This is a genomic window from Acinetobacter sichuanensis (assembly GCF_003024515.2).
Lineage (GTDB): Bacteria > Pseudomonadota > Gammaproteobacteria > Pseudomonadales > Moraxellaceae > Acinetobacter > Acinetobacter sichuanensis.
Window position 1 is genome coordinate 1 of sequence record NZ_PYIX02000025.1, and the last position, 57,671, is coordinate 57,671.

The following is a 57,671-nucleotide window of genomic DNA, read 5'->3' on the forward strand; positions in this document are numbered from 1 at the left end:
GGGGGAAGGAAAGATAGTTTTAGTCTTACTTATATAAAAATAGTAAAGCATCTTCATGATACTTTGATATTTTTTAATATAAAGGTTTTAAGTAATTTCATATTTGATTATAATTAATTTAAATAAAATCTGTTTTTTAGATTATAGAGATGAGTATGATTGATATAAACCTTAAACAAACAGAACAGTTGAAAATGTTAATTAGTGATACATTTCAAGAGTTTTATTATCATTATAAAAGTAGTGGTATATATGCATTCGTTGTAGAGCTTAATAAAAATTTTGATATAGAATCATTTTTAATTTCAACACAATCTAGTATTTTTGATCATACTGAAAATAAGCAACAATATCTTTTGGAAGATGATAAGTGGAATATAAATAAATGGAAATTTAAAAAAGAAATTTATTATGATTTACAGTTTAATTCTTCTATAAATAATATTTATCAAAATAGTTTAATGAGTCAAATTTATGATACGGCTTTTTATGAACAAGATTTAGATGAAAAAAAAGAATGGATTATTACGGTTTTTCAACAAGCTATTGTATTTTTGATGAATGTCTATAATTTAAAAGAAGATTCTATCATTTTTCTACTTAAGTCTACTGTAGATAATCATTTATTAACTGAGCAAGCTGTTCATTTAAATCAAGCTTCTTCTTTATTATTTGAATGTATTGCGAATATTAAAATAGCTGAAAGAAATGAAGTAATTCAGACCGCTAAATTATCACAATTAGATAAAGACTTATTGATTGATCTGGCTCAAGTCGTCAAAAATATAGAACCTTATGATTCTTTATCGGTTGCTTATCAAGCATATTTATTCACTTTAGAAGGTAGTTTTCAGGATTTAAGCCCTCACATTCAAAATTTAGTGAATCATATTGCAGCACTTGAAGGACAAGAATTTGCATTAGATCGCAAAGAAATTTTAGATCGAATTAATCAATTTTATCGTATATAACTTGATTTAATATCAAATTATTTTAATGTTATATTATTCAACTAAATACTTAATTTTATAAATGATTCATGATCAGCATTTTAATCTTTATTTTTGATATAAAGATATTCTAAGGCACTGAATTTTTTATAGAACAAAGATCATAATTTTGTCATTTTAATGTTGTAATGTTCTTTTTGTTGGTGTTTTTTTGTTCTATTGCGTTGCGTTTTAATATTTATAGCTGAACAGGCTTTACGCCCTTCATTTTTTTTACGACAATATACGGCAGTTTTGAATTTTTATTCATTCTCTTATTTTTTTATATTTATTGGACTTTGATCTATGACAACCCCGCTGAATGAACGTCGTATTGCCAATGCAATTCGTGTACTCGCAATGGATGCTGTGCAAAAAGCAAACTCTGGACATCCAGGTGCGCCAATGGGGATGGCGGATATCGCAGATGTGGTGTGGCGTGAGTTTTTAAATCACAACCCAACAAATCCACAATGGGCGAACCGTGACCGCTTTGTACTTTCAAATGGTCATGGCTCAATGCTTCAATATGCATTATTACATTTGACAGGTTATGATCTTTCAATCGAAGATTTGAAAGCATTCCGCCAATTGCATTCAAAAACACCTGGTCACCCAGAGCTAGGTTATGCGCCTGGAATTGAAACCACGACAGGTCCTTTAGGTCAGGGTATTGCCAATGCGGTTGGCTTTGCGCTTGCTGAAAAAACGCTTGCTGCACAGTTCAACAAAGAAGACATTAAAGTTGTTGATCACTTCACTTATTGTTTCCTGGGTGATGGTTGCTTAATGGAAGGTATTTCCCATGAAGTATGTTCATTGGCAGGTACTTTAGGTTTAGGCAAACTCATTACTTATTATGATGACAATGGTATCTCAATTGATGGTGAAGTCGAAGGTTGGTTCTCTGACGATACAGAGCAACGTTTCTTGGCTTATGGTTGGCAAGTGCTTCGTGTAGATGGTCATGACGCTGCCGCAATCCGTGCTGCAACTGTTGAAGCACAGGCAGAAACTGCAAAACCGACTTTGATTATCTGTAAAACCATTATTGGTTTAGGTTCACCAAACAAACAAGGTAAAGAAGATTGCCACGGTGCGCCACTCGGTAATGATGAAATTGCATTAACTCGTGAAGCTTTAGGTTGGACAGAAGGTCCATTTGAAATTCCTGCTGATGTTTATACAGCTTGGGATGCTAAAGCCAAAGGCACTGCATCTGAATCTGCATGGGATGAAGTTTTTGCAGCTTATGCAGCAAAATACCCAACTGAAGCGGCTGAATTAAAACGTCGTTTAAATGGTGATTTACCTGCGGACTTTGTTGCTCAAGCAGATGCTTATATCGCTGAAGTGAATGCAAAAGCTGAAACCATTGCTACACGTAAAGCAAGCCAAAATGCAATTCAAGCATTTGCTCCACAACTTCCTGAAATTTTGGGCGGTTCTGCTGACTTAGCAGGTTCTAACCTGACGCTTTGGAAAGGTGCTAAAGGCGTAGAGTCTGATGCAGCGGGTAACTATGTGCATTATGGTGTACGTGAGTTTGGTATGACAGCCATTGCCAATGGTGTAGCACTACATGGCGGTTTCATTCCTTATGTTGCGACATTCCTGATGTTTATGGAATATGCACGTAATGCAGTACGTATGTCTGCATTGATGAAACAGCGTGTAATTCATGTCTATACACACGACTCAATCGGTTTAGGTGAAGATGGTCCTACACATCAGCCAATCGAACAAATTGCATCTTTACGCGGTACACCAAACTTAAACACTTGGCGTCCATGTGACACTGTAGAAGCTTCTATTTCATGGAAATCTGCATTGTTACGTAGCGAAGGTCCTACAGCACTTATTTTCTCTCGTCAAAACTTACCATTCCAAACCCGTACAGCAGAACAAATTGCTGATGTGGCTAAAGGTGGTTATGTGTTGGCGAAAGAAAAAGGTGAATTGAAAGCGATTATCATTGCAACAGGTTCAGAAGTTTCATTGGCAATGGAAGCATATGCACAACTTGAAGGTGTGCGTGTAGTGTCTATGCCATGTGCTGAAGAATTTGTGAAACAAGATGCGGCATACCGTGAAGCTGTTCTTCCTGCAAACATTCGTGCACGTGTAGCAGTTGAAGCTGCGCATGTAGACTACTGGTGGAAATTTGTTGGCTTGGACGGTAAAGTGATCGGTATGACCACTTATGGTGAGTCTGCACCTGCTAAAGAATTATTCCAACACTTTGGTATTACCACTGAAGCCGTTGTAAATGCAGTTAAAGAATTAACAGCTTAATGTTTTAATTGAACTGTTTAAAGACGCTCCAATAGGAGCGTTTTTTATTTTATAAATTGTTTGTAAATTGATCAGATTTTACTGGTAGTTTTTATTAAAAGGTATATAGTGTCCTGCGTCATTTCGTTTTCATGAGATATGGTGATCTAAATACCATAAGTGAGGAAAATATGAGTCTTTATGAACAAATTAGCGATGAAATTGTGCTAATGGATGCGGGTGAGCAAAAATGGATTGGTCAAGATTTACCGCTTGAATCAATGGTTGCTGTAGAATTGTTATTGCAAGATTTAGCAGATGACAAGCAAATCAAAATCCGTCGCAAAAACCATGAAAAGCAAACAGGTTTAAAGCAAATCGATCGAATTTTGGTTGAAAAGTTGTAAGTTGAAATTGGTAAATATAAAGCTCCGAAATGGGGCTTTAGTTTTTTTCCGATATAGATTCGGAACAGTTTAAATTAAAATTTTTAAAATAGTATTTTAGAGAATGAACGACTTAAATTGGTTTCTAAGCGTATTAGAAAGATTAAATTTAGATAAAAATAGCTGTAACTTCAAGGCACTAGAATTTTTATTTCATTTGAAAGATAAAGTTGCATATATCAATCCCTGTATTTTTTAAAATGAATCTCCATTGCACCCAAGCCGAGTGCAATGAAATATTCATCTTTAAGAGGAAAAATGTTAATCGTGATTTACAATATGATTTTGCTGAAATATGGCTTGTAGATCGGAGCCTGAAGGGGCTTGATAAATTTTCAAACCAAACTCAGGTAAGATTGCCATCAGATGATCAAAAATATCAGATTGAATCATCTCGTAATCTCCCCAAATTGTGGTATTGGCAAAAGCGTAAATTTCCAATGGTAAACCTTCGCTGGTTGGTTGCATTTGTCTGACCATAACTGTTTGAGTTTGAGAAATACCCGAATGCTGCTTTAAATAAGCGGTAACATAAGCACGAAAAGTTCCTATATTCGTTAAGCGACGTTGGTTGAATGTTGCATCATTTAAAAACTGTTGATTAAACTCTTTTAATTCGCTCTGTTTTTCATCTAAATAGGTATTTAATAATAAAAAAGCATTTAGTTTTTTCTGCTCCTGCGCACTTAGGAAATGCACACTATTTTGATCTATAAAAATAGAGCGTTTAATACGCCTAGCACCTAACTGTTTCATTCCACGCCAATTTTTAAAAGTATCAGTGACGAGTTTGTTGGTTGGAATAGTGGTAAATGTTTTATCAAAATTTTGTACAGTAATCGTATGTAATGACATATCAATGACATCACCATCTGCATTGAGAGAAGGCATTTCAATCCAATCGCCAATACGTACCATATCATAAGAAGAAATTTGTACCGATGCGACAACTGACAAAATCGTATTTTGAAAAACGAGCATAAGTACAGCCGCCATTGCACCAAAGCCTGCAAGTAAACTAAAGACATCTTTCTTTAAAAATGTACCTAAAATTAATAAACCGCAAACAATATAAATAATTAATTTAACAAGTTGTAAATAACCTTTGATGGGTTTATTACGTGATTTAGGAGTATTTTGATAAAATAAATTAAAAATACTGAGACATTCACTAATTGCTAATGCGATTGTCAGAAAAATAAATGCTTGAGAAAGCATTTGAATAACAGTAATAACTTTAACAGATAAATGAGGAACAGTTAGAATTCCATTAATAATAATAATCGCAGGAACAATATTTGCGATACGGCGAATGACACTATGTTCTGATAGAATTTCACTATGAGCAAATTTTAATTTAGAAATCAGTTGACGAATACCTCGTACAACGATTTGTTTCGCAATAAAATTAGCAAGTAATGCAAACAAGATCAGAATACTCAAGGATGTCAACATTTCTAACCAAGGATATTGATCTGACCAATCTTGGATGTTTTGGATAAAAGTAAACTTTTCCAAAATTAAAACCTCTATTAAATTGCGAGTGAAATATTCTATTGATTTATAATGACAATATGTTTTTGGGTAACGATTTAGCTACATTTAAGATAAAGTTTTTCACCACAAACAAACGATTTATATTGTTGATGATTATTTTTTTATTTTATTTAGCCTAAAAATTTTTAATTTAAATCATGCAATATATAAGCTTGGAAAAATAGAATAAAGATTTATACCTACAGTATCTTATGTTAACTTAAACTGAATTGATTTATGTTTTAATGAAATGAAAAAATGAATAAAAAAGGTTCTTCTATTACCAGAGTGCTTGATATTCTTGAAGCAATTTCGACTGCGAAACATCCACCTACGCCTTTAGACTTAGCGGTTGAATTGGATATTCCTAAACCGAGTATTCATCGTTTATTACAAACCTTAGAAAGCCAAGGTTTTGTGAAATATGATGCTTATGGCGGCTATGTGATTGGTGATCGCACTTATAAATTGCTGATCAGCTCATGGGAGCAAGAACCACGTAAAATGGAACGCATGGCAATTTTACAGAAACTTTCTGATCAAATTGGAGAAACATGCGGTATTGCAATTTTAAATGATAACCAAATGCTTTATACCGACCGAGTACAAACCAATTGGCCCTTACAAGTTTATTTACCTGTAGGTTCAACTGTGCCGTTATGGTGTACTTCAAGTGGTAAACTATTTTTAAGTTTTTTAGCTGTTGAGCGACAAAAGAAAATTTTAGAACTTTTGCCGATTTGCTCACTTACAAAAAATACCATTGTTGAGTCTCATTTACTCGCACAAAATTTAAAACAAATTTTTGAGCAGCAATTGGGAACAGATGATGAGGAATTTATTGCAGGAATGGTGGCTTGTTCAGTGCCTATTTTAAAAGATGATGCAATTATTGCCTGTTTGTATACGCATGCGCCGACTATACGTAAATCACTACAGGATTTATTAAACTTCGAACCTTTATTGCGTCAAGCAGCACAGGATTTGGAGCAATTGATCAACATCAAATAAACTATCAGATTTAACAAGAAAAACCGCAATGGTTATTGCGGTTTTTTTCATCGTAAAAGAGATTAAATTTAGTTTAAAGTTGGCATGGCAAATTGTGCACCTTCACGGACATTTGCTGTTGGCCAACGCTGAGTAATGGTTTTGCGGCGTGTATAAAAACGTGCACCATCTGGACCATACGCAGATAAATCACCAAATAATGAACGTTTCCAACCGCCAAAACTATGATAAGCCACTGGCACTGGTAGTGGAATGTTAATACCAACCATACCTACTTTGATATGATCGCTAAAATAGCGTGCTGCTTCACCATCACGGGTATAAATACAGGTGCCATTACCATATTCATGCGCATTGATTAAATCCATTGCCTCTTGCATGCTATTTACACGTACCACTTGTAATACAGGACCAAAAATTTCTTCTTTATAGCTGGTCATTTCAGGTTGAACTTGATCAATGAGTGTTGCACCCACATAAAAACCATTTTCATAGCCAGCAGGAGCAGCTTTTCGACCATCAACGACAATCTTGGCACCTTGCTGTTCTGCACTATCAATATAACCAACGACTTTGGTTTTATGTTGTGCTGTAATGACTGCACCAAAATCATTATTTTTATCTGAAAAATGCCCATATTTCAGGGATTGCATTGCTTCAGATAATTTTTCAATCATTTCATCAGCGATTTGATCACCGACAGCAACAGCGACAGAGAGCGCCATACAGCGTTCACCTGATGAGCCAAAGGCAGCACCAAGAAGTGAGCTAACAACGTTATCTAAATCTGCATCTGGCATGACAATGGCATGATTTTTTGCCCCGCCCAAAGCTTGGCAACGCTTACCTTGGGCAGTTGCTGTACTATAAATATATTCAGCAATTGGCGTTGAACCAACAAAGCTGACAGCTTCGATACGTGGGTCATGGAGTAAAGTATCAACAGCTTCTTTATCGCCATTCACAACATTTAATACACCATCGGGTAAGCCTGCTTCTTTTAAAAGTTGTGCAATAAATAAGGTTGATGAAGGATCACGTTCTGAAGGTTTTAACACAAAAGTATTGCCACAGACGATTGCCATAGGGAACATCCAGAGAGGCACCATCACAGGGAAATTAAATGGCGTAATTCCTGCAACGACACCGAGTGGTTGGAATTCACTCCAAGAATCAATAGAAGGTCCAACATTTTTACTAAATTCGCCTTTTAAAAACTCGGGTGCACCACAAGCATATTCGACATTTTCAATGCCTCGTTGTAATTCACCTGCGGCATCATGCACAATTTTACCGTGTTCTTCACCTATGAGCTGGCAAATTTTATCAGCATTTTTTTCAAGTAATTCTTTGAATTTAAACATAACACGTGCACGTTTAATGACGGGTGTATTACGCCATTCAGGAAAAGCAGCTTCTGCGGCAGCAATCGCTTGTTCAACCGTGACTTTACTTGCAATTGCAACTTCTTTGCCCTGTATCCCTTCTGATGGATGATAAACTGCTTGAGTGCGTGTATGGTCGTAATTGATAGCACCATTGATAAAATGTCCGATCATATCCATGATAAATTTCCTCTGAAAAAACTGTTAAATCATTGAGTTGTTATAAAAGTGTGGTGTATTTAATGCATTTAAAAAGTTTAGTTATGACCAAAGTTGTTGGTATAACTGCACCATTTCACTGACGCTTGGAACACGTGGATTGTTGTTTGGAGAACCTGAAGCTAAAGCTTGTTCAGCCATTGTTTGCACAACTTGATCAAAATCAGCTTTTTGTACACCAAACTCAGCCAATGTGGGAACTTGCAAATCGCGATTAATTTCGATTAAAGCTTGAACCAATTTTTCATTAGCACTGTCATGTGAGTCATCAATATGCGCAACACCCATTGCTTTAGCACAATCTGCATAACGTTCAGGCGCTGCTTGAATTGAATAAGCTGTAATACTCGGTAAAAGCATAGCGTTTGAAAGCCCGTGTGGAACGTGGAAAAACGCGCCAATTGGACGACTCATCCCATGTACCAACGCTACAGAAGCATTGGAAAATGCAATGCCTGCAAGGGTAGAGCCAAGCATCATTTTTTCACGAACTTGCTCATTATCAGGTTGGTGATACGCTTTTTGTAAATTTGCAGCGATGAGCTTCATCGCTGCAAGTGCTTGGGCATCACTATATAAGCTGGCTTTTTTGCTCACATAAGCTTCAATCGCATGTGTTAAAGCATCTATACCGGTATCTGCCGTAGTACGTGCAGGCAATGACATGGTCAGCTCATAGTCCACAATGGCTGCGACAGGTAAAAATCCAATTCCTGCGCACAGCATTTTTTCACTTGTGGCATCATCAGTAATAATGGTGAAACGAGTGCATTCAGACCCTGTACCTGCTGTCGTTGGTATGGCAATGATCGGTAAACCTGTTTCATTGACTTGGCGTGGAAATTTATAGTCACGAATATTGCCACCAAATTTTCCTAAGATACTGATCGCTTTTGCACTATCAATCGGACTACCGCCACCAACAGCAATAATGGCATCATATTGATGTGTTTTGACATGTTCAACGCCTGCTTCAATAGAACTCGAAGTCGGTTCTGGAATGGTTTGGTCAAAGTAATCAGAATCAATACCAGCATTATTCAAAATCTCTTGAATTTTAGTGATATAACCTAAAGACACCATCACTTTATCAGTAATAATTAAGGGCTTTTTACAACCTAGTGCAGCCAGAATATCAGGCAGTTTGCTGCGTGAATTTTTACCAATTTCCATCATACGAGGGAGTTGAATACTATGTGACATAAAATTTCCTTGTCATTTATCATTTTTAAATTATTGAGTTAAAAAGAACCAAACATTGTGCCAAGCGTAATTACGCCTATTAATGCGATTAATGGAATAATCACAGCAATAATGAACATGTCATAGTAAGATTGTTTATGTGTTAAACCACATAAAGCGATGATCGTAATAACAGCACCATTATGAGGAAGTGAGTCGAGTGCACCTGATGCCATAGAAGCGACCCGATGCATGAGCTCTGGAGAAATGGAAAATTGTTGCGCTAAATTCATATAAGTTTCACCCATTGTATTGAGTGCAATACTTAAACCACCAGAAGCCGAGCCTGTGATACCAGCCAGTACGTTAATGACAATCGCTTCGGAAATAAGCGGGTTATTGGGTGCAAGTCCGACTAAAAAATCACGTAAAATAATAAATCCTGCTAATGAAGCAATGACAGAACCATAACCAACTTCAGAGGCAGTATTGAAAATCGGCAAAAATGATGAAGACACGCCTTGTTGTAAAGAATCTTTTAAATTTGCAATGTATTTCCAATTTAAAACAATGATCGTGAGGCAAGCAAGAATCAGTGCGCAAATGATTGCCCATAAACCAACAACAGAACTGAGAGAAGTATTCCCAAATTTATCCGTTGCTAAATAAGCAGTATCTAGATTTGGTAAAATAAGTTTAGTTAAAACAAGGTTGATAATGATAACGACAAAAATCGGAGTCATAGCAATCATTAAACTCGGACTTTCACTTTGCGTTAATTCCTTTGAATAATGATGACTTTCAACATGTTGACCATAACCTTCTTGGTTCAAATGTGCTGAATTAACACGTTTATTGAGCCACCACATACCTGAAAATAAAATAAAAATAGAGGCCAGAATTCCTAAACCTGGTGCTGCATATAAGTCTGTATTAAAAAATGGCATTGGAATCGCATTTTGAATAGCAGGTGTACCAGGAAGTGCTGTCATGGTAAATGTAAGAGCACCTAATACAATGGCTGCTGGAATCAGACGTTTTGGAATACCTAACTCTTTAAATAATGCAGCTGCGATCGGAAATACTGCAAAACCAACTACAAATAATGACACACCGCCATAAGTTAAGATTGCACAAGATAATACAATCGATAACATGGCACGTTTATGCCCTAATTTTTCAACAAAAAAATTCGCAATTGTTTTTGCTGAACCTGAGTCATCCATTAATTTACCAAATACTGCTCCCAACAAAAATAAAGGGAAATATTTGATGATGTAACCGCCTAGACCTGTCATAAAAATTTGAGAATAAAAACCTAATACTTCGTGACTGAGTCCACTCCAAAGTACAGCAAAAAGTGCCAATAGTGGTGCAAGTATGATGACACTGTAGCCTCGATACGCTAAATACATCAGCAATATCAAAGACAGGATTATTCCGATAAGCCCGATCATTGTTTTACGTCCTGTTTTTATAATATCCATATAATGATACATTTCGTATCATTATTAATTTATATAGCGTAATTTTACATAAGTCAACAGCAACGATTGACAACACTTCTAGGTATTAAAAAAATATCCAAAAATTATGTTAAGAAAGAACATATAACAGCGATTGAAATGTGTAATTAGTATATATTATATTGAAAAATATGAATTAATTTGTATTTTAAAGATTGGGTATGATGTACTTAATCAGTTGAATCTTGTTGAATATTTTTCTTAAAATGAACACTTTTGATTGTTTTGAAGCATAAGAGAGGAAAATAATCTCAAACTATATTTTTTGGATGATAAAAAAACCGAGTGCTTAGACTCGGTTTTTATATTGAAACAATAATTATTTTTCTACAAATGCGCGTTCGATCACATAGTCACCTAACACACCCATTTTTGGTGATTCTTTAAGACCATGTTGGTCAAGTAAAGCTGCAACATCGTCAAGGAAAGCAGGGCTACCACATAACATTGCACGGTCAGTTTCAGGGTTGAAACGTGGTAAACCAATTTTTTCAAATAGTTGACCTGATTCAATTGCAGTAGTTACACGACCTTGCGTATGGAAGTCTTCACGTGTCACAGTTGGGTAATACACTAATTTTTCACGAATACCTAATTCTTGGAAAAACTCGTGATTTGGAAGTTCATCTAAGATTAGATCTTGATAAGCTAGTTCTGAAATAAAACGTGTGCCGTGAACAACAATGATTTTTTCAAAGCGTTCATAAGTTTCAGGGTCACGAATCGTTGACAAAAACGGTGCAAGACCTGTGCCTGAAGAAAGAAGATATAAATTTTTACCCGGATTTAAATCATCAAGAACTAATGTTCCTGTTGGTTTTTTTGAAATAAGGATATCATCGCCGACTTTTACTTTTTGTAAAATTGAAGTTAAAGGACCATCTGGTACTTTAATAGAGAAAAACTCTAACTCTTCTTCGTAGTTAGCACTTGCAATAGAATAAGCACGCATTAAAGGCTTACCATTGACTTCAAGTCCAATCATCACAAATTGACCATTTTTAAAACGTAAAGTGGTATCACGTGTTGTTTTAAAACTGAATAATGTGTCATTCCAGTGGTGTACGTGAGTAATCTTTTCGACGTTGAAAGCAGCCATTAAAGGTCTCAATAAATTATCAAATTAGAACAGCTTACTATTCTAATCTAAAATCATTCTCGATAAACTGAATATATTTAATTGAGCTTATCAGAAAAAGTGATTATGACTGAGTTGACTTTGCCTATTATTGGTTATATGCATTCTCCTTACAAGGAAAAATTTGGTATTCCACGCCAACCAAATTTGGTACAAGTTGAATCTTATATCGAGATGCTTGCACCTTATAATGATCTTTTAGCCTTTGAAGGAATTGAAGAATTTAGTCATTTATGGCTGGTTTGGCAATTTCATGAAAATAAGAATATAGAAGAAAATCAAAAATTTAGACCACAAGTTCGTCCGCCACGTTTAGGGGGGAACAAAAAAATAGGCGTGTTTGCAACACGCAGTATGTATCGTCCTGCACCTATAGGTTTGTCGGTCGTACAACTTAAAAAAGTGGAAAAAGTAGGAAAATCGGTGCGTATTTATTTAACAGGAAGTGACCTATTAGAAGGCACACCGATCATTGATATCAAGCCTTATATTCAATATTCAGATGCTCTGATGAATGCGACGAGTGGTTATGCACAACAAGAGCCGATCAGAAAAAAAGTTGTTTGGTCTGAAAATGTACAATTAACTTTAGAAAACTTATTGAAAACTCAGAAAATTACAGCACAAACGCAATATGAACTTGAACAAGTGCTGTCTTTAGACCCACGTCCAGCCTATCAAGAAGATGAATCACGTGTGTATAAAATGAAATTTTCTAATTTAGATGTGAGCTTTAAGGTCAGCCAAGTAGATGTTGAAATTATTGAGGTGCAAGTCTTAGCCTGATTTTTTTACACAAGATTTCATTAGAAACTTATAGAAATAAAATATTGAGATCTTGTGTAAATGGTTGCATGTCTAAGCTACCAATCGCACCTAGATCTAAACAATATAAAGTCAAATCATTTTCGATATTGGAAATGAAATATCCCTGATCACCTTCTTGTCCAATCATTAAATAATGAGGCTCATGAACTTGGATTTGGTAGGTTTTATTACGTTCAATGAGGTCAAAAGCATTATAAAAACAAATAAAAACATCTTCTTCATTCTCTTTACATTCAACTTCAAAAATAGCTTGGTCTTGAATAATATGAATTAGAACTTTTTGATAATATAAGGGGAGCGTATATTTCCAATAATCTTCAATTTTTTTAATATGACTTAATATAGCATGATGCATATTTAACCTTCAGTGTTTGTGTGATTTAACCGATGATCTCATGATTTAAAACATTTATTGGATTATGAACCAAAAACTGCCAATAGATTGAAGCTCTATTTAATTATCAAATATTTTAGGCTTCTTTCTAGATGACTTAATTCAAAGAAGCCTTTTAGCATTAAATTATTTTAAAACTTCAAAGTCGGCATATTCATAAATTTTTTCAGCATTTATTTCATAAATTGCATCTAGAAATGCCACATTAAAACTGCCTACAGATTGCGTTTTTTCAAAAGCGAGTTTACCTGCAATAGCAAAATGGATATGTGCTGCTAATGCTGCTAATGTGGGCGTTGTAACAGCACCATAGGCTGCAATTAAGGCACCTAAAGCACAACCTGTTGCAGTCACTTTGGGTTGTAAATAACTGCCACCATTGACTTTAATGGTGATGTCTAATTCTTTTGATAAAATAAAATCAGACTCGCCTGAGATTGCAACACATTCGGTACATTCTAAAAGTGTTAAGGCGGTTTGATAAACATCATCACTTGCAAGCGTACTATCTACACCTTTGGATTGTACTTGATTTCCTGCTAGCGTACTGATTTCTGAAGCATTACCGCGAATAATCGTGGGTTTTAATAAAACAAGTTGATCGACCATTTCGCTACGCCACTTTAAAAATGTACCATAACCGACAGGGTCAAGTACCCAAGGCATTGCTTTGATTTGAGCAGTTTGAGCAGCAATTTTCATTGCTTGCATTTGTTCTGTTGTTGGCGTACCAAGATTTATACTTAGGGCTGAGGCAATATTTGCAAAACTTTCAGCTTCAAAAGGGTTGTCAATCATGGCAGGAGAAGCTCCTGCGGCAAGTAGAACATTTGCAACATAATTAGCTGCAACACTATTGGTAATACAGTGAACCAAGGGTTGTTGTGTATGTAGTAATGTCCAAGCTTCGATCACTTTCTCAAGTAAAGTTTCTGTTTGAATGGATTGTGCAGAAATATTTTCAAGCTGATTCATATTCAGTCCTTACTGAGTAAAGTAATGGTCTTGGTGTTTACAACGATTACAAAATGTCGAAATTGAGTTGTTGGCATCATATTCGATACTTAATTCTGTAGAGCCACAGTGCATACAATTAAATTTTGAAAAAAACTCCATACGCGGTTTGATATTATGCCAAATATGCTGAATCGTTTGAGCAATATAATTTTCATCTAATTTAATAAATTGGAATAAAAATATTTCACTCATACGACTGAATTTTAAATCGAATGGACGAGGTAAGGTTGAAATTTCAAATTTTCTTTCAATCGATGTTCGACGATATTCTTCAAGGGTTTTACGGAGTTTGTTGGTATTATTAAAATCTGTATTTTGAAGATCAAGCGCATTATTTTGTTGGTGTAAATAATCTAATGCAGTTTGAATCATATAATAAATTTGACCTAAGGATAAATAGTTTAATAAATAATCGCAATAATCCTTAAATTTTTTATTTCCTGAAAATTTAACACCTAATCTTTTACAATAATATTGAGTAAATTCAACAATTTCATTATAAAAAATAATGAATAGCGTATTTTTTACTTCTTCAGCTTGTTGAAATGGTGCACCATATTTAAAATCTTCAAAAAACCATTGTCTTAATCTTTGATAAATTGTATATAGTGATGGTTCTAAAAAGCGGTCAACTCGAACATCAAGATAATAGCTATTGTCATCATCTTTTAAAGTGACCATTCTTCTTTTACTAATCACATGATATTTTTCAAGCCGATAGAGAATTGTACTTTGTAGAGAATAAGTCGAGGCTAATTTTTCCCATTTTAATTTTTCAAAATTAATAAACTCATGCTCAAAATAATCATTATGCATAGTTTTTTCTAAAACAGAGAGCAAAAATAATTTATCAATTAAATATAAACTTGAAAGTGGACGTATATTTAAAACCTTTTTATGGTTTGGACTAGCTTCATCTTTAGATGAAAGCAAATTTTGCGAACAGTTTTGACAGGTACACTGCATCGCATCTGATTCAGATATTTTATGTTCACAATGTGTGCACTCAAAATATTCTAAAGGAACATCATTGAGTTCAGCTGAAACGAGAAACATAGAGGCTTTACAAAGAGGACAAAAACTACTTTCATCATGTTCTTTTTGTAGAATTAGGAGCGCCATAATTAATCTAAATGCTAAAGTTGACATGAGTATAAAATTTTATGTCATAGAATGCTAATTTTCACTTTGAGTATGGAGAAGTGTTGAATGATCAAAAAAATCAAAAACTATTTTTTATAATATGGGTTTTAGAAAGCGGGTTAGAAACGTTAAAAAATGCGTGTTATGTTCATTGATGATAAGTGATTTTTATTGCTATTTTTAGTTGAAAAATCACATTTACAACTGAATAAGTATCAACTAAAAGCCTCACGTTGATATAAGGCTTTTAATTGATTTAAACTTATTTTGCAGCTTCTTCAGTTGCTACAACTGCACTAGCAGAAGCTTCTGAAACAACGACAGTTTCTTGAGCAACAGCTTCAGTCGCAGCAGGTGTTTCTGCTTGATTTTCAGCAGCAATAGCAATTGCACATTGTGTAGAAATGAGAGCAGCAAGACAAAGCTTAGATACAGTTTTCATGTATAATCCTTAAAAAAATAAGTTTAAAACGAGATTCCGAACTTTAAAGAAGAAAATATGTTTAATGTGTTGTGATATGTGATTTTTATGTAAGTAAAATACGTGAAAATTAACATAATATTTGATGTTTAATGCATTTTTAAAAATTTATGTGATATGTGTAAAGTATAAGCAAAGTGTACCAGAGTAAACAGTTATAAATTGACAATGTGTAAATGGCTTAAAATAAACAGCAATCACAGACTGTTGAGCACTTATTGAAAGTTATTAAATAAAAGTGACATAAAGCACAATGGTTTATTCACTTTTTAGTCATGAAAATGAAATATATCTGAAATAAACTGAGTGCTATTAAATCACCCGTTGTGGAAAAATGTGATGAAATTAAATCTTGCACTTGCTGTACTTCTTATCGCTCCTTTAACTTTAGTTGCTTGTTCAAAACAAGAAAAAGCACCTGCTGCTGAGCAAGGTTCAAGTTCTGCCGCGGTTGCACCTGAAGCGACTTCAGAAAAAGTAACGCCAGAACAACAAGCAGCGATTGATGCATTGGATCAACCTGTATTAGATGAAAAAAATACAGATGTTCCTGCTGAGAAAGCCAATGCACCAGCAGATGCGGCAACACCTGAAGCAGCTGAAGAACCTGCAAAAGCTCAATAATTTAAATCGCTTTGTTGTTATTTGTTAAAAGTCCCTGCATTTGCAGGGCTTTTTTTTGAAATAGTCAATATTGTTGCTGAATTGAAACAAATCACAGGGTAGAATATGCCACATTACCTGGGAGGATATTATGGCTCTTATTTCATTGCGCCAGCTCTTGGATCATGCCGGTGAACACAATTACGGCGTTCCAGCGTTTAACGTAAACAACTTAGAACAAATGCGTGCAATCATGTTAGCCGCAGATGAAACAAATTCACCTGTAATCGTGCAAGCTTCGGCAGGTGCGCGTAAATATGCAGGTGCTCCATTCTTACGTCACCTTATTTTGGCAGCGATTGAAGAATGGCCACATATTCCAGTGGTAATGCATCAAGATCATGGTACAGACCCTGATGTATGTCAACGTTCAATCCAATTAGGCTTTTCATCAGTGATGATGGATGGTTCTTTGGGTGCAGATGGTAAAACACCAACATCTTATGAATATAATGTTGATGTCACTCGTCGTACAGTTCAAATGGCACATGCATGTGGTGTTTCTGTTGAGGGTGAAATTGGTTGTTTGGGTAGCCTTGAAACAGGTATGGCGGGTGAAGAAGATGGCGTAGGCGCAGAAGGCGTACTTGACCATTCACAACTTCTCACTTCTGTTGAAGAAGCTCGTAGCTTTGTTGCAGATACTAATGTTGATGCGCTTGCAATTGCAGTAGGTACTTCACACGGTGCGTACAAATTTACACGTCCACCTACAGGCGACATTTTGGCAATTGACCGTATTAAAGAAATTCATGCGGCACTTCCAAATACACACCTTGTAATGCACGGTTCAAGCTCTGTGCCACAAGAATGGTTGGCTGTGATTAATCAATACGGCGGCGACATCAAAGAAACTTATGGTGTTCCTGTTGAACAATTGGTTGAAGCAATCAAACACGGTGTACGTAAAATCAACATCGATACAGATTTACGTTTAGCATCTACAGGCGCAATGCGTCGCATGATGGCTGAACAACCAAGTGAATTTGATCCACGTAAATTCTTTGCAAAAACTGTAGATGCGATGAAACAAATCTGTGTAGATCGTTATACAGCATTTGGTACAGCGGGTAATGCAGATAAGATTCGTCCAATTTCTTTAGAGAAAATGGTTGAACGTTATAAATAATTATTATTAGATTATTTATAAAATAAAAGCCCACATTTTGTGGGCTTTTTCTTGAACTAAAAATGGAATAAAAGGATCGTAATGGAGCTTATTTTTTCAGCAGCCTTGTGTAGTGTACTGGTTTCGATCCTGCTTAAAATTGCAAAAAACAAAGGTTATGATACCTTGCAAATGATTGCATGGAATTATGTAATAGCCAGTATTTTAAGTTATTTTTGGTTTAAACCTGATCTTGCTCATATTTCAATTTTGAATACACCATGGTGGCTGATTATTGTTTTAGGCGTGGTTTTACCCAGTATTTTTTTATGTCTAGCAAAATCTTTGCAAACAGCAGGTATTCTCAAAACTGAACTTGCTCAGCGTTTATCCGTAGTTTTGTCTTTATTAGCAGCTTATTTTTTATTTCAAGAACAGTTTAATCCCTTGAAAATGGTGGGTACGATTTTAGGAGTAGTTGCAGTACTTTTTATTGTTCTTTCACAAAAACAATCAGTTGAGCATACCGTTGAACAAAAAGGCGTTTTCTTTTTATTGAGTGTGTGGATTGGTTATGCGCTGGTTGATATTTTATTAAAATATACAACGAGTTTGGGATTACAATTTGCTGTGACATTAAACTTAATGTTTATTGCAGCGTTTATTTTTACAATTTTTTATTTAGTACTTAAAAAAACACAATGGCAAAGTAAAAATGTGGTGGCTGGTGTTGCTTTAGGGCTATTAAATTTTGCCAATATTACACTGTATGTTAAGGCACATATGTTGTTAAAGGATTCCCCAGCTATTGTTTTTGCAGGTATGAATATTTTGGTGGTGCTATTGGGTGTTGCTGCTGGACTGATTGTTTTTAAAGAAAAATTGAAATTATTCAATTTAGTAGGATTATTTTTGGGATTAATTGGCGTGATATGTTTGGCTTTGGCGATCTAAGCTTTATGTTTTTGAAAAGTCGATTCAAATATTAATTTGGTTATTAAAGTCATTAAAACATCATATTTTGATCATAAAAGTTTAAAAAATAGAGTGGAAAATAGGCGAGAGCTTTCTTTGTAGTGGTGTATGTGCCATGAATCAAGACCTATTTTCTACGCTATCTGCTTCACTTTATCAAAACCAAGTACAACTTATTGCTATGCGTGAAGAACATGAACCAGACTTGATGAAAGTCTGTCAAGATGGTCGTTTATGGGAATTACATTATACGTCTGTGCCTCATTATTTAGAAATGGGAATATATATTCGTAAAGCTTTAGCGCAAAAATCTGAAGGTACACGTATTCCTTTTGTGGTCATGGATCAACATACAGGGCAGATTGTGGGTACAACCAGTTTTCGAGATTTTGATTGGGATGTGCGCCGAGTAGAAATAGGTTATACGTGGTATGCACAATCTGTGCAACGTAGCCATATTAATACGCAGTGCAAATTTCTTTTGTTGCAACATGCTTTTGAAGTTTTACAACTCAATTCAGTTATTTTACGTACAGATATTTTGAACCTAAAAAGCCAAAAAGCGATTGAACGAATTGGAGCAAAACGTGATGGGGTTTTACGTCAGGATGCTTTAAGAAAAGATGGTTCAATTCGAGATACGGTGATGTTTAGTATCGTGAGTGATGAGTGGAGTGAGATAAAAAGGCATTTAAATAAATTACTTATCACGATATAAGTGGAAATAAAAAAGATATTCAATAATCAGCAACTATCTAAATGCAAACGATGTTTACCACAGTGAATACATTGAAACAGATAAGCACTGAAATCGCTGTCCGTAGTGAGATGATGTTGTACCCATTCTAATGACATACCTGAATATTCAATATCCTCAAGTATTTCATGCAAAATGGGGTGTAATAATTCACTGGTGGCATAATTGATAAACTTACACGGTTCATTACAGTGAATTAACCAAACCTGCTGCTGCCAACTGACATAACTTGGTGTGCGATAACAGATCTGATCGACAAATTCATCAGAAATGGGATATAAAACATTCACGATTTCATCTTCATCAATAAACTCAACATTTTCAATGCTCATATCATTATTGAATGAACCCTGATAAAGCTTCGCAGCTGCGCCATTTTCAATACACCATGGGCAAATATAATCTGGTTCATTTAAACTGTAGAAGGAACAACTGTATTTTAAATCACATTTTTGGTTGCAAATCGAGCAAACTCCATCTTCTTTTTCAAAAATATTTAGTGCGTAGGCATTAGGGTGATATTTAAAGTACGGATAATTCATTATTTTAATTGACCTAATTTATTTATATTCTGAGTATTCAACAATAAAACGCTTCTCTAAAACTTTCAATCAACTCAGGCGGTACGCGAGTTGTTTGAGCATTAGTACGCATAAAAAGTTCACCTTTATAATAAAGTGGTCGATCAGCTTTATTACATTTAAACACTAAAATGGTTTTTCCATGAATTTGAATATCTTCAAGTGTCGAATAAATATTGGAAATTTTGTGACTTTCATGCGCGAGTTTGTCAATCAAACTACGTTTCATCAAGTCTAACGAATTATTAAAAAAATCTTGCATTTCTTGTTCTATTCCCACGATTTTTAAATCATCAGAAACCCCAATAAATACATAACCATTTCGTGTATTCATAAAGGCAAAACAAGCTTTTGCCCATTTATCAGACTTGCGGTTAGTTAATAAGTCTGTAGTACGTTCCTTAAATTCAACGCGTTGATTTTCTCCAAGATGAATTAAGTTGAGATAATAATCAATATGGGGCTTTTGCTGATAATGTTGCAAGGTCGTTTTAATCTTTTCTAAGGATGTATAAGCGACTACGGTTTCAAGATTGTGAATATTTTGCCATTGGTAAATCAGTTTGATTTTATGCTCGATAGAAACATCTGAGTCTGCTAAAAAATCAAAACTCTGATTTAAAACCTTTAAAATTTCACTATAAATTTCATGGCTATGGATCGGGATTGAGATTTTATTAAAAGTTTCTTTTATTCGTATAATTTTTTTTTGAAACTCAAAAGGCTCTTGATAAAAACTTAAATATTTAAACTCATTTAAAATATGTTCATAGGGGCGATGGAAAGAAGCAGGAAAAAGTTGTTTAGGAGGAGTGTCGATATATTTTTCTATTTTTTGAAAATAATGTTTCAGTGTGGAATATTTTAAAGATTGATAAATATTAATTTCAAATTTTTCAGAAAGCTCTTTGGTGGTATAGGACTGAAAAAATAATAAAGTTTGGATTTCTTTATAGCTATTGGGGTAGTCATGCCAATGGGTTTCTAAAAACTCATTAAAGTTCTTAAATTTATTGGTGATATATGTGTTTAAATCCATCACACACCTTTTCCTTGACTGTATGGTATTTTGTATTTTCAACAAATATGTCAACAGACTATTTATATCACCTTATGTATAAGTGATTTATATTTAGAAATAAAGATACGGTGTTATTTTGTGCGCTAAAATTGTTAGAAAATATACCAAATATTTCAGTTTGGTGAATTAAAAATACAAGAGATTAAAGTCAGGTGATAATCAATCATATAAACGATAAACCCCACTAAAACGTTCACAACCTTTTTGCTCTGTTTTAATCGTTAAAATAGCTTTTTGAAAATCAAGTCGATATTTACAATCATGTTCATTATCTAGAATCTCATTTTTTTTATCAGGCGTGGTATAAGATAATAAAGAAATAATCTGTTTATCTTTGTGATTATTTGGGTTTCGATAAGCCAAGCCTTCAATTTTAATACGATCTTTGGTGAGTTGATGTACTTGAATGTGAACAGGTTGTTTGGATATTTCCCCTTGTTCATATTTGATAAAGTGTTGCGTTAAACTTTGATTCATCGAGGTATAAAAATTTAAATCTTCTAAACGAATATCAAATTGTTGTTGAAAGCATTCACTTGATTTACATTGTTGTAAACGATTTAACCAAAGGCGGTTACTATCATAAAGTAAGCGAATAGGCGCATCAGTGACAAGGTATGCTGTTAAATATTTTTCATTTAATTCTGTGCGTAAAATTTCAAATTGACTTGAGCATATTTTCTTTAATACAGTAGTGTTTTGCTGTTGACAGTCAATAGGCAAAGCGTGCGCCACTGAAGTAAGGGCACAGCTTAAAATAAAACCAGATAAAAGGTTTTGAATAGGATTAAATTCTGTATTCAACAGCATGATCGCTTATACTTTCACAATGTTTGCATCCGTACTATAGCGAATTCGAAAGTACGAATACAAGATTTTTAAAAATTAAACATAGCATAAAGGAACTGAAAATGATCATACCGATTCGTATTGGGCAAGGAATGGATGTACATGCCTTTGAAGAAGGTGATTTTGTGACTTTAGCAGGGATTCAAATTCCGCATACGCAAGGGTTAAAAGCACATTCTGATGGGGATGTTGTTCTGCATGCGCTCAGTGATGCATTACTTGGTGCTTTAGCCTTAGGAGATATCGGTCAGCATTTTCCAGATACAGATCCAGAGTTTAAAGGTGCGGATAGTCGTAAACTCTTAAAACATGTGTATCAACTTATTTTAGATCGTGGTTATGTACTCAATAATGCTGATATTACTGTGGCATGCGAGCGTCCAAAATTAGCAAAACATAATTTAGCAATGCGTCAAAGTATTGCAGATGTATTGGATGTTGATGTTACTCAGATTAGCATTAAAGCAACAACGACTGAAAAGTTAGGTTTTACAGGTCGTCAGGAAGGAATTTTATCGACTGCGACAGTGTTGATTAGTCATCACAGTAAATAATATTAAAAATTGCTGAAATAGAGATTTATGCTTTATTTCAGCAAAATGTGCAGATTAATGTTGCCAAAAACCCGCAATGATTTGATGCGTGTGTTGATGTTGAAATAAATATAATGCGCCATAAGCAAAAATATATGAACCTTGTAAGGTTGAATCTAAATAATAGTCTTCATCGATTTGCAAATAAAACTGATAATCTTGTTGGAGATGCTCAAAATAACAGGCAGTATCTTGGATTAATTTTGGCTGTTCTGAATAAGTAATAAAGTTAAATTTGGACTGATGAACATGTTGAAAAGGGCTTAAATAGCTTTTACATAGATCAGGAAGGCAGAAAGCAACGGCATTTCCTTCAGGTGAGGCATCATGTTCAAAAACTTCAATAGCAATATCAGGGAAAATTTGCTGATCAATACGAGTATTAAAATCGTTATGTACAAAGATACTTAAATATTTTTCAGGATTTTCTTTTTTCTGAATGGTTAAATAGAAACGATAATCTTCAAAGGTAGATAATTTGTCGGTCAGAATTGCTGGAGGAAAACCACCAATCCAACCGATTGCATCAGTTGGATGGTCATTGTAAATTTTTGAGATGAAATTCATTAAGCAAAATGGTCAGCATTCATCAAAGAATGTTGCAAATCCAAAGTCGATTTACGACCTTGCAATTGTAAGCTGACAGCATGAATTAATCCTGTCCAAGTTTCATTGGGTTCCCAAATTTTATGCATCAACTCTTGAGCTGTAGGCATGTCCATATCCATAAAATATTGACGATATAAATATATTAAGCTGCTGACACGCATATTTTTAGCACAATGTACCCAAACCATTTTTTCTTGTACAAGGTGTGCAAGCATGTCTAAAATAAATAAGCATTGATCATCGGCTGGCGTATCCCAAGAGATCGGAATTTGAATATAATTTAACCCAAGTTCAGCACAAATTTTATCTTCATGTTCGAGATGTGGATTTGCATCTGTAAATGCCAGATTAATAATTGTATCAACGCCGTATTCTTTAATCTGTTTCAACTGTTCAGCAGTAGGTTGTCCTGAAGTGAGTAGGTGTTCATGGACAAACTGAAAGTCTGCGATTTGACTGAGTTCTTGTTCAAGTTCGTTCATAGCATTCTTACAGGTATACAAAAAAATATAATGACATCATAAACAAAAAACGCCATCTATGTAGATGACGTTTTTAGATTAATTAACGATTTGGCAATATTTCTTTTAAAGCCGCATCCATTTCAAGTAAGGTTTTTTCTGTTGTTTCCCAGTCAATACAACCGTCTGTGACAGATTTACCGTATTCAAGATCACATAGATTTGCAGGAATATCTTGACGTCCACCTTTAAGATGACTTTCAACCATAATACCTACAATTGACTTATTACCATCTAAAATTTGCTCTGTGATATTTTTCAATACCAAAGGCTGTAAGTATGGGTCTTTATTTGAGTTAGCATGACTGGCATCAATCATGATTTTGTTGCTCACTTTTGCTTTAGCAAGCGCATTTTCAGCTTCCACAACAGAACCAGCATCATAGTTTGGTTTACCATTACCACCACGTAATACAACGTGTGCATAAGGGTTACCTTTAGTGCGAATAACAGAAACTTGTCCTTCGTTATTTAAACCTAAGAAACTATGACCATGTTTTACAGATTGCATTGCATTGGTTGCAACGGTTAATCCGCCATCTGTACCATTTTTAAAGCCAACTGGTGAAGATAAACCAGATGACATTTCACGGTGGGTTTGGCTTTCAGTAGTACGCGCACCAATTGCAGACCAAGAAATCAGGTCTTGATAATATTGTGGTGAGTTTGGATCAAGTGCTTCAGTTGCACAAGGCAAACCTTTTTCGTTGAGCTCAACTAAAAGCTGACGACCTAGACGTAAACCTTTTTCAATATTGAATGAATCATTCATATCAGGGTCGTTAATTAGACCTTTCCAACCTACAGTCGTACGTGGTTTTTCAAAATAAACTCGCATAATAATATAGAGTGTATCTTTGACTTTTTCACTCAGTACTTTTAAGCGATCAGCATATTCATGAGCTGCTTTTGTATCATGAATTGAACATGGACCAATGACGACAAATAGACGTTTATCATTGCCATCTAAAATATTGCGAACAGTTTCACGACCATGAAGTACAGTTTGATAGGCAGTTGCTGTTAATGGTAATTCTGCTTTTAATTCTGCTGGAGTAACAAGTGTTTGAATGCTTTGGACATTCACATCATCAATATCTGATTGAGTAATAGGATTAGACTGTTGTGTATTCATTGCCGTCACTGGGTATTAGATCATACAAAAAGTATTTTTAGTAATTTGAATATAACATGAATTGATTCAAGTTTTGTTCAAATAAATCATTAAAACTTTAGCATCAATACATAATTATTAGTTATGTATAAGTGGATAATATTAAACTTGATATCGTTGGTCAATCTGAATCAACATTGCAGTTTGTGGTTTTTCTACAGGTTTGCTTTTTACAGGATTGATAATAAAGTTGACACCAAGCGCAAATAAGGTGATTCCTAAAATTTTACGAATGAGTTTTTCAGGCATACGAGAACTGATCAGTGTACCCACAATAATCGCTGGAATTGAACCCACTAGTAACCATCCAAGTAAATGGAAATCGACATTACCTGAAGTCATATGTGCAAAGCCTGCAACAGACGTTAATAACACTGCATGTACAACGTCAGAACCAATTATTCGGATCATGGGTAGATTTGGAAACATTAAAATTAATGCCATAATGCCAAATGCGCCTGCACCTACAGATGACAAGGTAACAAAGACACCCAGTACAACTCCCATGATGATCACATAGAGCTTTTTACCTTCAATATTAAAAGCTTGCTCTGATAAATTCCCTTTTTTTTCTACACGTATTTTGTCAAAAAAGCGCTCAATCTGTGCTCTAAACATAATTGAAAGCCCAGTGAGTGTGAGCATAAAGCCCAAAACCATTGTTAACACTGTTTTATAATGTGTAGAGTTACTTAGATAGTTATCTAAAACCCAATGTGTAATAAATGATGCAGGAATACTACCAAGTGCTAACCATAAAACAATGGGCCAGACGATATTGAGTTTTTTGGCATGCACCAAAGAACCACAAAATTTTGAAATCGCGGCATAAAGCAGGTCTGTTCCAATGGCAATGTGAGGTTCAATTCTAAATAGACTAATAAGAATAGGGGTCATTAATGAGCCACCACCCACACCAGTAATACCAACACAAAAACCAACGAGTACGCCAGCTAAAATAAACTCAACAGGACCAACCATGACTGAATTGCCAAATATCAAAAAACTGGCATATCTTATGACTTTTTAATATAAGTCGTTGTCTTGATTGTTGATTTACTTATTCTAAAAAATGCTAAAGTAAAAACGAACTATGAGATTAATCAACAATATTAGAATTCTGTTCAATCACACTTGTTAAATTTGCTAATATAAAACGTGATTGGCTTTATATTTTATTTCAATAAGGATTTTATCTTGCAAAATCGAAAACTTAAAATTGGAATCGTGGTGGGTGAGGTATCAGGCGATACGCTTGGGGCTAAGCTTATTCGGAGTTTTCGTGAGCAAGGCATCGATGTTGAGTTTGAGGGGATTGGCGGTCCTCAAATGATTGCAGAAGGCTTTAATAGTTATTATCCAATGGATATTTTGTCTGTGATGGGCATTGTTGAAGTTTTAAAAGATATTAAAAAATTATTTGCTGTACGTGATGGATTAGTAGAAAAGTGGAGTGAAAATCCTGTTGATATTTTTATTGGCGTCGATGCGCCAGACTTTAATTTACGTCTTTCAAAAAGTTTAAAGCAAAAAAATCTACCGATTAAAACGGTTCAGTATGTCAGTCCTTCGGTATGGGCATGGCGACAGAGTCGTGTTTATGGCATTAAAGCGAGCATCGATTTGGTGTTATGCCTATTTCCATTTGAAAAAACATTTTTTAAGAAATTTGATGTCCCTGCGGCTTTTGTTGGTCATCCTTTAGCGAGTGAATTGCCTTTACAAAATCCAATTTTAGACGCAAAGCAAGAGCTTGGTTTAGACCTAAGCGAAAAACATATTGCGTTACTACCTGGTAGTCGTCGTGGTGAAATCGAGCGCTTAGGTCCTTTGGTTTTAGATGCGGCAAAAATCATTCATGTTAAATATCCAGAATATCAATTTGTGATTCCTGCCATCAATGATTTACGTAAGCAACAAATTGAAGAACTGTTAAAAAGCTACCCAAAATCACTTACAGATCAAATTCATTTACTTGAAAATAAAGATAAAGAATCCAAAATAGGTCGACAAGTCATGAATGCCGCCAATATTGTTGCATTGGCTTCAGGTACAGCAACTTTGGAAGCTTTACTTTTACATCGTCCAATGGTGACGTTTTATAAGTTAAATTGGTTGACTTATTTTATTGCTAAATTAATGGTAAAAATTCAGTATTATTCATTGCCAAATATTATTGCAGGAAAAAAAGTGATTCAGGAATTAATCCAATCTGATGCGACACCTGAAAATTTGGCGGCTGAAATTGAAAAATTAATGAATCAGGAAACAGCGCAGATTCAAGCGATGCAGTTGATTACCATGCATAAACAGCTTTTATCTGATAATAGTGAAGATCCTGTGCAGGCGGTTTTGGGGCTTATATCGTGAGGTTTTATTTAGTGTGAGGGGAAACTTCAGAAATTTAAATAGGGTTATGTTTTTAATCTAAATCTAATTTTTTGAGTGATTAATAGCCATATGTTTTAATTGGATTTTAAATAAGTGTTTAAATTCAATGTAATATTTTTTCGAAGTGTTAAGATGTTTTAAATTTTTATACGCTACTAATCATGTTTCAGCTTTTACATTTTATTGCAATTACTGTTATTTTACTTTTTATGGTCTATTTTTTATATTTGGATCATAAAAATCAAAAAGCAAATCTTAGTTATCCAAGTCTATTGATTACAATCGGAATTGGTTTTACCTTTTTTGGTGTCGCTTTAGGCTTAATGGATTTCAATACGGATGATCCAACAGCAAGTCTAGCAACTTTGGTGAATGGGATTAAAACGGCATTTTGGGGATCCTTTACAGGAGTTTTTGCATCGATTATTTTGAAATTTCATGCATTACTCTTTTTGAAGGAAAATGATGCTGAATTAAAAGGGGATGAGCAATTAAAAATTTTTTATCAAGAACATACAACATTGGTAAATCAAACAAAGCTATTCGATAAGATTTATGAAAGTATTAATCAAAATAATAATAATTTAATTCAGGCAATTCAGGATTTTGGGGTTAATTTAGATCAAAAAAATAAAATGAATATGGCTGAAATGTTAACCTCAATTAATAGTAGCTTAAATGGTATTGAGCAAATTCAGCGTAGTACACAAGGGCATATTGCAGGTGAAATTTCAGAATTGCGAAGTGAATTTGTCATGTTCGCACAAAAACAAGCGGAAATGAACACTGATATTTTTATTCAAGCATTAGAAACGGCAATTCAACGTTTCAATGATAATTTAACAGATAGTTTAGGTGAAAATTTTAGACAACTAAATCAATCAGTTAACCGTTTGGTTGAATGGCAAGATAAATATGCAAATCAAATTGAACAACAAACAGATAAATATCATGCCATCGCTGAGCAAGTTGAACAAGTTAAAAATGCATTTTCAGACATTTTACGTAATACAGATATATTTAACTCAGCGATTCAACAAATGGAAATAGCCCTTGAATCTATTGATTATAAAAATGCTGAATTTAACCAACGTATTGAGAGTTTTTATGGTGGGTTGGATGCTAAAATTATTGATATTGAAAATACTCGACAATTAATGGAAAAAGGTTTTAATAGTCTTGAACTTCAGCTGAATCAGTCAAAGCAACTCAGTGAACAAATTTTTTCAGAAATTAATAGCTTTCTTACAGACAGTCATAATAATGCATTAAATAGTCAAAAGCAGTCATTACAACATGCCCAACAAATGCGTGAACATATGAACGTGACATTTAATCAAACACAAAAACAATTAAGCGATGGTTTATCAACAATTGAAACAAAGCTTCAGCAAACTTTAAATCAATCATTGATTACGCTTGCTCAGCAATTGGGTTCACTCTCAACTAAATTTGCACAGGATTATGAGCCAATTACTGTGAATTTAAAGCGTGTGATAGACTCGATTGATCGAGGCGTTCGATAAAATGCCTCCATTTATTCGTCAAAAAAACTCAGCAACGGATCATTGGATTAGCCTCAGTGATATCATGACGGCATTGATGATGGTCTTTTTATTGATAAGCATTATTTATATGATTCGGGTCAAAGAGTCAGTGGATATTCCTCGAATTTTTAAAGCGGATGAACAGCAACTCTATACACAGTTAGATAAAAAACTGAATGTTACATTGAAGCGTTGGGGGGCGACGCTTAGTCCTGATTTAACTGTACGTTTTTCAAATGAAGATATTTTATTTAAAGCAGGCTCTGCGGAGATGAGTACACAATTTAAGCAAGCTTTAAATGAATATTTCCCAGCTTATTTACGTTCAATTATGCAAGATAAGTATATTGAAAATATTAAAGAAATTCGAATAGAAGGGCATACTTCTAGTTTTTGGGCACAAGGTACCAATGATGAAGTTGCTTATTTGAATAATATGCAATTGTCCCAGCAACGCGCTCAGAATACATTAATTTATCTGTTACAAAGCTCGCTTTTAACTGCCTCTGAAAAACAATGGCTGAAGAAAAAATTCCGCGCAATTGGATATTCATCTGCATTGACTTTGGGCAAAAATGGACAGCCTTCTTCCACGAGTAATCCTGAAAGTCCAAGTGCTTCACAACGTGTCGAATTTAGAGTTGTCACGACTGCAGAAGATAAAATTCGGGCAGTGGCTTATGGTGTTAAACATGGAACTGATTGATTTTTTGAAGGTAGATTATTTTAATCAGCTCAGAGAAAAAATGAATGCTCCATTGCTTGATATTTCAGATTTACCATTCAGAAACGGCATTAGCTACGCAGACCTCTATGATTTACAGGATGGTGTTGAGGTTACAATTGATGATATTGAAATTGGCTCTTCAGGCTTGCTGTATTACAAAGGGGTATTGGTTACTTTAAATATTAAAGATGTACTGCAACGTCGAGAGGGACAGGCTTCTTTGCCTAAACTTCATCTTTGTGATTGTCAGAAAATTAAAGACATGAAAAATGCAGGTCGAATCCAGCGATATATCAGTTCAAATTTAAATCACCGTCAACGTGAAATTAGATTTGTATCGAATTATAGCCACAGTTCAAAAACAGAATTACATCAATTAGATGTGTGTAAATATTGTTTAGCTCAATTGCAATGGAAAGGTTACCATTCGGGAATGAGTATGAATGAGAAAAACTATATTGCTCAAAATGTAGATTTGGTTGAGTTCTATCAGGAGTTTGAACCCCAGTTTTATAAGGAACTGATAGGATTATTATTTAATCAAAATGATCAGATCGCTGTAAACCAATATCAAAAAGATTGGAAATTTATTTCATACCAATATCGAAAATCTAAAAACTGGCATTGTGAGTCTTGTGGGAAAAATTTCCAGAAAAATCATGCGGATTTACATACTCATCATATCAATGGTAATAAAGCTGATAATTCACTGAAAAATTTAAGTGCGTTATGTTATGACTGTCATGCAAATCAACCTATGCATGAACATATGAAAAATAAGACTCGGCATAATCACTTTTAAAAACAACCGCCGAAAATAGGCGGTTGTTTTTATTGATATTTAAAGTAAGTGACTATTCCGCCCGAACTTTAACCTCATAACCCGTGTATTTACGAATATTGATCACACCTGTGTCCATAATCAGATATTGACCTTTAATGCCTTGAAGCTTGCCGCGGATAATCGGAGTTTTATCCAGATTATGTGATTTAATCTTTTCAGGATATAGATCTACAGGGTAGACAAATTCACGTGGTAATTCATTGTCCAACAATTCAATGCCTTCATTAAACTCAAGATTTTGTGCAAATTCATCACGAATAGTTTGAATTTTTGGTGCAAATTCTTCAATCAATTCATTTTTAATTTCTATCAGATTAATTGGATCAGCTTCACCTTTGAGTAACTTGCGCCAATCTGTTTTATCTGCAACCTGAGTTCCAAACATCACTTCAAGTTGCCCCGACAGACGACGTGAACCTACTTTCATGATTGGTAAGGCTTGAGTCGCACCTTGATCGAGCCAGCGTGTTGGCATTTGCCCAAGACGAGTGATTCCGACTTTTAAGGCACTCGAATTTGCTAAATAAACAATGTGTGGCTGAAAACAAACTTCATGGGCAAAACTGTCTTCACGACATGTTCCCAAGTGATAATGACAAGTTTCTGGCTTCATGATACACATATCACAAGATGCTTTAGTCTTCATGCATTTAAAGCAATGTCCTTGAGAATAAGACTTCGGCGTTTTAGATCCACAAGAAACACAGTAAATATTACCTGTTGCTTCGATTTCTATCTCTTGCCCTAAAACAAAAGGGAGATCAATTTCTGTGCGATCTAATATAAATTTATATTCAACATTTGCCTTATGTGTTTGCTGATCAGTTACACTAAGGTCTTTAAGACCTGCATGCATTTTATGGCAAATGCCTTGTAGTTCCATGTTTCGTTACTCACTTCAATAAAGGTGCAGTTATGGCTCAGCAAAATGTCATTACTTCTATGCTAGACGATTTATCGCATGAACAGCCTATTCAAACTGCAGTGTGTATTGGGCAAAATTTAGCGCAATACAATACAAATCATTCAATTCAATGGACGTATTTTAACGTATCTGATTTTTTAAATCTGCCTTTTACACAGCGATATGATTTAGGTTTTGTATTCTTTGATACAGATCAAATGCTAGATGTATCAGATCAACATAAATCACAATTATTAGTGAAGTTACGTGATTTGTTAGCAAAGCGCATCGTTGTTGCTTGTAAACTTAAAGATGAACAATTATTAAGAGCTTTAGGTTTTACTCAGCTGATTGATAAAACTGCTCATGAAAATGACTTTGCGTTGTGGCAATTTAATATTCTGACTTATAAACATGTACCAGACTGGTTTAATTCTAAGTTTTGGGCAAATCCTGAAAACTGGAATAAATTTCGTTGGTAATTTAAAAAAATTATAAAAGTATGATCAAATATGAAAGCTGAACTTTGTATTTGGTCATTATTTTCAACTTGGTTTTAATCTTAATATTCTAAATCCAATCATTTTATCTTTAAAACCATCATGATTAAAAAATGAAAATGGCAATCCATGCCATGCAGAAAGTCATTCTAAAAATCTTGCAAAAACATAACAATTGTTTTTTGGCAATTCACAAAAAGCACAGTATTCTAAATTAGACTTCATAATAGTAATTAGGAAAAATGATGACTAATTTAAGCAATATTGTAGAAATTTTAGCAAAACAAGCATTGGGTGGTGGGCAGCAGCAATCTCAACAAGGGGGACTTGGTGGGATTTTAGGTTCAGTACTTGGCAGTTTAGGTGGACAGCAACAACAGCAGTCTCAACAAAGCGGCTTAGGAGGCGTTCTAGGTTCAGTTTTAGGTGGGTTAACAGGTGGGCAGCAACAAGCGCCACAAACTCAGCAGAGTGGTTTTAATGCACAATCTTTATTAATTGCAGTTGTACCATTGGTATTGGCGTGGATTCAAAAAAATGGTGGTTTACAAGGTGCTTTAGATCAACTTAAAGGACAAGGTTTAACGAGCCAAGTTGACGATTGGGTTTCGACGAGTGAAGGTGCAAATGCAAGTGTAAACCAACAGCAAGTACAAAATTTATTTGATCAAAATGATGTAGAACAGGTTGCGCAACAAGCACAAGTACCTACACAAGATGTATATAGTGCAATTTCTTCTGTATTGCCTGAAATTATTGATTCACTGACACCACAAGCAGGTCAAACTGATCATAATGAAGCCAATAATGATATTCAAAATGTTCTAAATCTAGTTTCAGGATTCTTAAAATAATTTATATAAAGCTATATTTTTAAGCTAAATCAAAGTGTTATTTTTTTGTTTTAACACTTTGATTTTAAATAAAAAGGTGTAATGTGTAGCTTGAAAATGGAATGACACACAATATTTATAAATGAAAAATATAAAATTTATAGGAGGTATTTATCAATAAAACCTTAAGTTTTTACACACTTTTCAACGATTCCTAAGTCAAAAGTATTTCTTAAAAATCGGCAACATAGTACTGCATCTCATCGTACACGTTTGACTGTAAACGTGAATTATTTTTAGATCATTGGTTTATTGAAACTCGATTTATAGCTTAAGAAATATCAAGTCACACAACATCAGAAGTAAGACAGTCAAAACTCAAATACAGGGCTACATTTTATCCATACCGTATAGAGGACATCTATATGCAAAATAAGGAAATCCTATGAGTGATACACATGTTTACCATCCCCATGAAAAACGAAATCGTGTTATGTCGATTGTGGGGGCGGCATCAGGTAATCTCGTTGAATGGTTTGATTTTTATATCTATGCCGCATTTGCTGTTTATTTTACCCATGCTTTAACTGCACCAGACATGAGCGATTCTGCAAAAGCAATCTATGTCTGGGGTGTCTTTGCTGCCAGTTTTTTTATGCGTCCTATAGGAAGTTGGTTGTTTGGTCGCATTGGAGATAAATATGGACGTAAAAAATCTATGGTCATTTCCATCACCTTAATGGCGATTAGTTCATTTTTATTTGCGTGTTTACCAAGTTATGACCAAGTGGGCATGGTAGCGCCATTTTTATTGTTGGCTGTACGTTTGTTGCAAGGTTTATCTGTAGGTGGCGAATATGGCACAGTTGCTACTTATATGAGTGAAGTTGCACTGAAAGGGCAACGTGGTTTTTATTCTTCTTTTCAATATGTCACTTTAGCAGGTGGGCAATTATTGGCAAGTTTACTGGGAGTCATTATGTTGGCATTAATGACCAAAGAAGAACTTATGAACGGTGGTTGGCGTATTCCTTTTGTGATTGGTGGTGTGGTTGCGATTTTATCCTTTTTTGCTCGTCGTCATTTAAAAGAGACATTGTCGAAAGATGACAGTCAAAGAGAGGGTTCTGGTACATTAGCAGAATTGTTGAAAAATAATTTAAGAACCTTCTTATTGGTGGTTGGCTATACTTCGGCAGGCTCGTTAAGTTTTTATGTAATTACAGTTTATTCAAAAACTTATATTACGAGTCTTGGTTTTGAGGACAGAATTGTTGGTTATATGATGACCATTGCATTGTTTGTCTTTATGTGTGCTCAGCCATTTTTTGGCATGTTGGCAGACCGTATAGGACGACGTGCTTCCATGATGATTTTTAGCGTGAGTTGTGCGGTATTTATCTATCCTGTCATGGTGATCTTAATGCCAAGTTTTAGTGGTTCACCTGTTATGGTGACATTATTGCTGATTTTTTTAATGTTATTACTGAGTTTTTATACGTCAATCAGTGGCTTAGTCAAAGCTGAAATGTTTCCATCGCATATTCGTGCTTTAGGTGTGGGTTTTGCTTATGCTGTCGGAAATGCTATTTTTGGTGGTTCAGCGCCCGCAGTTGCATTGAAGTTTAAAGATTTGGGGCATGAAAATACATTTTTTGTTTATGTAGTTGTCATGCTTATTATCTGTTTATTTTGTAGTATGCAATTACCAAAACAGCCAAAATATCTACATCATGATGTTTAAGTTTAATGATGTTTAAATTTATTTGAATGAGAAAAAACCGAATTCAGTTGTTCGGTTTTTTTATATTTAAAATGATCAAAATGTTTTTAGCATCCAAATTTCACAAGCATGGCTGTGTCCAGTATTTCCTTTCGGTGTAGGTAAATGTTGAAAACCTAATTTTTCGTAGAGTTGGACTGCTTGATGTAGTTGTTTTGTGGTTTCTAAATAACACGCATAAAAACCTTGTTGTTGTGTAAAAGAAAAAGCGTGTTCTAAGATGTTTTTAGCAAAACCAAAACCACGTACTTCAGGAAGAAAATACATTTTTTGGATTTCTAAGATAGATTTATCACCTTTTAAAGGGGCTAAACCACCACCTCCAAAAATCTGCCCAGATTCATTTTCAATGACCCAGTATTGACTATTTGCAGCAGAATAAACTGCAAAAAGCTGATCTAACACTGGATCCGCAACAGCAAAACCTGATTCGGGAGCTAAACCAAACTCTTTGGAAACTTCACGTATAATTTGAGCGAGTTGGGCATTATCTTGAGGTTGTATTTTGCGTAATGAGTACATAATTTTATGAGATAAATAAAATAAAAAGATGGATTTTTATAATACGATCTCTCGTATAAATCCACCTTTTTACACTAGAAAGGTTAGTTTAAAAGAACTATTTCAATTCACTTGATGATTTTCCAAGTTCACGACGAGCAATAATCAATTGTTGAATTTGCTGTGTGCCTTCAAAAATATCTAAAATTTTAGAATCACGTGCCCATTTTTCTAAAAGTTCATCTTCGTTATAACCCACACTTGCAGCAAGTTCGACACATTTTAAGGTGATTTCATTGCCTACACGTCCAGCTTTTGCTTTTGCGATAGAAGCTTCACGTGAATTTGGTTTTTTATTGTCTGCCATCCATGCTGCTTTAAGCATCAGCAAACGAGCTGCTTCCCATTCAGCTTCCATACGATAAATTTGTGCTGCAATATTAGAAGATTGTAAATAAGGTGTCGTATAGTCAGCATCAAGTTGATCTTGAAATATTTCTTTTATACGTTCTAAAGAAGCTTTTGCACAACCAATTGCCATTGCGGCAACGAGAGGGCGCGTATTATCAAAAGTTTCCATCACCCCAGCAAAACCTTTGGCAACATCGATTTCAGCATTACCCAGTAAGTTTGCCGCAGGAACACGACAGTCAATGAAGCTAATGGCTGCTGTGTCAGAGGCTTTGATGCCAAGTTTGTGTTCAAGGCGTTCAACTTTCATACCTGCTGTTCCTTTCGGTACAACAAAAGACTTAATTGCAGCACGACCGAGCTTTTTGTCTAAAGTTGCCCAAACAACGACAGAATCTGCACGTTCACCAGAGGTCACAAAAATTTTTTCACCATTTAAAATATAGTCATCACCATCTTTGGTTGCAGTCGTACGAATGGCAGCAGAGTCAGAACCACAGCCTGGTTCTGTGATCGCCATCGCTGCCCAAGTCCCTTTAAAGCGTTCAAGTTGTTCATCGTTAGCAACAGCCGCAATCGCAGAATTGCCTAAACCTTGACGTGGCATAGATAATAATAAACCTGTATCGCCATAGCACATTTCAATAATGCCTAGAGCAGTGGACATATTGGTACCATTTTTATTGCTATTGTCCTGATCACCACGTTTATTGATGGCTGCACCTGCATTTAAACCATCACCGCCATCATTCATGCCATCAAGTAAAGATGCAAGCATATCTAACTCTTTTGGATAGGCATGTTCTGCTTTATCATATTTACGAGAAATAGGGCGTAAGACGTTCAATGCAGTTTCATGTGCTTGATCAATCAACATTTTAAATTTTTTAGGATTTTGTAAGTTCATGATGATTTTCCTGAGTTATTGTTGATTAAGCATGTAAGCCAGACTGTAAAATTGCGGTAGCACGTAAGTCGCGATACCAACGCTCAACAGGATGCTCTTTGGTAAAACCATGACCACCTAAAATTTGTACACCATTTGTCCCAATTTGCATTGACTTTTCAGCACATAAAAGATGTGCTAAATAAGCTTCACGGTGAAATGGTTTTCCTGCTTCTGCAAGGCTAGCCGCGTTGAGAACCAGCATACGCATTGCATCAATTTCAATCGCCATATCTGCAATCATAAAAGCGACGCTTTGACGGTGTGAAATTGGCTCACCAAAAGCTGTACGTTCATTGGCATATTGCACACAATAGTTTTTCACTGCTTCACACGTGCCGACAGCTAAAGCGCACCACATTAAATTACCCAAATCTAAAAAGGCAGTGTAATTAAAGTCATCATCACCTAAACGTAAGGCAGGAGTTTTATTAAAGTTTAATGTGACGGTTTCAGTGCCTTTCAAACCCATAGCAGGAGTTTTTTTGTAACTTATGCTGGCATCACGTTTAACAATAAAAACATCTGGTTGACCTTTGAAGTCAGCACTCACAATGAAAATTTCAGCAGTTTCGCCCAATAAAACCAGTGTTTTTTCTCCATCAATGGTAAATTGTCCATTTTGAGATATTGCTTTAGTTTTTAAACGATAAGGATTAAAAGCAGGTGTTGCTTCTTGTACTGCAAAAGTTGCTTGAAGAGATGGGTCTTCTGCAAAAGCAGGTAAATAAGTAGATTGAGTTTGTGCTGAACCCCAAAGCGTAATGGCGTTGATTGTACTGAAAGTAGAAAGTAAGCCCGCAGCCAATGAAAAATCACCTTTGGCTAAGCTTTCTGCAATTAACACATTACTTAAAATATTTTGTTCAGTCGCAACACCACCTAAAGCTTCTGGCAAAGCATAATAATTAATCCCCAAGTCAAGGCTGTGTTGCCATAATTCTTGTGGAAATTTTTCATTTTGATCAGCTTGGTGAGCAAGGGGATAAAGGACTTCAGATGCAAACTGTGACATTGCATCGACAGTCATTTGCTGTTCTTCAGTTAAATTTAAGTCAAATAAACTTTTATTTTGTGTAGGTAAGCGCTGTTTATTGACTTCAGGGCTTGATTTAAACGCTTTTTGTGAAGCTGAGAGCGTTTTAAATCCAACTTTAGACCCCTGATACAATGATTTTTCAACAAATTTACGAAGTTTTAATTGGTCTAATAATTCGCTTCCCGCAATTTTTGTAATGAGATTTAAGCCCAAGCCTTGAGCTTTATTTACCATGTTGGTCATTTGAATACCTAGTTTTTTGTGGTGGTATACAAACTATCCTGACATGCCATTTTATAAAAAACTATGTCAAAGCTGACGAAGTAGAGTGAAGTAGATAAGTGGAAATAGATAAAAATATTTTAATTTAAGTGTTTGTATTTTATTGTTATTTTACTTATATAAAAACCAACAAATGTTGGGTATTGACTAAAATGACATTTTTGAAAAATTTGCCATTTTAGTCGTCTAGCCCGATTTTATATAAAAGGAGTGATCATTTTGCGGACATTGGTCTTCGCCTCTATGACTGTCATAAAGGTATAAGCACCAATAAATTTACGGCTAATAAACATAAATTCTTTAGGTGGAACACTGAAATAACGCGATGCCATAGATTTAGAGGCTTGCTGCATTACACGACTATGTAATAAGCTTTTTTTCCAATCATAACGATTATGTTCATCCATAACGCCTTTAGGTAAATCATGATTGTTGATAGGCGAACTAAATGCTTCTGTCGCCAATAAAAATACTTTTGCCATATCTGGTTTAATACTTGCAGGCATGCCATCAAAAAACTCATAACCAGTCATAGCATCAACCATTGCATTTGCATCATGGTTGTAACCTGCTTTGATCAGATTGCGTGCAACTTGCAGAAGTTGAGCATCAAACTGACGAATTGCACCGAAGTCCAGTAAAATAATTTTATCTTTAATATCTTCGCCGTTGCCCAAACGTACTAAATAATTACCAAAATTTGGATCAGTTTGCATTTCACCCCATTCAAAGATTTCACGCACGGCAATTTCTAAAGAAGCTTCACCTAAAGCATTACGACGCTCTTGTGGTAAAGACAACATCACAGGGCTGTTAATTGGTACACCGCGTTCAAAAGTCATACATAAAACGCGGTCTGTGCAGTAGTCATTAATGATTTGAGGTACAGCATAACGTGCATCGTTTTGTAGTCGCTCAGCAAAACGGCGTGTGGTTGCCGCTTCAACATGATAATCAACTTCTCGATGCATCATGTCACGTACTTCATCAAACCATTGATCAAATTCACGAGTTTGCGGCACCATTCGTGTGAGTTTGAGCATGTTTTTAAATAAGCTCATATCTGAATCAATCGCTTCAGCCACACCAGGATATTGGATTTTTAAAACAAGTTCTAAGCCATCAGATTTACGAGTAGCGCGGTGAACTTGTGCTAAAGATGCAGTACCAATCGGTTCATGATCAATAGTTAAGTCATCGAGTTGTGAACCTAGCTGACTCACTAATTGTTCTTTTATTGCAGGCCAAGCCAAAGCAACAGTTTGATTATTTAAGGTATTTAAAGCTTGTGTGATTTCTTCAGGTAGAAAATGTTCACCATATAGGGCCATCATTTGTCCAATTTTGACAATTGAACCTTTAAGCTTGCCTATTTCAGAAACTAAATATTCAGCTTGCTCTTTCATTGCTTTTTTACGTTTCTTTTCTTTTGCTTCTTCACTTGAAAAGATTGAACTTGCACTTGAAGCAGCCCAACGAGATCCTGCTAACAAAGAGGCTTTGGCAATTGATAAGCGTCTGTCCATGGAAGATGTTTTTAACTGTTTAAGCTTATCGTTCTGATCTGACATGAAGATTAAATCCTTAAAGTAAGCGATTGAGCATACAACATAGTGTGCAACATATTACATGCTATCCACGTATTAAAATAGTTTTACCTGACCAATATTGTATGTTTTCAATACAATATATGTGATATTAAACACCGCATGTAAATTCAAACTTTATATTTACATACGATATTGGATTTTGAGTGTTTCATGTTGCATTAAACGTACCTTATTCTCGTGAATATATTGCGTGATCATACTTTGGATGGCACTGTGACTAAAACCTAAAGCATAACCTTTAATGATGATAATGCTCGGTAAACTAAAGAAAAAATATTTTACATCTTCTAGAGTTGGTGCATTAAATACACCATGTTCAGCTAAAATATTCTGTAAAAATAACTTTTCTAATTGGACAGAATCTGTCTCTGTGTCGTTCCAGAAATTCTGACGCATTGCCATTAGGTTATTGTGTTTATAACTCATTTAAACTTGCCAAGCCGATGATTTATATTTATAGATGGAGGAGAAATTGCTAAAAATCAAGTTTAAATTTGAGCCTATTGTCATATAAATGCAAATTATTCGTGTTAAAACAAAGAAAAGTTAAAGGTATTTTCTTGATGAGCGAATTAAATTTAAAAACATTAAATGACATGATTGAAGATTTTAAAAAAGCAGGTAAAAACCCAGATAAATTAGAAATTGGTTATAAAACCTATACTCGTTTAATTGGGCAAGATAAATTTTTTGATCAAGTAACGAAATCTGATGATAGTTTAACGCGTTTTTATCGAGGGATAAAAATTAAGCTAGTCGCTGAAAAACATTTTTTAGCTGTAAAATAGTTTTTATATGTATGATCTTAGACATTCCTATTTCTGATCTATTCTAATTTTGCTTTGCAATTTTTTCCAAGTATTTTAAGATGTGTTTTTTATTCAATAATAAATATTTTAAAATACAGTTCTTTGGGGGCAATGATGAAATTAGCTGTTTGGGGATGGGGCGTTGGTATATTGCTCGGTGCAATGTCTGTGAGTCATGCAATGGGATATAGTGCAGAATATTTGAATTGTATGAGCCAAACACAAGATTCAACCGCACAGGCTGCATTGTGTATGAAGGCGGAACTTAAACAACAAACGAAACGTTATGAATATTTTGCCGATATTCATGTTAAAGCTTTGGCTAAAGAAAAACGTAAAGAACAAGAAAAAGTCAATAAAAACTGGCTCACCTTCCGTGATGAACAATGTTTAATAAACAATGTAAAACTTTCTGTTGGACATGCAAGTAAATATTATTTTTGTGCAATGAAAAAAACACAAGCTCAGGCAGATCTGCTAGAAAAACAAGCATACAAATATCGCTGATTTTTATACATCGCTTGATAAAGCATTATAAATGTAAACAAAACAAGGTATCATTAAGCAGTTTTAATATTTTGACCTTGGAGAGACCTTAAGTGGATCGACCGACTATTAGCGCTGAACATTTACAAGAAGCTGCTGAAAACCTCGTAACAATTCGTGATTTTATTCGTTTTGGGGTGACAGCATTACGTCAATATGATGCACATTTAGGTCAGGGTACAGAAGATTATTTTGCAGAAAGTTCTGCATTGGTTTTACAAACCATGTCGCTAGAGTGGAATGCGGACGCTGAAATTTTAGATGCTAAATTATTGCCAAGCGAAAAGGCTGAATTTTTAAGCTTATTAGAACGTCGTATTAATGAAAAAGTACCGACTTCTTACTTGTTGAATTTAGCTTATTTTGATGGCAAACCTTACTATGTCGATGAGCGTGTACTTATTCCACGTTCACCGATTGCTGAATTGATTCAAAATCGTTTTGCACCATATTATTTGGATGAAAATGGTCAAGCTCGTGAAGGCGTCAACAATTTACCTGAAAATACCAATCCGAAAACGCCACAACGTATTTTAGATATGTGTACAGGTTCAGGTTGTATTGCCATTGCATTGGCGTATGCATTCCCAGACTCAGAAGTTGATGCGACGGATATTTCTAAAGAGGCTTTAGAAGTAGCTTCAATTAATACTGAACATCATAATAAGCAATACCAAGTTGCACTGCTTGAATCAGACTTATTTGCTAAAATTCCTGCTGAAAATCAATATGATTTGATCGTGTCTAATCCGCCTTATGTAGATGCGGAAGATATGGCTGATTTACCTGAAGAGTTTCATCATGAACCAGAACTTGCACTTGCAGCAGGTCAAGATGGTTTAGATTTAGTTCGTAAAATGTTGGCTCAGGCGGCTGATTACTTAACGGAAGATGGTTTGATTGTCATTGAAGTAGGTAACTCTGAATGGGCAATGAAGCAAAACTTTAATACCATTGATTTCTATTGGTTACAGTTCCAAAAAGGCGGTTCAGGTATTTTTGCGTTAACCGCTGAACAATGTCGTACTTTCCGTGATTTATTTATTCAATCCATTCAAGCTTAAGGAGTCATAAGCGTGGCAGGTAATAGTATTGGACAACTTTTCCGTGTAACGACTTGTGGTGAATCTCACGGCGTAGGTTTGATGGCGATTGTAGATGGTGTGCCACCAGGCTTAGAACTTTCTGCTGAAGACTTACAAAAAGATTTAGACCGCCGCAAACCTGGAACGTCTAAGTTTGCGACCCAACGTAAAGAACCTGATGAAGTAGAAATCATTTCAGGGGTTTTTGAAGGTAAAACGACAGGTACACCAATTGGTTTACTCATTCGTAATACTGACCAAAAATCGAAAGACTACGGCAATATTGCTCAAACTTTCCGTCCTGGTCATGCAGATTATACCTATACCCATAAATACGGTTTCCGTGATTATCGTGGTGGTGGTCGTTCAAGCGCGCGTGAAACTGCTATGCGCGTTGCGGCGGGTGCAATTGCCAAGAAATTCCTTGCTGAAAAATTCGGTATTTTGGTTCGTGGGCATGTGACTCAGATTGGAACAGAAGTTGCTGAAAAACTGGATTGGAATGAAGTCCCAAACAACCCATTTTTTTGTGGTGATGTAGATGCTGTGCCACGTTTCGAAGCGTTAGTGACTTCTTTACGTGAACAAGGCACAAGTTGCGGTGCAAAGCTTGAAATCCTTGCTGAAAATGTTCCTGTGGGTTGGGGCGAGCCTGTATTTGATCGTTTAGATGCAGATATTGCGCATGCTATGATGGGAATCAACGCGGTCAAAGGTGTTGAAATCGGCGATGGTTTTGCTGTAGCTGGTCAGTTTGGTCATGAAAGCCGTGATGAATTAACCACAGATGGCTTCCTTGCAAATCATGCAGGTGGGATTTTAGGTGGGATTTCTTCAGGTCAAACGATACGTGTTGCCATTGCTTTAAAACCAACAGCATCAATTACAACATCGGGTAAAACCATTAGTATAGATCGTGAAGATACAGATGTATTGACCAAAGGTCGCCATGATCCTTGTGTGGGTGTACGTGCGACACCAATTGCTGAAGCGATGTTAGCCATTGTTTTGATGGATCACTTCATGCGTCATCGTGCACAAAATGCTGATGTGATCGCACCATTTAAACCGATTGAGCCTAAATGATTTGATCAGTATCTAAGTGTAAAAAAACCAGACTTCGAGTCTGGTTTTTTTATTTCAATCTATAAATAACTTATTGAGGCAGTTGACCTGTATAACCTTTTAAGAACGTTAAATATGCAGAAGATTGCTGACCATCTGCTTTTAATATAGAACGCTCAATATCACCTTGATCTGTAATAAGTTTAAGTGAAATTTCTTTACCATTGCGGAAAGAATTTAAGAAGCTTACAGGAACAATAATCGAGTTTGAAGAAATTTGTTCATTATACTGAGTCGCATTAATTGTTGAATAAGTATAAGGTTGCCCATCCACTAAAAACTCAAATTGTTTAATATCATATTTTGTTGGGTTATTAATTTCAGCGACAATTTTAAAACCATCACGTTTTTCATCATTCCAACGCATTGCAAGTTCAGGGCAAATTTCGCCAGTCTCACAAATTAATGGTCCTTTAGTCACAACTCGTTCAGGATAAGAACCTGCACAACCTGTGAATAATGCAACTGTAGCCACTAAAGCCAATTGAAGTTTCATAAATTTACCCATCTTCATATGATTGTTATATCTCTGTAGAGAATATGTTAAATTTAACGCTTTCATGCTGAAAAGTGAACAATTCTCAGCAAATTTGCCGTTTTAAATTGTATTAAAGTTCGCATATTTGTTATTGAATAAGATTAAGAATTTCTTTTGCAACAAATTCTGTTAATTGTTGCAATTTACTTTCAGGACTTCCATTTATCAGATACTGAAAATGATATTTTTGATTAAAAGCATAAATGCAGATAAAAAAAGTACCAACAGGCTTTGCTATAGACTCACTGCCTCCGTGTTTTAATAGTCCAGTACAACCGATGATGAGATCTGCTTGCTCAAATAAAACTTTACCTTGCACCGCCATTGCGGTGGTAACTTCTATAGATTCTGCACTATATTTTTCGATAAGTAGTGGATCTATATGTAATATTTTAACTTTAATGGAAGGGTCATAACTGACCAAGCCACCCAATAAAATATTTGCACCACGATCTTTATAAATGGAAAACTGTGCAGTTAAATGTCCTGAACTTGCACTTTCAATAAAGGCTATTTTTAGATTTTTGGATTGAAGCTCAGCACAACATTTTGTTAAATACATAAGATTTTACTTTTATTTCAATTATTGAAATATAAAAATAGATGAATGAGAGAACTTTATCATGAATTGGGGACTGTGAGTATCATAATCGAGCTATGAATAAATTGTGAATTTTACAGTGAATGATCATTTTAAAATTTTGAAGCAACTATGTGTAAATGATCATTCGCGGAAATAGTAAACAATTTACGCTATAAAGTCCTTTATTGTTCTTCAAAAGCTGTTATAACTAAAAATAAAGGGCATGAAAATAGGGAGTAGCTTATGAAAACCACCGTTAAATATGTAGTTTTGAAGAGTAAAGATTATCAGCTTGGTACGCCACTATTTGAAGAAAATTTAGAAGCAGGTAGCCAATACTTTGATCAAATTCCGAATATCATTCAATATCAGCATCATGACTTTAAAGTAAAATCTAAAGAGTTAATACGTAAACAAATTTTTGATGATTTTGAAGAAACACAAACGATTCTGGTGAAGGTTATTGCAATCAATTAAGATTTGTATATTTTATATCAGCCAAAAGCCTGCAAAAGCAGGCTTTTATCACAACAAGTTTTTATTCTTTAACAATTAAAACAGGCAATGTTGTTTGTCCTAATACATCTTGAGCAAAACTACCGAGGAAGAATTTTTTAAAGCCTCGACGACCATGTGAACCCATAACAATTAAGTCAATATTCAACTTTTCAGCGGTTTCAATAATTGTTTCCGATGAAACATAACCTTTGACCACTTGGGTTTGAATGCTTATACCTTCTGCTGTTGCAAGTTGTGTGACGTGATCAAGAGCTTTGAGTGCATTTTTATTGGCTTCTTCTAAATATTCTTTCATCATTGACGCATTATAATAAAAATCTGCGCCTGAAAATGGATCTTCTGCGACTAAACTAATAGCAGTGAGTTGGCAATTAAATGCTTTTGCGATAGAAATCGCTTGTTGTGCAGCAGAATAGGAAATTTGAGAACCATCTACTGGAACTAAAATATGTTGGTAAGCCATTTAAATTTCTCCGTTATCGTTATTTCTTGATTTATTAAATAATTAACACATAAATTAAAGCACGCCAATCCTGTATTTACACTTTTAAAAATTAATTTAAAATTAATGTGAAACAGCATGCAAATTTTAAAGTAAAAGAGAAAATATTCTATTGTTTAACGATCAAAACAGGAACAAAACTTTCACCTAATACTTCTTGGGCTACGCTGCCTAAAACAAATTTTTTTAATCCTTTACGCCCATGAGAACCCATAATAATTAAGTCCGCACCAATTTCATTTAAGGTATTTAAAATCCCTGTAGCAGGTGACACCTCACGTACAATTTTAGTGTTAACCTGTTGTATACCATGAACTAAAAGTGTTTCTTTTACTTCATTGATACGCGCTTGTGCATTTTTTTCAGCAGCAAGTACATATTCAGTAATTGAAGGTGCAATTTGATAAAAATCTACACCTATCATAGGATCAAGTGCTAATACGCTAATCACCGTAATTTTAGAGCCAAATTTGAGGGCAATTTCTTCAGCATGTTGTAATGCTGCATAAGAAATAGGGGATTCATCCATTGGGACAAGAATATGTTCATATGACATGGTGACTCTCCTAAAGTATCAGATAAATTTTTCAAAAAATGAGTGAATAATAAATATACTCATCCTAGTTATAGCTTAAAATGAAAGCATATTCACTAGGATTTTTCACAAAAATCAGAATTGATCTTTTGGTTATATTTTACTTTTTATTGATTTATTTTTTTATTCGTATGATGATTTTATTTGTGTGATATATTTGGCATTAATATAAAAATGTATCTTAAAAATAGTGAGGAGAATATGATTTTTGATCGAATTAATAATAAGGCATTTAGAGTAAAGTTTCGTTTAAGTAATCGTTCTTAAATTTGATTCTAAACAAATTTGATTACGACCTTTTTCTTTTGCTTGATATAAAGCATGATCTGCACGATTAATTAATTGTTGAAATGGTAAGGCATAAGGAAGTTTTTCAAAACTTAGGCCAATACTGACACTAATATAAATTTGTTCACCATTATCCAAAGCTGTAGGGGTGGATTGAATAATTTCACGTATTCTTTCTGCGATTATAATACTCTGATTTAAATTGACATTTTTCAATAAAATAGCAAATTCTTCACCACCTAATCGACCAAATAAATCATCTTCTCTTAAAATATTTTTTATTCTTTGTGTAAAGGTTTTAAGTACGATATCACCATTATAATGACCATGTTGATCATTAATCTTTTTAAAATGATCAAGATCTAATAATAAAACCGTAATGGTTTTTTCGGTTTGTATTTTTGTGGTTGAACCAACAACATCTTCACTTTGCTCATAGAAAAATCGTCGATTCATAACTGTTGTTAAACTATCATGATTTGCAAGATATAAAATCTGCTGATAAAGTTTTTGACGGTTTAAACTAATAATTGCCAATGTAAGTGGTCCAAGAGCTAACATAAATAAACCCATTCGGATTGAAATAGAGGTCGCTAAAAAAGCATTAGACGATTGATGAATGTAAAATTCGCTTAAGGTATTATTAAGCAACATGCAAACGACACAATTAATTAATGCAATAAAAAACAAATTATAAGTTAATGATGCCCAAACTAATGCAGCAATGGGGAACATGAGTGCCCCTGGACCGATAAAAAAATGCGTTAAACTGACCGAAATAATGACAGCAATAAGAGGAAGAAAAATCTGAAATGGCAGTCCTTTGAGTTTGATGTTTTGTATCACATCATGGAAGGTTTGTTTGTCAGGTATTGCCAATAAAATAGGTAAAAATGCAATCATATTTAAAATTTCACCTGACCACCACATTCCAAAATCAATCCAGACACGCTCAAGGGTCATAAATGTATTATCGATATAAGGTAATGTGAGTGCAGCAAAAGCAGGGCTAGCGAGGCAACCTCCAATCGAGCATAAAATAAATAAATATAAAAAAGTCAGTCCCTTATTGTATTCTTTATAGTTGAGTTTAAATAAGGTAATTAAGGATAAAGAAACCAAAGGGTTCAATAAATTTGCAATGGTCAGTAACAGAGTAATGAGAAATGTATTGCCAGTGAGTAGATCTGCAAGCATAAAAGCAGTAAATGCGCCTGTCCAACCTCCTAAATTATTCAGCGATTTAAAGCGAAGAAATAAGCCTAAAAGTGCGGCATTTGCAGGCCAGCAAATCGAAAGGAAAAATAAAGGGCGTGCCAAAATACCAAATAAGGCGCAAATGAAGACGATGCTTGCAACAATCAGAAAAGCATTAACTTGTTGTTTGACACTATGTTGAAATGTTTGAGTAAATACAGACAATTCAGGACCCTATAATATCAAAAGTGTATAGCTACACATTTATTTTATGGAATTGTTAAGTTTGAATAAAGTATTTCATAGAAATCTTAATTTTCCTATACATATTCAATATTTTGTTGTAGCAAAACACATTTTTTTTGAGGTTGAACTAAATGAAGAATTTTTTTTAAAAGATTGTTCATATATGGTTATTTTTACATGCATTATTAGCAAAATATGTTAGTTTAAATGTAAATAAATTGTGGTACGCTTTCGGATATGAAGAAAACATTATTATTAATTCCTTTATTGATTTGCACATCAAATTTTACTTTTGCTGAGACGAATTCAACAGCACCTGTTGCCGCAAGTCAAGTGATTACTCCCTTAGCTGCAAATACAATTCGTATTTCAACGCGTCCTGAGATTTTAGGATTATGGGGAATGGAAATTCCAAATAATAAAAAATGTGTAGAGTATTACAATTTTCGTGGTGGCAATGAAGTCGTGGTCAATAGCGGTAAAGAATGGTCAATCGGTTTATTTGATTATCAACCGTCTCCAGATAATACAAAAGAAAAGCTACCTGCTTTAATTATGCAGATTAAATATGAAAATAATCAGGTAGATTGCTCTGGTTATCAAGAAAATCAGGCGGGTGAGGTTTCTCAGTATTTTGTACGTTGGAAAAATGAAAATACCATTAAGTTCTGTGCATCTGAAAAAGAAGATAAATGCTTTGCAACCTTAAATCGTGTTTTACCTTAACAGATAGCAATAAAAAACCTCTTGGATTCAAGAGGTTTTTTATTTACTTACTCAAAAGTTAAGCATCATTTTCATGACCTTGTACTTGTTTAAGTAAATGTTTTTCAAGGTAATGAATGTCCATTGCTTGTTCACAAAACTTTTTATCTTGTAAGATTAAGTCTTTATGTAAAGGAATATTGGTTTTAATTCCAGTCAGAATAATCTCATCAAGTGCTTGTTTCATGCGTGCAATCGCGGTATCACGATCTTTACCATGAGAAATGAGTTTTGCAATCATTGAGTCATAATAAGGTGGAATGTTATATCCTTGATAGATATGAGAATCTAAGCGGATACCTGCACCACCTGGTGCATAGAAGCTTTCAATTTTACCTGGTGATGGTAAAAATGATGAAGGATCTTCTGCATTAATACGACATTCAATAGCATGACCTTGTACATGAATATCTTCTTGTTGAAGATTTAGACCAAGACCTGCTGCAATGCGTAATTGTTGTTCAATAATATCAATGCCTGTCACCATTTCAGAAACAGGATGCTCTACTTGAACACGAGTATTCATTTCAATAAAGAAGAACTCACCATCTTCAAATAAAAACTCGAAAGTACCTGCACCACGATATTGCATAAGTTTACATGCAGTGACACAAGCTTCAAGAATATGAGCACGTGCTTCTTCAGGTAAACCAGGTGCTGGTGCTTCTTCAAGCACTTTTTGATGACGGCGTTGTAAAGAGCAGTCGCGGTCATACAGATGTACAGCGTGACCATTACCATCAGCTAAAATTTGCACTTCAACATGACGTGGCTTTTGTAAAAAGCGTTCCATGTAAACGGTATCGTCACCAAACCACATTTCAGCATCACGCTGAGCAGCTTGAACAGATTCGAGTAGGGTATCTACACGCTCTACAATACGCATACCACGACCACCACCGCCAGATGCTGCTTTTACGATGAGTGGAAAACCAATTTCTTTCGCTTCAGCAAGCGCATTATTTGGTGTCACTGCATGAGCAGAACCTGGTACGGTTGGAACACCTGCTTTACGCATTGCCATAATTGCAGAAACTTTATTCCCCATTAGGCGAATATGTTCGGGACGAGGTCCAATGAAAATGAACCCAGAACTTTCAACGATTTCAGCAAATTCAGCATTTTCAGACAAGAATCCATAACCAGGATGGATCGCATCTGCGCCTGTAATCTCTGCGGCAGTAATAATCGCAGGGATATTTAAGTAGCTTTCACTACTCGCACCTGGACCAATACATACAGCTTCATCTACAAAACGTAAATGCATCAAGTCTTTGTCAGCATCAGAGTAGATACCAACGGTTTTGATTCCTAAAGTTTTACAAGCACGAGTGATGCGAAGCGCAATCTCACCTCGGTTTGCAATTAAAACTTTTTGCAACATATCAACCCCCTAGCGATTACGCGCGGTAGCGGAATAAAGGTTGACCGAATTGGATTACATCACCGTTTTTCACTAAAATTTCTTCAATCACACCACTTTGAGTTGCTTCAATTGGGTTCATGATTTTCATTGCTTCAATGATCCCTAAGGTTTCACCTGCAGAAATCGTTTGACCCACATTAACAAAAGGTGCTTCACCTGGATTTGGTGCAGCATAGAAAACGCCAACCATTGGAGAAGTTTCTACAGCACCACGAGCAGCAGCTTTGACAACTGGTGCATCAATAGTAGGTGCTGCTGCAACAGGCATAACACCACCAGCAACAACAGGATTACGACGCGTCAATGCAATCGATTGATCTCCTTCCTTAACCTCAATAGCTTGAAGGTCAGATTCGATCATCAAATCGATGAGCTTTTTGATTTTGCGAATATCCATGGATTCGTATTCCTAATGTTATGAATGAGTTGAAGATTGAATTTTTTCGATTGCAAAGTCCAAAGCAAAGGAATAGCCTTTTGCTCCAAGACCGCAAATCACGCCAACGGCTTTATCTGATAAATATGAATGATGTCTAAATGCTTCGCGAGCATGAACATTTGATAGGTGGACTTCAATAAAAGGAATTGCGACACCTAATAATGCATCACGTACTGCAACAGAAGTGTGAGTGAGTGCAGCAGGATTAATAATAATAAACTGCACACCTTCTTGCTGCGCTTGATGGATACGATCTACAACCGCACCTTCCCAATTACTTTGGAAAGTATCTAGTGTTATATTGAGCTTTTGTGCTTGAGCAATGAGCTGCTGATTAATATCTTCTAAAGTAAGGTGACCATAGACTTCTGGTTCGCGCTTTCCTAGCAAGTTTAAGTTTGGTCCGTGAATGACCAAAATGGTCGAACTCATTGAGCCTGCTCCAATTTAAAAGTTGCAAAAAATCTTTGCAAGATCGCTGCAAAGTTTGCGTATTATGGCATATTTTTCTACATCTATTTTATAAATTGTTTTAATTGGTGCAGAAGTCACATACCGACTATGCGCTATATATTGAGAATTTTGCTGCTAAATAACAATGTTAAAATATGACAAATTTTCTATTTTTTAAAGTTGATTTAGTTTAAACCGAATTGACCAAAACTGTTGATTTGATTTATGTAACTATAACCTATGGTGATAGTTTTTTTCAAAGTTTTATAGATCAGTTCTGAGTTGTGAAAATTTCATAAAGTTAAACTTTTGATTTATTTTTGAAAAATATAAAAAATTTAATTTATAGAGAGATGAGAAAGTATAAGTTTGAAAAATGTATTTTGTCATCATTTTTAGGTGTTACAGTTTTGTGTATTTATTGGTACTGATTTATTTTTATTTCTCTAAATATTTAATTTTTATTTATTTTGTTTAAATTCGATTTAAAGTTATCTAACGCATATGGCTCATCAAAGTTGAATGAATTGAAAAATAGTCATGATTTGTGAGGAGCATGAAATTTCAATAATTTTGTTGTTGATCTTATTGATTTGAAGAAAATAATAAAATCTAGAATAGGCTGTTTGAAATCAATGACAAAGTATATTGGTACTAGAGCAGGGTTTTTAAAAGTTCATGCTGAAATGCATTGCGTGTAAATTCAGCATGACATTGACCGAATTGCTCAATCTGTGTATGACAAATGAACAGTCAATCAGACCAAGAAAAATTATAGGATTGGCAAAACTTCCATATCATGCAGGATTACATTTCTTTCTATAATAAAAATGTTGAGCAAGATAAAAAGTAAGCCTGTTTTTTGTACTTTATTTGCTGAATAAAATGTCAATAAAATAAAATGATGTAAAGAAATAATAACATTTGGCTAGATTGGGTAACCAAAGTAATTATGTCATTTAAAAGTCATCAACATTTGAAGGGCTTATATTTTAAGCTTTACATTGTCTGAAAATGACACATCTATTGGCTTGTTCAAAGAGAAAAAAGTTTTAAAGTAGATTTTGTCGTTGTTCATACGGCATTCCCCAAATTGCAAAGGAAGATGATGAAAATGGCTAATCAACAAAACCAATCGAACCAACAAAATGATCAACAGCAACAACAATCTAATCAACCGAACCAACAAAATGATCAACAGCAACAACAATCTAATCAACCGAATCAACAAAATGGTCAACAGCAACAACAATCTAATCAGCCAAACCAACAAAATGATCAGCAACGTCAGCAAAATGATCAACAGAAACATAATCAACAGCAATAACTGTTCAATATAGTCGTTAAATGATGCAAAGCCCCGAATGTTCGGGGTTTTGCTATTTTTATTTCATCAAGTTGCATTGTGCATTTAGAATGAAATGCATAAAATTTGAAATCTAACTGAACGATGTAGAATATTTATGTTGCAAGATTTTATTGAAGAACAAAAATTGGTATGTGAAGAATTTGATTCTCGTTATATCAAAGTAAATGAAACAGATGTGATTGCGATTGCCAAACATACTTTAAACCAAGAACCTATTGTAGGTTTGCGTAAAGCACCTGATGAAAATCAAGTGGCATGGTTTATTTATGGTGGAGAATTAGCTGCTGAGCAAGATGATTTTGAACTGGTTACCGTAAAGGAGCTTGAAGAAATATTTCCAGATGCGATTCCATATTTAGCTTTAGAGCAGGGCTTTCGCTTTATGATCGACGCTGATGACTATGAGGATGTATGGAAAGCCGATGCATTTTAAATCTATAAATAGAATAAAATATTGGGGAATGATTTTTTTGTGCTGTGGATTGAGTCATTCAAATCTAAGTTTTGCACAAGATCATCAGAAACTGACACAAGCAGAATATGACGAGCGCATTGCTTATTATACTCAAGAGGTCAATGCTACAAAAAAAATATTAGATGAGTCTGATCAAGCCGATGCAGTGACACAAAAGAAAGCTTTTTGTAGCAGAATGAATGCATATCAACAGATTGCAGACATTTCAAAAAATAATGCACAGTTAAATACAGCGAGCATTATGTTGATGATCTCTAATCAGTTTTTAGAGCGTCAAAAACAGTCACTCACTGACTCAGGGATGACCGAAAAAGTATTTTGTGCTGCTGTAGTACATAAAATGTCAGGAAATGACATAAAAATGGCTGAAAATGATAAGTAGATCAAAGTTTTTTTAGGGATAATAACCGCATTAAAACAAAGCGATAAAGATTTTCCCTGGTCTTGTTGTGCCGTGTTTTAATCATCACTGTTCAAGTTGATGACTTTAAACCCGCCCTTAAAGGCGGGTTTTTTCATGCTACTCTAAAATAAGAAAGGAAGCCGAAACTTCCTTTACGTTATATTTTTATTCAGTAACTTCAACCGTTAAGCCATAAGTATAAATTTCACTTTGTGGTTTTTTACGATTGTCTTCATCTGCTTCTGGATAAGCTGTTGTAATGAGGTAAATGCCTGCTTTTTCAAACTTAATTTCAAACTCACCTTTAGCATTTGTTTTGACATGTGGTTGTTCACGTTGAGCATTTGTTTCATAGCTGCTTGCACCTTTAAAGATGTCAATTTCTTGATTTGCAACAGCTTTACCATTAAATAAAATTTGCCCTTTTAATGCTTCACCTGAAAATAGTTCATTTGGGTGTGTTAATAATTTAACTTCAAAACCTTTGTTTATGACTGTAGGAATTGGTGATGGTTTTCCTTTAGTGACATAACTCTCAGCAATAATATTATTTTTTACTTCTAAAATTTGTGCATTTTCAGGAACTTTATCCGCAGAAATAACGCGAGGAATTTGAACAGATTTTTGTTCTACTGGTGCTTTAGTTTCTGTAGCTGCTGGTTTTTGTTCATTGTTTGGCATTGGGGCACGTACAGGACGAACACGTAACCATCGTCCATCAACCAGTGCATATTTGCCAATATTTCCTTGAGCATCTTGGGTACGAATACGATAAGTACCGTCAGCATTTAAATCAAATTCACCAATATTAAAACGTTTAAGTGAAGCTGCTGCATTGATTTGCGTTTGTTGACCATCTGGTGCAGTTACGACATAGCTGGTTTTAAAGTTATTACTTGGAATAAAAAATTTCTCAACAGTGATTGCACTTTGAAAAGTAATATTTTGCGCAGCTTTGCTATCAAAGAGTTCTGGTAATAAAAATGGGCTAGCAGTGTGAGCAGATGCCATGATTGGTAAAGCAGAAAGAAGTGCAATTTTGAACAAATGTTTCATGGTTTAAGTTCCATAAATTAAATAGTTTGTAAATTTGCACTAATGTACTTGATAACAAATATCATTATCAATATTATTTGTGAAAATATTTTTTGGAGTTTCAGCATGTTGAACATTGCTGCAAAAAGAACCATGACTCAATCTTTGGCATTCAAACTTTCACCATTAGTGATGGCTTTAACGCTGATTTCTCCAATAACAGCACAAGCAAATTCTGATGTTCATTTAGAAAGTCAGTCAGACCAAGTAAATCAGCAACGCCACCAATTTCATCGTGATCATGTTTTAGGTACATCTTTAGATGTTATTGTGATGGGAAGTTCTAAACAAGATGCACAAAAAGCGTTTACAGCAATCGAAAATGAAGTTGCCCGTTTAGATAAAATTTTATCGACATGGCGTGATGATAGTGAGATTAGCCAATTAAATAAAAATAAAAGTATTCAAGCTTCATCTGAATTATTTGAAGTCATTGCAGCTTGTGAGCAAATTCGTCATCAAAGCTGTGGTGCTTTTGATGCTCGTTTAGGACAGCTTATTGCCTTATGGGAAAAAAGTCATGGTGTTGTGGAGCTAGATGCAGCAACCAGAAAACAAGTATTGGCGCAGTTAACTGAACACAGTGTAAAGCTTGATGAAAAAAGTCAGCATATTGAAATTGATGAAAATGTAAAATTTGCTCCTGATGCTTATGCAAAAGGTTATATTATTGACCGCGCTTTAGTGGCTGCACAGCAAGCTGTACCTTCAATACAAGGAATTTTAGTTGATATTGGTGGAGATTTAAGAGTTTGGGGTGAAGCACCACAAAAAGATGCTTGGAATATTGGTGTACAAACAGCTTTTAATCATTTTGATAATACTGCACCTGATCAGTTTCTAAAATTAAATGATCAAGCAGTGGCTTTTAGTGGAAAAGGTTATCGTAATTTAGCAGGACAGTCCCATTTATTAGACCCAAAAACAGGTCTTGCTTTGCAACATGTAGAACAATGTGTTGTGGTTGGAACATGTGCGGCAGACAGTGATGCATTGGCAACAGCTTTGGCAGCAATGTCTCCACAACAAGGCTTAGAACTCATTGAAGCATTGGTCGGTTATGAAGCCCAAGTGGTTGCAGCAAGTGGTCAAATATATCAAAGTAGTGGCTGGGCAAACTTAACTCAAAGTGCTAATAATCAACTTGATTTTGTCAATGTTGCGACAGGTGCAACTGCAAAATGGCCTGCGGGTTATCAAGCTGTGATTGATTTGGTGATTCCTAAACTTGAAGTGGAAAAATATAGAGCACCTTATGTTTCTGTCTGGGTAACAGATGAGAATAAAAAAATTGTGCGTACACTTGCTGTTTGGGGCAAAGATGACAAATGGATTAACTCAAATTATGTATGGTGGCGTCGTTATGGACGTCAAATGACCAATTTAGATGCCGTTGCTAAACCATCACGTCAACCAGGACAGTATAAATTAGCTTGGGATGGTAAAGATGATACTGGACGTGCTGTAGCTGCTGGACAATATCAGATCCATATTGAAACTTCACGTGAACATGGTGAGCATTCATATCAAACTTTTGATTTAGATGTAAAAGCAAAATCAAGTCAACAGACTTTAGCTGCACAAAAAGAAATTGGAGCACTCAAACTCAATTTTCAAAAAGTGAACTAAGCGATATAAGTTATTGATAAAGAGATATTCAACGTGTATCAAAAACGTGATTTTTACCGCCATGCACGCTATGTGCATGGGTGGTTATCAGCATTTGCCTTTTTAGTCTTAATTTTCTTTTCAATTACAGGCATTTTTTTGAATCATCCTGAATGGTTTGAGCCAGCCAAAAAAGAAAATACCAGTACGATTTCATTACCTGATGAGTTATTAGCTGAGATTAAAGCCAAAGAGAACCCAAGTGATTTAATTTTAAACTATATTCGCCAGCAACAAGCGGATGCTTTGATTGGACGTTATCAGAGCAGTGAAGTCTTAGACGGTGAAATTATGATTCATTTGGAAAGCCCCGCAGGTTCATCCGATGTTTGGGTGACTTTGGACACTGCCGAAATGGAAATCAGTAGTAAACCTGCTTCAACCATTTCATTGATCAATGATTTACATCGAGGAAAAAACTCGGGTACTGCGTGGCGTTGGCTCATCGATATTAGTGCTATTTTGATTACTATTTTATCGTTAGCAGGTTTTATTTTATTTTTGAGTATCAAAACACGTTTAATTACACATTTAGTCTTAATTGCTTCAAGTATTGTGTTGTTCATGTGGTTGATTTGGGCTGCAATTTAAGGTTGATAAAATGACACAAGCTGTAGAAGGCGTATTGCTGTGTTTGGCAATTTTGTTGGTTATTGTATTGTTTATAATCGTTTTATTGATTTGGAAAAACAAAAAACAAAAAAACTTTTCTCATCAATCTGATTATCTAATTGTTTATGCGAGTCAATCAGGACATGCTGAAAATTTAGCAAAACAAACACAACAGCAACTGCAACAAGCAGGTTATTCAACTTATTTATTGAATATTCAAGATATCACAGTTTCGGATTTGCAAAAAAGTTCACAATCTTTATGGATTGTCAGTACCTATGGTGAGGGTGATTTACCTGATACAGCACGTCAGTTTTATCGGAAGGTGATGCAATCGGCTGTAGATTTGTCGCAGCATCATTATGCAATTTTGGCTTTGGGAGATCGACACTATAAATATTTTTGTAGATTTGGCACGGTGTTGCAGGACTGGTTGCAACAGCAACAAGCACACGCTTTATTTGAAATGATTTGTGTTAATCAGTTGCAACAGTCAGATTTACAACAATGGCAAATACAGTTGCAAACTTTGTTAAAAACGCAGTTAGCTGATTTAAATATTGAACGTAAATGGTCAACATTAAAGTTGACTTCTCGTCAGTTGTTGAATCAGGGCAGTCAAGGTAATCCACTGTTTAAGTTGGAATTTTCATATACTGAAAATATGTCGTGGCAAGCTGGCGATCTGGTGGAAATTCAATGTCATAATGCTATAGATGTACAAGATTATCCTATCCGTGAGTATTCAATTGCGAGTTTAGTCGAGCAGAATAGACTTGAATTGGTGGTGCGACAGGAAGTTCATGAGCAAGGTTTAGGTTTAGGTTCAGGCTTATTGACACACAGTTTGCAAATAGGGGAGTCTATTTCTGCTTGTATACGGCAAAACTCTGCGTTTCATTTAAACTTAGACTTTCCAGCCGCAATTTTTATTGGAAATGGCTCTGGTATTGCTGGTTTATTAGCCCATATTCGACAACAAGCATTGTTAAATAGACAACATAACTGGTTGATTTATGGTGAGCGTCAAGCACAGTTTGATACGGTTTATGGTGAGCAGATTCAGGCGTGGCAGCAGCAAGGTGTCTTAACTGAAGTGGATCGGGTTTTTTCACGCGATGGGCAAGCACAAAAATATGTGCAAGACTGCCTTTATGCGAAGTCTGAATTACTCAAGCAATGGCTGAATGATGGAGCTGCAATTTATGTATGCGGTAGTATGCAAGGAATGGCACAGCAAGTTGACCAAGCGTTATTAGAGATTTTAGGCAAAGTTGAATACGAAAAGTTATATGAACAAAAACGTTATTTAAGAGATGTTTATTGAGCATTTAATTTTTTATTTAACATCAAGCAAAAACAAAAAACCGATGAATATTCATCGGTTTTTTTATTTATTGTGCGAGTTCGTGTTTGATGGAAAATCTTCAACGAAGAAATTTAAGGATTAAAATTTCTTTTCAACACTAAGCATGACAGATGGAATTGCTTGGTTATTACGTGCTTGATAGATCGCACCTGTATTTTGGTCAGTTAATTTTTCTTTATAATCTGTGCTTAATAGATTTCGTCCTGTGAGTGTGGTTGCCCAACCTTGTTGAAAACGTTTAGTAAGGCTGACATCAACATTAAAGCGTGCATTACTTGTGCGGTCATACGCTTGGTTTTCTAAAGCACGTGTAAACTCAGGAACATAGTTTAGGTTAATACTGCTTGCTAGTTGCCAAGGTTGGTAGTTGTATGAAATGCCTGTGCTTGCAGTATAAGGTGCGACATCACTCACAAGGCGTTCATGGTGTTGTTCATCTTCCACTTTGGCACGTACCGTTGAAAGTTGACCATTGAGCATAAATGAATGCCCTTGCACAGTTTGCTTCAGTGCATATCGTCCTGTAATTTCTACACCATAGGTTGTGGCATTATTTTGGTTGTAAGGACGCTCTACATAACGATCACCTTCCAGTTGAATCGATTTTTCGATGTAGTCATCAATATCACGTTGAAATGCAGTAATATTCACACCGCCAGCAGCCGTGTTATAGCCTAAAGTTGTTTCATAAGCCGTAACTTTTTCAGGTTTTAGATTAGGATTACCGCCACGATCAGGATTATTTAATGAGCCTGCATCAGCATCT

61 protein-coding genes (1 of these 61 running past the window's edge) are annotated in these 57,671 nt (G+C 35.0%); 29 read left to right on the forward strand and 32 right to left on the reverse strand.

Annotated features, from left to right (window positions below; all coding sequences use genetic code 11):
* Positions 1 to 155: 155 nt before the first annotated feature.
* From C9E89_RS14055 to C9E89_RS14065, 3 genes are all read left to right on the forward strand, one after another.
* A complete protein-coding gene (locus C9E89_RS14055) occupies positions 156 to 971 on the forward strand; it encodes a hypothetical protein (RefSeq protein ID WP_107009036.1) in 816 nt (271 codons plus the stop codon).
* 324 nt (positions 972 to 1,295) lie between these two features.
* On the forward strand, positions 1,296 to 3,284 hold the full coding sequence (gene tkt / locus C9E89_RS14060; RefSeq protein WP_107009035.1) for a transketolase: 1,989 nt from the start codon (positions 1,296 to 1,298) through the stop codon (positions 3,282 to 3,284).
* A gap of 170 nt (positions 3,285 to 3,454) precedes the next feature.
* A complete protein-coding gene (locus C9E89_RS14065; RefSeq protein WP_107009034.1) occupies positions 3,455 to 3,670 on the forward strand; it encodes a hypothetical protein in 216 nt (71 codons plus the stop codon).
* A gap of 300 nt (positions 3,671 to 3,970) precedes the next feature.
* Here the strand turns inward: C9E89_RS14065 and C9E89_RS14070 are convergent, their stop codons facing one another.
* Positions 3,971 to 5,227 (reverse strand): mechanosensitive ion channel family protein, encoded by a 1,257-nt coding sequence (locus C9E89_RS14070; protein WP_107009033.1) that lies wholly within the window; start codon positions 5,225 to 5,227, stop codon positions 3,971 to 3,973.
* Between the two features lie 276 nt (positions 5,228 to 5,503).
* Between C9E89_RS14070 and C9E89_RS14075 the strand changes: the two genes are divergently transcribed.
* Positions 5,504 to 6,256, forward strand: a complete 753-nt coding sequence (locus tag C9E89_RS14075) for an IclR family transcriptional regulator (RefSeq protein ID WP_107009032.1) — start codon at positions 5,504 to 5,506, stop codon at positions 6,254 to 6,256.
* Between the two features lie 68 nt (positions 6,257 to 6,324).
* On the opposite strand, the gene C9E89_RS14080 is transcribed toward C9E89_RS14075, so the two are convergent.
* From C9E89_RS14080 to C9E89_RS14095, 4 genes are all read right to left on the reverse strand, one after another.
* Positions 6,325 to 7,821, reverse strand: a complete 1,497-nt coding sequence (locus tag C9E89_RS14080) for a CoA-acylating methylmalonate-semialdehyde dehydrogenase (protein ID WP_107009031.1) — start codon at positions 7,819 to 7,821, stop codon at positions 6,325 to 6,327.
* 81 nt (positions 7,822 to 7,902) lie between these two features.
* Entirely contained in the window at positions 7,903 to 9,063 is a 1,161-nt protein-coding gene (locus C9E89_RS14085; RefSeq protein ID WP_107009030.1) for an iron-containing alcohol dehydrogenase, read from the reverse strand.
* Between the two features lie 38 nt (positions 9,064 to 9,101).
* Positions 9,102 to 10,499, reverse strand: coding sequence for a GntP family permease (locus C9E89_RS14090; RefSeq protein ID WP_107009041.1), 1,398 nt, complete (start codon positions 10,497 to 10,499; stop codon positions 9,102 to 9,104).
* Positions 10,500 to 10,887: 388 nt separating this feature from the next.
* Entirely contained in the window at positions 10,888 to 11,667 is a 780-nt protein-coding gene (locus C9E89_RS14095; protein WP_107009029.1) for a ferredoxin--NADP reductase, read from the reverse strand.
* Between the two features lie 105 nt (positions 11,668 to 11,772).
* On the opposite strand from C9E89_RS14095, the gene tsaA reads away from it, so the two are divergent.
* Complete coding sequence (tsaA, locus tag C9E89_RS14100; RefSeq protein ID WP_171405137.1) at positions 11,773 to 12,492, forward strand: tRNA (N6-threonylcarbamoyladenosine(37)-N6)-methyltransferase TrmO; 720 nt, start codon at positions 11,773 to 11,775, stop codon at positions 12,490 to 12,492.
* Positions 12,493 to 12,520: 28 nt separating this feature from the next.
* On the opposite strand, the gene C9E89_RS14105 is transcribed toward tsaA, so the two are convergent.
* The 4 genes from C9E89_RS14105 to C9E89_RS14120 form a co-directional block, all read right to left on the reverse strand.
* Positions 12,521 to 12,889 (reverse strand): SMI1/KNR4 family protein, encoded by a 369-nt coding sequence (locus tag C9E89_RS14105; protein WP_107009028.1) that lies wholly within the window; start codon positions 12,887 to 12,889, stop codon positions 12,521 to 12,523.
* A 165-nt stretch (positions 12,890 to 13,054) separates the two neighbouring features.
* Positions 13,055 to 13,903: a hydroxyethylthiazole kinase gene (gene thiM, locus C9E89_RS14110; protein WP_107009027.1), complete on the reverse strand. Its 849-nt coding sequence runs from the start codon at positions 13,901 to 13,903 to the stop codon at positions 13,055 to 13,057.
* Between the two features lie 9 nt (positions 13,904 to 13,912).
* Positions 13,913 to 15,067: a hypothetical protein gene (locus tag C9E89_RS14115; RefSeq protein ID WP_107009026.1), complete on the reverse strand. Its 1,155-nt coding sequence runs from the start codon at positions 15,065 to 15,067 to the stop codon at positions 13,913 to 13,915.
* Between the two features lie 283 nt (positions 15,068 to 15,350).
* Entirely contained in the window at positions 15,351 to 15,530 is a 180-nt protein-coding gene (locus C9E89_RS14120) for a hypothetical protein (RefSeq protein WP_107009025.1), read from the reverse strand.
* 378 nt (positions 15,531 to 15,908) lie between these two features.
* Here C9E89_RS14120 and C9E89_RS14125 point away from each other — a divergent pair, with 378 nt between their 5' ends.
* From C9E89_RS14125 to C9E89_RS14140, 4 genes are all read left to right on the forward strand, one after another.
* Positions 15,909 to 16,193, forward strand: a complete 285-nt coding sequence (locus C9E89_RS14125) for a hypothetical protein (protein ID WP_107009024.1) — start codon at positions 15,909 to 15,911, stop codon at positions 16,191 to 16,193.
* 130 nt (positions 16,194 to 16,323) lie between these two features.
* Positions 16,324 to 17,361, forward strand: coding sequence for a class II fructose-bisphosphate aldolase (gene fba, locus C9E89_RS14130; protein ID WP_107009023.1), 1,038 nt, complete (start codon positions 16,324 to 16,326; stop codon positions 17,359 to 17,361).
* 81 nt (positions 17,362 to 17,442) lie between these two features.
* A complete protein-coding gene (locus tag C9E89_RS14135; RefSeq protein ID WP_107009022.1) occupies positions 17,443 to 18,294 on the forward strand; it encodes a DMT family transporter in 852 nt (283 codons plus the stop codon).
* A gap of 136 nt (positions 18,295 to 18,430) precedes the next feature.
* Complete coding sequence (locus C9E89_RS14140) at positions 18,431 to 19,033, forward strand: GNAT family N-acetyltransferase (RefSeq protein ID WP_107009021.1); 603 nt, start codon at positions 18,431 to 18,433, stop codon at positions 19,031 to 19,033.
* A gap of 26 nt (positions 19,034 to 19,059) precedes the next feature.
* On the opposite strand, the gene C9E89_RS14145 is transcribed toward C9E89_RS14140, so the two are convergent.
* From C9E89_RS14145 to C9E89_RS14155, 3 genes are all read right to left on the reverse strand, one after another.
* Entirely contained in the window at positions 19,060 to 19,614 is a 555-nt protein-coding gene (locus tag C9E89_RS14145; RefSeq protein WP_107009020.1) for a CbrC family protein, read from the reverse strand.
* Positions 19,615 to 19,651: 37 nt separating this feature from the next.
* Positions 19,652 to 20,692, reverse strand: coding sequence for an AlbA family DNA-binding domain-containing protein (locus C9E89_RS14150; RefSeq protein ID WP_107009019.1), 1,041 nt, complete (start codon positions 20,690 to 20,692; stop codon positions 19,652 to 19,654).
* Between the two features lie 201 nt (positions 20,693 to 20,893).
* Complete coding sequence (locus C9E89_RS14155; protein WP_107009018.1) at positions 20,894 to 21,544, reverse strand: A1S_1983 family putative colistin resistance protein; 651 nt, start codon at positions 21,542 to 21,544, stop codon at positions 20,894 to 20,896.
* 101 nt (positions 21,545 to 21,645) lie between these two features.
* Between C9E89_RS14155 and ispF the strand changes: the two genes are divergently transcribed.
* The gene (gene ispF, locus C9E89_RS14160; protein WP_107009017.1) at positions 21,646 to 22,137 is read left to right on the forward strand and encodes a 2-C-methyl-D-erythritol 2,4-cyclodiphosphate synthase; all 492 of its coding nucleotides are present in this window, start codon (positions 21,646 to 21,648) and stop codon (positions 22,135 to 22,137) included.
* Positions 22,138 to 22,191: 54 nt separating this feature from the next.
* On the opposite strand, the gene C9E89_RS14165 is transcribed toward ispF, so the two are convergent.
* From C9E89_RS14165 to C9E89_RS14180, 4 genes are all read right to left on the reverse strand, one after another.
* Entirely contained in the window at positions 22,192 to 22,743 is a 552-nt protein-coding gene (locus tag C9E89_RS14165; RefSeq protein ID WP_107009016.1) for a hypothetical protein, read from the reverse strand.
* Entirely contained in the window at positions 22,743 to 23,267 is a 525-nt protein-coding gene (locus tag C9E89_RS14170; protein ID WP_107009015.1) for a protein tyrosine phosphatase family protein, read from the reverse strand. The genes C9E89_RS14165 and C9E89_RS14170 overlap by 1 nt, the downstream gene beginning before the upstream one ends.
* Before the next feature lie 82 nt (positions 23,268 to 23,349).
* Complete coding sequence (locus C9E89_RS14175; protein ID WP_107009014.1) at positions 23,350 to 24,441, reverse strand: 3-deoxy-7-phosphoheptulonate synthase; 1,092 nt, start codon at positions 24,439 to 24,441, stop codon at positions 23,350 to 23,352.
* A 141-nt stretch (positions 24,442 to 24,582) separates the two neighbouring features.
* Positions 24,583 to 25,461, reverse strand: a complete 879-nt coding sequence (locus C9E89_RS14180; RefSeq protein ID WP_107009013.1) for a sulfite exporter TauE/SafE family protein — start codon at positions 25,459 to 25,461, stop codon at positions 24,583 to 24,585.
* Between the two features lie 216 nt (positions 25,462 to 25,677).
* Here C9E89_RS14180 and lpxB point away from each other — a divergent pair, with 216 nt between their 5' ends.
* The 4 genes from lpxB (at position 25,678) to C9E89_RS14200 (ending at position 29,947) form a co-directional block, all read left to right on the forward strand.
* The gene (gene lpxB / locus C9E89_RS14185; RefSeq protein WP_107009012.1) at positions 25,678 to 26,850 is read left to right on the forward strand and encodes a lipid-A-disaccharide synthase; all 1,173 of its coding nucleotides are present in this window, start codon (positions 25,678 to 25,680) and stop codon (positions 26,848 to 26,850) included.
* Between the two features lie 182 nt (positions 26,851 to 27,032).
* Positions 27,033 to 28,397: a coiled-coil domain-containing protein gene (locus C9E89_RS14190; protein ID WP_107009011.1), complete on the forward strand. Its 1,365-nt coding sequence runs from the start codon at positions 27,033 to 27,035 to the stop codon at positions 28,395 to 28,397.
* 1 nt (position 28,398) lies between these two features.
* Positions 28,399 to 29,124, forward strand: coding sequence for an OmpA/MotB family protein (locus C9E89_RS14195; protein WP_107009010.1), 726 nt, complete (start codon positions 28,399 to 28,401; stop codon positions 29,122 to 29,124).
* The gene (locus C9E89_RS14200; RefSeq protein ID WP_107009009.1) at positions 29,111 to 29,947 is read left to right on the forward strand and encodes an HNH endonuclease; all 837 of its coding nucleotides are present in this window, start codon (positions 29,111 to 29,113) and stop codon (positions 29,945 to 29,947) included. The genes C9E89_RS14195 and C9E89_RS14200 overlap by 14 nt, the downstream gene beginning before the upstream one ends.
* 52 nt (positions 29,948 to 29,999) lie before the next feature.
* On the opposite strand, the gene C9E89_RS14205 is transcribed toward C9E89_RS14200, so the two are convergent.
* The gene (locus tag C9E89_RS14205) at positions 30,000 to 30,872 is read right to left on the reverse strand and encodes a DUF2797 domain-containing protein (protein ID WP_107009008.1); all 873 of its coding nucleotides are present in this window, start codon (positions 30,870 to 30,872) and stop codon (positions 30,000 to 30,002) included.
* Between the two features lie 32 nt (positions 30,873 to 30,904).
* Here C9E89_RS14205 and C9E89_RS14210 point away from each other — a divergent pair, with 32 nt between their 5' ends.
* The 3 genes from C9E89_RS14210 (at position 30,905) to C9E89_RS14220 (ending at position 33,970) form a co-directional block, all read left to right on the forward strand.
* Positions 30,905 to 31,375 carry a DUF6231 family protein gene (locus C9E89_RS14210; RefSeq protein WP_107009007.1) on the forward strand — a complete coding sequence of 157 codons (471 nt, stop codon included), beginning with the start codon at positions 30,905 to 30,907 and terminating at the stop codon, positions 31,373 to 31,375.
* Between the two features lie 263 nt (positions 31,376 to 31,638).
* Positions 31,639 to 32,247, forward strand: coding sequence for a YidB family protein (locus C9E89_RS14215; protein WP_107009006.1), 609 nt, complete (start codon positions 31,639 to 31,641; stop codon positions 32,245 to 32,247).
* Between the two features lie 424 nt (positions 32,248 to 32,671).
* Positions 32,672 to 33,970, forward strand: coding sequence for an MFS transporter (locus tag C9E89_RS14220; RefSeq protein ID WP_107009005.1), 1,299 nt, complete (start codon positions 32,672 to 32,674; stop codon positions 33,968 to 33,970).
* A gap of 75 nt (positions 33,971 to 34,045) precedes the next feature.
* On the opposite strand, the gene C9E89_RS14225 is transcribed toward C9E89_RS14220, so the two are convergent.
* The 5 genes from C9E89_RS14225 to C9E89_RS14245 all read right to left on the reverse strand — a co-directional run bounded on the left by C9E89_RS14225 (position 34,046) and on the right by C9E89_RS14245 (position 39,224).
* The gene (locus C9E89_RS14225; RefSeq protein ID WP_107009004.1) at positions 34,046 to 34,531 is read right to left on the reverse strand and encodes a GNAT family N-acetyltransferase; all 486 of its coding nucleotides are present in this window, start codon (positions 34,529 to 34,531) and stop codon (positions 34,046 to 34,048) included.
* A 97-nt stretch (positions 34,532 to 34,628) separates the two neighbouring features.
* The gene (locus tag C9E89_RS14230; RefSeq protein WP_107009003.1) at positions 34,629 to 35,828 is read right to left on the reverse strand and encodes an acyl-CoA dehydrogenase family protein; all 1,200 of its coding nucleotides are present in this window, start codon (positions 35,826 to 35,828) and stop codon (positions 34,629 to 34,631) included.
* A 25-nt stretch (positions 35,829 to 35,853) separates the two neighbouring features.
* The gene (locus tag C9E89_RS14235; protein ID WP_171405138.1) at positions 35,854 to 37,140 is read right to left on the reverse strand and encodes an acyl-CoA dehydrogenase family protein; all 1,287 of its coding nucleotides are present in this window, start codon (positions 37,138 to 37,140) and stop codon (positions 35,854 to 35,856) included.
* A gap of 245 nt (positions 37,141 to 37,385) precedes the next feature.
* The gene (locus tag C9E89_RS14240) at positions 37,386 to 38,759 is read right to left on the reverse strand and encodes an ABC1 kinase family protein (protein WP_107009001.1); all 1,374 of its coding nucleotides are present in this window, start codon (positions 38,757 to 38,759) and stop codon (positions 37,386 to 37,388) included.
* Between the two features lie 159 nt (positions 38,760 to 38,918).
* Positions 38,919 to 39,224, reverse strand: coding sequence for a hypothetical protein (locus C9E89_RS14245; RefSeq protein WP_107009000.1), 306 nt, complete (start codon positions 39,222 to 39,224; stop codon positions 38,919 to 38,921).
* A gap of 137 nt (positions 39,225 to 39,361) precedes the next feature.
* Here C9E89_RS14245 and C9E89_RS14250 point away from each other — a divergent pair, with 137 nt between their 5' ends.
* The 4 genes from C9E89_RS14250 to aroC all read left to right on the forward strand — a co-directional run bounded on the left by C9E89_RS14250 (position 39,362) and on the right by aroC (position 42,324).
* Entirely contained in the window at positions 39,362 to 39,586 is a 225-nt protein-coding gene (locus C9E89_RS14250) for a hypothetical protein (protein ID WP_107009039.1), read from the forward strand.
* 135 nt (positions 39,587 to 39,721) lie between these two features.
* Positions 39,722 to 40,114: a hypothetical protein gene (locus C9E89_RS14255; RefSeq protein WP_107008999.1), complete on the forward strand. Its 393-nt coding sequence runs from the start codon at positions 39,722 to 39,724 to the stop codon at positions 40,112 to 40,114.
* Between the two features lie 92 nt (positions 40,115 to 40,206).
* Positions 40,207 to 41,217: a 50S ribosomal protein L3 N(5)-glutamine methyltransferase gene (prmB, locus tag C9E89_RS14260; protein ID WP_107008998.1), complete on the forward strand. Its 1,011-nt coding sequence runs from the start codon at positions 40,207 to 40,209 to the stop codon at positions 41,215 to 41,217.
* 12 nt (positions 41,218 to 41,229) lie between these two features.
* Positions 41,230 to 42,324: a chorismate synthase gene (aroC, locus tag C9E89_RS14265; protein ID WP_107008997.1), complete on the forward strand. Its 1,095-nt coding sequence runs from the start codon at positions 41,230 to 41,232 to the stop codon at positions 42,322 to 42,324.
* Positions 42,325 to 42,394: 70 nt separating this feature from the next.
* Here aroC and C9E89_RS14270 read toward each other — a convergent pair whose 3' ends face one another.
* Positions 42,395 to 42,859: a hypothetical protein gene (locus C9E89_RS14270; protein ID WP_107008996.1), complete on the reverse strand. Its 465-nt coding sequence runs from the start codon at positions 42,857 to 42,859 to the stop codon at positions 42,395 to 42,397.
* 130 nt (positions 42,860 to 42,989) lie between these two features.
* On the reverse strand, positions 42,990 to 43,463 hold the full coding sequence (locus C9E89_RS14275; RefSeq protein WP_107008995.1) for a CinA family protein: 474 nt from the start codon (positions 43,461 to 43,463) through the stop codon (positions 42,990 to 42,992).
* 264 nt (positions 43,464 to 43,727) lie between these two features.
* On the opposite strand from C9E89_RS14275, the gene C9E89_RS14280 reads away from it, so the two are divergent.
* Complete coding sequence (locus tag C9E89_RS14280; RefSeq protein WP_107008994.1) at positions 43,728 to 43,961, forward strand: hypothetical protein; 234 nt, start codon at positions 43,728 to 43,730, stop codon at positions 43,959 to 43,961.
* 61 nt (positions 43,962 to 44,022) lie between these two features.
* Here C9E89_RS14280 and C9E89_RS14285 read toward each other — a convergent pair whose 3' ends face one another.
* From C9E89_RS14285 to C9E89_RS14295, 3 genes are all read right to left on the reverse strand, one after another.
* Positions 44,023 to 44,466 carry a universal stress protein gene (locus C9E89_RS14285; RefSeq protein WP_107008993.1) on the reverse strand — a complete coding sequence of 148 codons (444 nt, stop codon included), beginning with the start codon at positions 44,464 to 44,466 and terminating at the stop codon, positions 44,023 to 44,025.
* A 148-nt stretch (positions 44,467 to 44,614) separates the two neighbouring features.
* Positions 44,615 to 45,061: a universal stress protein gene (locus C9E89_RS14290; RefSeq protein ID WP_107008992.1), complete on the reverse strand. Its 447-nt coding sequence runs from the start codon at positions 45,059 to 45,061 to the stop codon at positions 44,615 to 44,617.
* A 288-nt stretch (positions 45,062 to 45,349) separates the two neighbouring features.
* Positions 45,350 to 46,810, reverse strand: coding sequence for a sensor domain-containing diguanylate cyclase (locus C9E89_RS14295; protein WP_107008991.1), 1,461 nt, complete (start codon positions 46,808 to 46,810; stop codon positions 45,350 to 45,352).
* 258 nt (positions 46,811 to 47,068) lie between these two features.
* Here C9E89_RS14295 and C9E89_RS14300 point away from each other — a divergent pair, with 258 nt between their 5' ends.
* Complete coding sequence (locus tag C9E89_RS14300) at positions 47,069 to 47,557, forward strand: hypothetical protein (protein ID WP_107008990.1); 489 nt, start codon at positions 47,069 to 47,071, stop codon at positions 47,555 to 47,557.
* Positions 47,558 to 47,615: 58 nt separating this feature from the next.
* Here C9E89_RS14300 and accC read toward each other — a convergent pair whose 3' ends face one another.
* The 3 genes from accC to aroQ are packed head-to-tail and all read right to left on the reverse strand — an operon-like array spanning position 47,616 to position 49,893.
* Positions 47,616 to 48,980, reverse strand: a complete 1,365-nt coding sequence (gene accC, locus C9E89_RS14305) for an acetyl-CoA carboxylase biotin carboxylase subunit (protein WP_107008989.1) — start codon at positions 48,978 to 48,980, stop codon at positions 47,616 to 47,618.
* A gap of 16 nt (positions 48,981 to 48,996) precedes the next feature.
* Positions 48,997 to 49,419 (reverse strand): acetyl-CoA carboxylase biotin carboxyl carrier protein, encoded by a 423-nt coding sequence (gene accB, locus C9E89_RS14310; RefSeq protein WP_107008988.1) that lies wholly within the window; start codon positions 49,417 to 49,419, stop codon positions 48,997 to 48,999.
* An 18-nt stretch (positions 49,420 to 49,437) separates the two neighbouring features.
* The gene (gene aroQ, locus C9E89_RS14315) at positions 49,438 to 49,893 is read right to left on the reverse strand and encodes a type II 3-dehydroquinate dehydratase (RefSeq protein WP_107008987.1); all 456 of its coding nucleotides are present in this window, start codon (positions 49,891 to 49,893) and stop codon (positions 49,438 to 49,440) included.
* A 1,135-nt stretch (positions 49,894 to 51,028) separates the two neighbouring features.
* Between aroQ and C9E89_RS14320 the strand changes: the two genes are divergently transcribed.
* The 3 genes from C9E89_RS14320 to C9E89_RS14330 all read left to right on the forward strand — a co-directional run bounded on the left by C9E89_RS14320 (position 51,029) and on the right by C9E89_RS14330 (position 52,140).
* Positions 51,029 to 51,241: a hypothetical protein gene (locus C9E89_RS14320; protein ID WP_107009038.1), complete on the forward strand. Its 213-nt coding sequence runs from the start codon at positions 51,029 to 51,031 to the stop codon at positions 51,239 to 51,241.
* Between the two features lie 136 nt (positions 51,242 to 51,377).
* Positions 51,378 to 51,716, forward strand: coding sequence for an immunity protein Imm33 domain-containing protein (locus C9E89_RS14325; RefSeq protein WP_107008986.1), 339 nt, complete (start codon positions 51,378 to 51,380; stop codon positions 51,714 to 51,716).
* Between the two features lie 49 nt (positions 51,717 to 51,765).
* Complete coding sequence (locus C9E89_RS14330; protein ID WP_322887903.1) at positions 51,766 to 52,140, forward strand: hypothetical protein; 375 nt, start codon at positions 51,766 to 51,768, stop codon at positions 52,138 to 52,140.
* A 186-nt stretch (positions 52,141 to 52,326) separates the two neighbouring features.
* Here the strand turns inward: C9E89_RS14330 and C9E89_RS14335 are convergent, their stop codons facing one another.
* Positions 52,327 to 53,217 (reverse strand): DUF4198 domain-containing protein, encoded by an 891-nt coding sequence (locus C9E89_RS14335; RefSeq protein WP_107008985.1) that lies wholly within the window; start codon positions 53,215 to 53,217, stop codon positions 52,327 to 52,329.
* A gap of 105 nt (positions 53,218 to 53,322) precedes the next feature.
* On the opposite strand from C9E89_RS14335, the gene C9E89_RS14340 reads away from it, so the two are divergent.
* From C9E89_RS14340 to C9E89_RS14350, 3 genes are read left to right on the forward strand one after another with little or no spacing between them, the layout of a single operon-like run.
* Positions 53,323 to 54,885, forward strand: coding sequence for a DUF2271 domain-containing protein (locus tag C9E89_RS14340; RefSeq protein WP_107008984.1), 1,563 nt, complete (start codon positions 53,323 to 53,325; stop codon positions 54,883 to 54,885).
* A 33-nt stretch (positions 54,886 to 54,918) separates the two neighbouring features.
* Positions 54,919 to 55,515: a PepSY-associated TM helix domain-containing protein gene (locus C9E89_RS14345; protein ID WP_107008983.1), complete on the forward strand. Its 597-nt coding sequence runs from the start codon at positions 54,919 to 54,921 to the stop codon at positions 55,513 to 55,515.
* A 10-nt stretch (positions 55,516 to 55,525) separates the two neighbouring features.
* Entirely contained in the window at positions 55,526 to 56,863 is a 1,338-nt protein-coding gene (locus tag C9E89_RS14350; protein ID WP_107008982.1) for a sulfite reductase subunit alpha, read from the forward strand.
* Positions 56,864 to 56,983: 120 nt separating this feature from the next.
* Here the strand turns inward: C9E89_RS14350 and C9E89_RS14355 are convergent, their stop codons facing one another.
* Positions 56,984 to 57,671, reverse strand: the 3' end of a protein-coding gene (locus C9E89_RS14355) for a TonB-dependent receptor plug domain-containing protein (protein WP_107008981.1). It continues 1,382 nt past the right edge of the window; the window shows 688 of its 2,070 coding nt (coding positions 1,383-2,070); its start codon lies off the right edge, out of view; it ends in the stop codon at positions 56,984 to 56,986.

Bases quoted from the DNA above. Each gene is read 5' to 3' on its own strand.
- C9E89_RS14075 (WP_107009032.1), top strand. From the start codon at position 5,504: ATGAATAAAAAAGGTTCTTCTATTACCAGAGTGCTTGATATTCTTGAA.
- C9E89_RS14225 (WP_107009004.1), bottom strand. From the start codon at position 34,531: ATGTACTCATTACGCAAAATACAACCTCAAGATAATGCCCAACTCGCT.
- C9E89_RS14165 (WP_107009016.1), bottom strand. From the start codon at position 22,743: ATGAATTTCATCTCAAAAATTTACAATGACCATCCAACTGATGCAATC.
- C9E89_RS14335 (WP_107008985.1), bottom strand. From the start codon at position 53,217: ATGAAACATTTGTTCAAAATTGCACTTCTTTCTGCTTTACCAATCATG.
- C9E89_RS14215 (WP_107009006.1), top strand. From the start codon at position 31,639: ATGACTAATTTAAGCAATATTGTAGAAATTTTAGCAAAACAAGCATTG.
- C9E89_RS14220 (WP_107009005.1), top strand. From the start codon at position 32,672: ATGAGTGATACACATGTTTACCATCCCCATGAAAAACGAAATCGTGTT.
- C9E89_RS14300 (WP_107008990.1), top strand. From the start codon at position 47,069: ATGAAGAAAACATTATTATTAATTCCTTTATTGATTTGCACATCAAAT.
- C9E89_RS14275 (WP_107008995.1), bottom strand. From the start codon at position 43,463: ATGTATTTAACAAAATGTTGTGCTGAGCTTCAATCCAAAAATCTAAAA.
- C9E89_RS14245 (WP_107009000.1), bottom strand. From the start codon at position 39,224: ATGAGTTATAAACACAATAACCTAATGGCAATGCGTCAGAATTTCTGG.
- C9E89_RS14200 (WP_107009009.1), top strand. From the start codon at position 29,111: ATGGAACTGATTGATTTTTTGAAGGTAGATTATTTTAATCAGCTCAGA.
- C9E89_RS14230 (WP_107009003.1), bottom strand. From the start codon at position 35,828: ATGAACTTACAAAATCCTAAAAAATTTAAAATGTTGATTGATCAAGCA.
- C9E89_RS14250 (WP_107009039.1), top strand. From the start codon at position 39,362: ATGAGCGAATTAAATTTAAAAACATTAAATGACATGATTGAAGATTTT.
- C9E89_RS14240 (WP_107009001.1), bottom strand. From the start codon at position 38,759: ATGTCAGATCAGAACGATAAGCTTAAACAGTTAAAAACATCTTCCATG.
- fba (WP_107009023.1), top strand. From the start codon at position 16,324: ATGGCTCTTATTTCATTGCGCCAGCTCTTGGATCATGCCGGTGAACAC.
- C9E89_RS14140 (WP_107009021.1), top strand. From the start codon at position 18,431: ATGAATCAAGACCTATTTTCTACGCTATCTGCTTCACTTTATCAAAAC.
- C9E89_RS14190 (WP_107009011.1), top strand. From the start codon at position 27,033: ATGTTTCAGCTTTTACATTTTATTGCAATTACTGTTATTTTACTTTTT.
- C9E89_RS14175 (WP_107009014.1), bottom strand. From the start codon at position 24,441: ATGAATACACAACAGTCTAATCCTATTACTCAATCAGATATTGATGAT.
- C9E89_RS14125 (WP_107009024.1), top strand. From the start codon at position 15,909: ATGAAATTAAATCTTGCACTTGCTGTACTTCTTATCGCTCCTTTAACT.
- aroQ (WP_107008987.1), bottom strand. From the start codon at position 49,893: ATGAGTTCGACCATTTTGGTCATTCACGGACCAAACTTAAACTTGCTA.
- C9E89_RS14120 (WP_107009025.1), bottom strand. From the start codon at position 15,530: ATGAAAACTGTATCTAAGCTTTGTCTTGCTGCTCTCATTTCTACACAA.
- C9E89_RS14290 (WP_107008992.1), bottom strand. From the start codon at position 45,061: ATGTCATATGAACATATTCTTGTCCCAATGGATGAATCCCCTATTTCT.
- C9E89_RS14115 (WP_107009026.1), bottom strand. From the start codon at position 15,067: ATGGCGCTCCTAATTCTACAAAAAGAACATGATGAAAGTAGTTTTTGT.
- C9E89_RS14105 (WP_107009028.1), bottom strand. From the start codon at position 12,889: ATGCATCATGCTATATTAAGTCATATTAAAAAAATTGAAGATTATTGG.
- C9E89_RS14280 (WP_107008994.1), top strand. From the start codon at position 43,728: ATGAAAACCACCGTTAAATATGTAGTTTTGAAGAGTAAAGATTATCAG.
- C9E89_RS14150 (WP_107009019.1), bottom strand. From the start codon at position 20,692: ATGGATTTAAACACATATATCACCAATAAATTTAAGAACTTTAATGAG.
- C9E89_RS14285 (WP_107008993.1), bottom strand. From the start codon at position 44,466: ATGGCTTACCAACATATTTTAGTTCCAGTAGATGGTTCTCAAATTTCC.
- C9E89_RS14210 (WP_107009007.1), top strand. From the start codon at position 30,905: ATGGCTCAGCAAAATGTCATTACTTCTATGCTAGACGATTTATCGCAT.
- C9E89_RS14090 (WP_107009041.1), bottom strand. From the start codon at position 10,499: ATGATCGGGCTTATCGGAATAATCCTGTCTTTGATATTGCTGATGTAT.
- C9E89_RS14270 (WP_107008996.1), bottom strand. From the start codon at position 42,859: ATGAAACTTCAATTGGCTTTAGTGGCTACAGTTGCATTATTCACAGGT.
- C9E89_RS14195 (WP_107009010.1), top strand. From the start codon at position 28,399: ATGCCTCCATTTATTCGTCAAAAAAACTCAGCAACGGATCATTGGATT.
- C9E89_RS14170 (WP_107009015.1), bottom strand. From the start codon at position 23,267: ATGAACGAACTTGAACAAGAACTCAGTCAAATCGCAGACTTTCAGTTT.
- ispF (WP_107009017.1), top strand. From the start codon at position 21,646: ATGATCATACCGATTCGTATTGGGCAAGGAATGGATGTACATGCCTTT.
- tsaA (WP_171405137.1), top strand. From the start codon at position 11,773: ATGACTGAGTTGACTTTGCCTATTATTGGTTATATGCATTCTCCTTAC.
- C9E89_RS14065 (WP_107009034.1), top strand. From the start codon at position 3,455: ATGAGTCTTTATGAACAAATTAGCGATGAAATTGTGCTAATGGATGCG.
- C9E89_RS14255 (WP_107008999.1), top strand. From the start codon at position 39,722: ATGAAATTAGCTGTTTGGGGATGGGGCGTTGGTATATTGCTCGGTGCA.
- C9E89_RS14340 (WP_107008984.1), top strand. From the start codon at position 53,323: ATGTTGAACATTGCTGCAAAAAGAACCATGACTCAATCTTTGGCATTC.
- C9E89_RS14080 (WP_107009031.1), bottom strand. From the start codon at position 7,821: ATGGATATGATCGGACATTTTATCAATGGTGCTATCAATTACGACCAT.
- C9E89_RS14235 (WP_171405138.1), bottom strand. From the start codon at position 37,140: ATGGTAAATAAAGCTCAAGGCTTGGGCTTAAATCTCATTACAAAAATT.
- C9E89_RS14350 (WP_107008982.1), top strand. From the start codon at position 55,526: ATGACACAAGCTGTAGAAGGCGTATTGCTGTGTTTGGCAATTTTGTTG.
- C9E89_RS14205 (WP_107009008.1), bottom strand. From the start codon at position 30,872: ATGGAACTACAAGGCATTTGCCATAAAATGCATGCAGGTCTTAAAGAC.
- C9E89_RS14135 (WP_107009022.1), top strand. From the start codon at position 17,443: ATGGAGCTTATTTTTTCAGCAGCCTTGTGTAGTGTACTGGTTTCGATC.
- tkt (WP_107009035.1), top strand. From the start codon at position 1,296: ATGACAACCCCGCTGAATGAACGTCGTATTGCCAATGCAATTCGTGTA.
- C9E89_RS14085 (WP_107009030.1), bottom strand. From the start codon at position 9,063: ATGTCACATAGTATTCAACTCCCTCGTATGATGGAAATTGGTAAAAAT.
- accC (WP_107008989.1), bottom strand. From the start codon at position 48,980: ATGTTGCAAAAAGTTTTAATTGCAAACCGAGGTGAGATTGCGCTTCGC.
- C9E89_RS14095 (WP_107009029.1), bottom strand. From the start codon at position 11,667: ATGGCTGCTTTCAACGTCGAAAAGATTACTCACGTACACCACTGGAAT.
- C9E89_RS14320 (WP_107009038.1), top strand. From the start codon at position 51,029: ATGGCTAATCAACAAAACCAATCGAACCAACAAAATGATCAACAGCAA.
- C9E89_RS14180 (WP_107009013.1), bottom strand. From the start codon at position 25,461: ATGGTTGGTCCTGTTGAGTTTATTTTAGCTGGCGTACTCGTTGGTTTT.
- thiM (WP_107009027.1), bottom strand. From the start codon at position 13,903: ATGAATCAGCTTGAAAATATTTCTGCACAATCCATTCAAACAGAAACT.
- accB (WP_107008988.1), bottom strand. From the start codon at position 49,419: ATGGATATTCGCAAAATCAAAAAGCTCATCGATTTGATGATCGAATCT.
- C9E89_RS14145 (WP_107009020.1), bottom strand. From the start codon at position 19,614: ATGAATTATCCGTACTTTAAATATCACCCTAATGCCTACGCACTAAAT.
- C9E89_RS14155 (WP_107009018.1), bottom strand. From the start codon at position 21,544: ATGCTGTTGAATACAGAATTTAATCCTATTCAAAACCTTTTATCTGGT.
- C9E89_RS14055 (WP_107009036.1), top strand. From the start codon at position 156: ATGATTGATATAAACCTTAAACAAACAGAACAGTTGAAAATGTTAATT.
- C9E89_RS14325 (WP_107008986.1), top strand. From the start codon at position 51,378: ATGTTGCAAGATTTTATTGAAGAACAAAAATTGGTATGTGAAGAATTT.